At 68.3% G+C, this 56,325-nt stretch carries 51 protein-coding genes (1 of these 51 only partly in view); 33 read left to right on the forward strand and 18 right to left on the reverse strand.

From position 1 onward, the window contains the following. From AC07X5_RS27380 to AC07X5_RS27390, 3 genes are all read right to left on the reverse strand, one after another. Positions 1-4,345: Ig-like domain-containing protein (locus AC07X5_RS27380; protein WP_494772703.1), on the reverse strand; the 4,345-nt coding region annotated here is incomplete at its 3' end. Further along, positions 4,342-5,226, reverse strand: coding sequence for a sulfotransferase (locus tag AC07X5_RS27385; protein WP_494772704.1), 885 nt, complete (start codon positions 5,224-5,226; stop codon positions 4,342-4,344). The genes AC07X5_RS27385 and AC07X5_RS27380, both read right to left, overlap by 4 nt. A 344-nt stretch (positions 5,227-5,570) precedes the next feature. Further along, positions 5,571-6,665: an LLM class flavin-dependent oxidoreductase gene (locus AC07X5_RS27390; RefSeq protein WP_494772705.1), complete on the reverse strand. Its 1,095-nt coding sequence runs from the start codon at positions 6,663-6,665 to the stop codon at positions 5,571-5,573. A gap of 141 nt (positions 6,666-6,806) precedes the next feature. On the opposite strand from AC07X5_RS27390, the gene AC07X5_RS27395 reads away from it, so the two are divergent. The 4 genes from AC07X5_RS27395 to AC07X5_RS27410 all read left to right on the forward strand — a co-directional run bounded on the left by AC07X5_RS27395 (position 6,807) and on the right by AC07X5_RS27410 (position 11,783). After that, positions 6,807-7,784 carry a LysR family transcriptional regulator gene (locus AC07X5_RS27395; RefSeq protein WP_494772706.1) on the forward strand — a complete coding sequence of 326 codons (978 nt, stop codon included), beginning with the start codon at positions 6,807-6,809 and terminating at the stop codon, positions 7,782-7,784. A 137-nt stretch (positions 7,785-7,921) separates the two neighbouring features. Further along, complete coding sequence (locus AC07X5_RS27400; protein ID WP_494772707.1) at positions 7,922-9,496, forward strand: AMP-binding protein; 1,575 nt, start codon at positions 7,922-7,924, stop codon at positions 9,494-9,496. A gap of 17 nt (positions 9,497-9,513) precedes the next feature. Continuing rightward, positions 9,514-10,728 carry an acyl-CoA dehydrogenase family protein gene (locus AC07X5_RS27405; protein ID WP_494772708.1) on the forward strand — a complete coding sequence of 405 codons (1,215 nt, stop codon included), beginning with the start codon at positions 9,514-9,516 and terminating at the stop codon, positions 10,726-10,728. 50 nt (positions 10,729-10,778) lie between these two features. Further along, on the forward strand, positions 10,779-11,783 hold the full coding sequence (locus AC07X5_RS27410) for a tripartite tricarboxylate transporter substrate binding protein (RefSeq protein WP_494772709.1): 1,005 nt from the start codon (positions 10,779-10,781) through the stop codon (positions 11,781-11,783). Between the two features lie 5 nt (positions 11,784-11,788). Here the strand turns inward: AC07X5_RS27410 and AC07X5_RS27415 are convergent, their stop codons facing one another. After that, positions 11,789-12,763 (reverse strand): LysR substrate-binding domain-containing protein, encoded by a 975-nt coding sequence (locus AC07X5_RS27415; protein WP_494772710.1) that lies wholly within the window; start codon positions 12,761-12,763, stop codon positions 11,789-11,791. A gap of 94 nt (positions 12,764-12,857) precedes the next feature. Here AC07X5_RS27415 and AC07X5_RS27420 point away from each other — a divergent pair, with 94 nt between their 5' ends. From AC07X5_RS27420 to AC07X5_RS27435, 4 genes are all read left to right on the forward strand, one after another. Further along, entirely contained in the window at positions 12,858-13,847 is a 990-nt protein-coding gene (locus tag AC07X5_RS27420) for a Bug family tripartite tricarboxylate transporter substrate binding protein (protein WP_494772711.1), read from the forward strand. 8 nt (positions 13,848-13,855) lie between these two features. Next, entirely contained in the window at positions 13,856-15,052 is a 1,197-nt protein-coding gene (locus tag AC07X5_RS27425) for an amidohydrolase (protein WP_494772712.1), read from the forward strand. A 106-nt stretch (positions 15,053-15,158) separates the two neighbouring features. Further along, on the forward strand, positions 15,159-15,323 hold the full coding sequence (locus AC07X5_RS27430; protein ID WP_007857987.1) for a hypothetical protein: 165 nt from the start codon (positions 15,159-15,161) through the stop codon (positions 15,321-15,323). 6 nt (positions 15,324-15,329) lie between these two features. Next, positions 15,330-15,674: a hypothetical protein gene (locus AC07X5_RS27435; RefSeq protein ID WP_409957137.1), complete on the forward strand. Its 345-nt coding sequence runs from the start codon at positions 15,330-15,332 to the stop codon at positions 15,672-15,674. A 15-nt stretch (positions 15,675-15,689) separates the two neighbouring features. On the opposite strand, the gene AC07X5_RS27440 is transcribed toward AC07X5_RS27435, so the two are convergent. From AC07X5_RS27440 to AC07X5_RS27455, 4 genes are read right to left on the reverse strand one after another with little or no spacing between them, the layout of a single operon-like run. After that, entirely contained in the window at positions 15,690-16,862 is a 1,173-nt protein-coding gene (locus tag AC07X5_RS27440) for a c-type cytochrome (protein ID WP_494772713.1), read from the reverse strand. Between the two features lie 10 nt (positions 16,863-16,872). Further along, on the reverse strand, positions 16,873-17,673 hold the full coding sequence (locus tag AC07X5_RS27445; protein ID WP_494772714.1) for an ABC transporter ATP-binding protein: 801 nt from the start codon (positions 17,671-17,673) through the stop codon (positions 16,873-16,875). Then, on the reverse strand, positions 17,667-18,728 hold the full coding sequence (locus AC07X5_RS27450) for an ABC transporter permease (protein ID WP_494772715.1): 1,062 nt from the start codon (positions 18,726-18,728) through the stop codon (positions 17,667-17,669). Before AC07X5_RS27450 ends, AC07X5_RS27445 begins: the two co-directional genes overlap by 7 nt. 7 nt (positions 18,729-18,735) lie before the next feature. Next, entirely contained in the window at positions 18,736-19,764 is a 1,029-nt protein-coding gene (locus AC07X5_RS27455) for an ABC transporter substrate-binding protein (protein WP_494772716.1), read from the reverse strand. 160 nt (positions 19,765-19,924) lie between these two features. On the opposite strand from AC07X5_RS27455, the gene AC07X5_RS27460 reads away from it, so the two are divergent. From AC07X5_RS27460 to AC07X5_RS27485, 6 genes are all read left to right on the forward strand, one after another. After that, positions 19,925-20,572: a cysteine dioxygenase family protein gene (locus AC07X5_RS27460; protein ID WP_494772717.1), complete on the forward strand. Its 648-nt coding sequence runs from the start codon at positions 19,925-19,927 to the stop codon at positions 20,570-20,572. Between the two features lie 33 nt (positions 20,573-20,605). Beyond that, positions 20,606-22,213 (forward strand): rhodanese homology domain-containing protein, encoded by a 1,608-nt coding sequence (locus AC07X5_RS27465; RefSeq protein ID WP_494772718.1) that lies wholly within the window; start codon positions 20,606-20,608, stop codon positions 22,211-22,213. Positions 22,214-22,397: 184 nt separating this feature from the next. Further along, a complete protein-coding gene (locus AC07X5_RS27470) occupies positions 22,398-22,931 on the forward strand; it encodes a putative pterin-binding protein (protein ID WP_494772719.1) in 534 nt (177 codons plus the stop codon). Beyond that, on the forward strand, positions 22,912-24,531 hold the full coding sequence (locus tag AC07X5_RS27475; RefSeq protein WP_494772720.1) for a sensor domain-containing diguanylate cyclase: 1,620 nt from the start codon (positions 22,912-22,914) through the stop codon (positions 24,529-24,531). The genes AC07X5_RS27470 and AC07X5_RS27475 overlap by 20 nt, the downstream gene beginning before the upstream one ends. Positions 24,532-24,549: 18 nt before the next feature. Continuing rightward, positions 24,550-24,912: a response regulator gene (locus AC07X5_RS27480; protein ID WP_409957120.1), complete on the forward strand. Its 363-nt coding sequence runs from the start codon at positions 24,550-24,552 to the stop codon at positions 24,910-24,912. A 1-nt stretch (position 24,913) separates the two neighbouring features. After that, positions 24,914-25,528: a chemotaxis protein CheC gene (locus AC07X5_RS27485; RefSeq protein WP_494772721.1), complete on the forward strand. Its 615-nt coding sequence runs from the start codon at positions 24,914-24,916 to the stop codon at positions 25,526-25,528. Between the two features lie 12 nt (positions 25,529-25,540). Here AC07X5_RS27485 and AC07X5_RS27490 read toward each other — a convergent pair whose 3' ends face one another. Together AC07X5_RS27490 and AC07X5_RS27495 are read right to left on the reverse strand one after the other, a co-directional pair. Beyond that, complete coding sequence (locus tag AC07X5_RS27490; protein ID WP_494772722.1) at positions 25,541-26,467, reverse strand: aldose 1-epimerase; 927 nt, start codon at positions 26,465-26,467, stop codon at positions 25,541-25,543. A 19-nt stretch (positions 26,468-26,486) separates the two neighbouring features. Then, the gene (locus tag AC07X5_RS27495; protein ID WP_494772723.1) at positions 26,487-27,428 is read right to left on the reverse strand and encodes an SMP-30/gluconolactonase/LRE family protein; all 942 of its coding nucleotides are present in this window, start codon (positions 27,426-27,428) and stop codon (positions 26,487-26,489) included. 121 nt (positions 27,429-27,549) lie between these two features. Here AC07X5_RS27495 and AC07X5_RS27500 point away from each other — a divergent pair, with 121 nt between their 5' ends. After that, the gene (locus AC07X5_RS27500; protein WP_494772724.1) at positions 27,550-28,347 is read left to right on the forward strand and encodes an SDR family NAD(P)-dependent oxidoreductase; all 798 of its coding nucleotides are present in this window, start codon (positions 27,550-27,552) and stop codon (positions 28,345-28,347) included. Positions 28,348-28,503: 156 nt separating this feature from the next. Here the strand turns inward: AC07X5_RS27500 and AC07X5_RS27505 are convergent, their stop codons facing one another. Beyond that, positions 28,504-29,466, reverse strand: a complete 963-nt coding sequence (locus tag AC07X5_RS27505) for a LysR family transcriptional regulator (protein WP_409960866.1) — start codon at positions 29,464-29,466, stop codon at positions 28,504-28,506. Positions 29,467-29,587: 121 nt separating this feature from the next. Here AC07X5_RS27505 and AC07X5_RS27510 point away from each other — a divergent pair, with 121 nt between their 5' ends. From AC07X5_RS27510 to AC07X5_RS27580, 15 genes are all read left to right on the forward strand, one after another. Further along, positions 29,588-31,042: an aldehyde dehydrogenase family protein gene (locus tag AC07X5_RS27510; protein WP_494772725.1), complete on the forward strand. Its 1,455-nt coding sequence runs from the start codon at positions 29,588-29,590 to the stop codon at positions 31,040-31,042. A gap of 66 nt (positions 31,043-31,108) precedes the next feature. Then, on the forward strand, positions 31,109-32,074 hold the full coding sequence (locus tag AC07X5_RS27515) for an ABC transporter substrate-binding protein (RefSeq protein ID WP_494772726.1): 966 nt from the start codon (positions 31,109-31,111) through the stop codon (positions 32,072-32,074). A 106-nt stretch (positions 32,075-32,180) separates the two neighbouring features. Beyond that, entirely contained in the window at positions 32,181-33,251 is a 1,071-nt protein-coding gene (gene chvE / locus AC07X5_RS27520; RefSeq protein WP_494772727.1) for a multiple monosaccharide ABC transporter substrate-binding protein, read from the forward strand. Between the two features lie 101 nt (positions 33,252-33,352). Continuing rightward, entirely contained in the window at positions 33,353-34,870 is a 1,518-nt protein-coding gene (mmsA, locus tag AC07X5_RS27525) for a multiple monosaccharide ABC transporter ATP-binding protein (protein WP_494772728.1), read from the forward strand. 1 nt (position 34,871) lies between these two features. Then, positions 34,872-36,098 carry a multiple monosaccharide ABC transporter permease gene (mmsB, locus tag AC07X5_RS27530; RefSeq protein WP_494772729.1) on the forward strand — a complete coding sequence of 409 codons (1,227 nt, stop codon included), beginning with the start codon at positions 34,872-34,874 and terminating at the stop codon, positions 36,096-36,098. A 6-nt stretch (positions 36,099-36,104) separates the two neighbouring features. Beyond that, complete coding sequence (locus tag AC07X5_RS27535) at positions 36,105-37,640, forward strand: sugar ABC transporter ATP-binding protein (protein WP_494772730.1); 1,536 nt, start codon at positions 36,105-36,107, stop codon at positions 37,638-37,640. Then, positions 37,633-38,688 carry an ABC transporter permease gene (locus AC07X5_RS27540; protein ID WP_494772731.1) on the forward strand — a complete coding sequence of 352 codons (1,056 nt, stop codon included), beginning with the start codon at positions 37,633-37,635 and terminating at the stop codon, positions 38,686-38,688. The genes AC07X5_RS27535 and AC07X5_RS27540 overlap by 8 nt, the downstream gene beginning before the upstream one ends. Next, complete coding sequence (gene yjfF / locus AC07X5_RS27545; RefSeq protein ID WP_494772732.1) at positions 38,685-39,728, forward strand: galactofuranose ABC transporter, permease protein YjfF; 1,044 nt, start codon at positions 38,685-38,687, stop codon at positions 39,726-39,728. Before AC07X5_RS27540 ends, yjfF begins: the two co-directional genes overlap by 4 nt. A gap of 35 nt (positions 39,729-39,763) precedes the next feature. Next, a complete protein-coding gene (locus AC07X5_RS27550; RefSeq protein ID WP_494772733.1) occupies positions 39,764-41,497 on the forward strand; it encodes an IlvD/Edd family dehydratase in 1,734 nt (577 codons plus the stop codon). Between the two features lie 18 nt (positions 41,498-41,515). Further along, complete coding sequence (locus tag AC07X5_RS27555) at positions 41,516-42,454, forward strand: dihydrodipicolinate synthase family protein (RefSeq protein ID WP_494772734.1); 939 nt, start codon at positions 41,516-41,518, stop codon at positions 42,452-42,454. 8 nt (positions 42,455-42,462) lie between these two features. Continuing rightward, positions 42,463-43,485 carry a 2-dehydro-3-deoxygalactonokinase gene (locus tag AC07X5_RS27560; protein WP_494772735.1) on the forward strand — a complete coding sequence of 341 codons (1,023 nt, stop codon included), beginning with the start codon at positions 42,463-42,465 and terminating at the stop codon, positions 43,483-43,485. Next, positions 43,482-44,135, forward strand: coding sequence for a 2-dehydro-3-deoxy-6-phosphogalactonate aldolase (locus AC07X5_RS27565; RefSeq protein WP_494772736.1), 654 nt, complete (start codon positions 43,482-43,484; stop codon positions 44,133-44,135). The genes AC07X5_RS27560 and AC07X5_RS27565 overlap by 4 nt, the downstream gene beginning before the upstream one ends. A 43-nt stretch (positions 44,136-44,178) precedes the next feature. Further along, on the forward strand, positions 44,179-45,327 hold the full coding sequence (dgoD, locus tag AC07X5_RS27570) for a galactonate dehydratase (RefSeq protein WP_494772737.1): 1,149 nt from the start codon (positions 44,179-44,181) through the stop codon (positions 45,325-45,327). Between the two features lie 102 nt (positions 45,328-45,429). Further along, positions 45,430-46,254, forward strand: coding sequence for a hypothetical protein (locus AC07X5_RS27575; RefSeq protein WP_494772738.1), 825 nt, complete (start codon positions 45,430-45,432; stop codon positions 46,252-46,254). After that, positions 46,251-48,551 (forward strand): helicase C-terminal domain-containing protein, encoded by a 2,301-nt coding sequence (locus AC07X5_RS27580; RefSeq protein WP_494772739.1) that lies wholly within the window; start codon positions 46,251-46,253, stop codon positions 48,549-48,551. Before AC07X5_RS27575 ends, AC07X5_RS27580 begins: the two co-directional genes overlap by 4 nt. A gap of 3 nt (positions 48,552-48,554) precedes the next feature. Here the strand turns inward: AC07X5_RS27580 and AC07X5_RS27585 are convergent, their stop codons facing one another. From AC07X5_RS27585 to AC07X5_RS27595, 3 genes are all read right to left on the reverse strand, one after another. Next, complete coding sequence (locus AC07X5_RS27585) at positions 48,555-49,571, reverse strand: tripartite tricarboxylate transporter substrate binding protein (RefSeq protein ID WP_494772740.1); 1,017 nt, start codon at positions 49,569-49,571, stop codon at positions 48,555-48,557. 124 nt (positions 49,572-49,695) lie between these two features. Continuing rightward, on the reverse strand, positions 49,696-50,655 hold the full coding sequence (locus AC07X5_RS27590; RefSeq protein WP_494772741.1) for a 2-hydroxyacid dehydrogenase: 960 nt from the start codon (positions 50,653-50,655) through the stop codon (positions 49,696-49,698). Positions 50,656-50,679: 24 nt separating this feature from the next. Continuing rightward, entirely contained in the window at positions 50,680-51,876 is a 1,197-nt protein-coding gene (locus tag AC07X5_RS27595; protein ID WP_494772742.1) for a mandelate racemase/muconate lactonizing enzyme family protein, read from the reverse strand. A 126-nt stretch (positions 51,877-52,002) separates the two neighbouring features. Between AC07X5_RS27595 and AC07X5_RS27600 the strand changes: the two genes are divergently transcribed. After that, positions 52,003-52,725, forward strand: a complete 723-nt coding sequence (locus tag AC07X5_RS27600) for a FadR/GntR family transcriptional regulator (RefSeq protein ID WP_494772743.1) — start codon at positions 52,003-52,005, stop codon at positions 52,723-52,725. A gap of 85 nt (positions 52,726-52,810) precedes the next feature. On the opposite strand, the gene AC07X5_RS27605 is transcribed toward AC07X5_RS27600, so the two are convergent. Then, positions 52,811-53,071 carry a hypothetical protein gene (locus AC07X5_RS27605; RefSeq protein WP_494772744.1) on the reverse strand — a complete coding sequence of 87 codons (261 nt, stop codon included), beginning with the start codon at positions 53,069-53,071 and terminating at the stop codon, positions 52,811-52,813. A 9-nt stretch (positions 53,072-53,080) separates the two neighbouring features. Here AC07X5_RS27605 and AC07X5_RS27610 point away from each other — a divergent pair, with 9 nt between their 5' ends. Then, positions 53,081-53,758: a response regulator transcription factor gene (locus AC07X5_RS27610; protein ID WP_409954845.1), complete on the forward strand. Its 678-nt coding sequence runs from the start codon at positions 53,081-53,083 to the stop codon at positions 53,756-53,758. After that, positions 53,752-55,092: a sensor histidine kinase gene (locus AC07X5_RS27615; RefSeq protein WP_494772745.1), complete on the forward strand. Its 1,341-nt coding sequence runs from the start codon at positions 53,752-53,754 to the stop codon at positions 55,090-55,092. The genes AC07X5_RS27610 and AC07X5_RS27615 overlap by 7 nt, the downstream gene beginning before the upstream one ends. A gap of 45 nt (positions 55,093-55,137) precedes the next feature. Here the strand turns inward: AC07X5_RS27615 and AC07X5_RS27620 are convergent, their stop codons facing one another. The 3 genes from AC07X5_RS27620 to AC07X5_RS27630 form a co-directional block, all read right to left on the reverse strand. Further along, positions 55,138-55,527: an EF-hand domain-containing protein gene (locus AC07X5_RS27620; RefSeq protein WP_494772746.1), complete on the reverse strand. Its 390-nt coding sequence runs from the start codon at positions 55,525-55,527 to the stop codon at positions 55,138-55,140. Between the two features lie 172 nt (positions 55,528-55,699). Continuing rightward, a complete protein-coding gene (locus AC07X5_RS27625) occupies positions 55,700-56,080 on the reverse strand; it encodes a hypothetical protein (RefSeq protein WP_494772747.1) in 381 nt (126 codons plus the stop codon). Positions 56,081-56,198: 118 nt separating this feature from the next. Beyond that, positions 56,199-56,325 carry the 3' end of an alpha/beta fold hydrolase gene (locus AC07X5_RS27630; protein ID WP_494772748.1) on the reverse strand. Its footprint extends 695 nt past the window's final position, so only the last 127 of its 822 coding nucleotides appear in the window; its start codon lies beyond the right edge, outside the window; the stop codon is at positions 56,199-56,201.

A 56,325-nucleotide genomic window follows, 5' to 3' on the forward strand; every position in this document is an offset into this window, starting at 1 on the left:
CGGCAATGCGCTCGATGCGGAAGCCGAGTTCGGCCAGGGCGGCCGAGCCGGCGGTGGTGGTGGTCAGGCCCTCGGCCTGCAGGCCCACGCCCGTGGGCACGCTGACCGAGACGATGGGGGTACCGCTGGGCGAGGTGACCAGGGGGATGTCGGCCAGCGGGGTGCTGGTGCCGGGGGTGTCGGGGCGGGTGGGGGTGACCACCGGGATGGTGACGACGGTGGAGCCGCCGGGGCCGGGCTCGGTGGTCACGGGCACGCCGTCGATGGGGGTGCCCGGTGGGGTGGGCGGCGTGCCGGGATCGGGCGCCGGGGTGTTGTTGGTGACCGCCGTGGCAGCCAGGCTGGCGGCATCGTTGCCGGCCGCGTCCTGGATGGCATTGGCATCGTTGGCACCGCTGGGGTCGTTGTAGGCCACGGTCACCGCATCGCCATGGGCCACTGCGGTGGTCAGGGTCAGGGTGACGGTCTTGGCGGTGGGGTTGACCGCCACGGCCGTGACCACGTTGGCCACGGCCCCCACCATCACGGCAAAGCCCCCCGGCGCCGCGGTGTTGACGGCATCGAGCGTGCCCGCATCGGTGTAGGTGAGCACCAGCGCACTGCCGTTGACGCTGGCCGAAGCGAAGGCCGGTGCATTCGGATCGATGGTCACGGCAAGGCCCAGCGATGCGGTGCTGAAGTTGCCCGCCGCGTCCGAGGATTTGGTGGTCAGCGTATGGGCGCCGGCGGCCAGGGCGATGCTGGTGATGGTCCAGTTGCCTGCGCCATCGGCGGTGGTGCTGCCCAGTACGGTGGTGCCATCGGTGTCGTACAGGGTGACGTTGGCGTTCAGGCCGGCCGTGCCCGAGAAGGCAGGGGTGGTTGCTGCAGTGATGTTGTCGGTGCTGGAGGCGCCGGTATCGCTGCCTGCATCCAGGTTCGGCGGGGAAGAAGCCGCGGGCGCGGTGGTGTCGATGGTGACGGCCAGGCTGCTGGAAGCCACGCTGGTATTGCCCGCCAGGTCCGTGGCCTTGGTGGTCAGGGTGTGCGCGCCGGCCGCCAGGGTGGTGCTGGTGATGGACCAGTTGCCGCCGGTGGCCGTGGCCGTGCCCAGCACGGTGGTGCCATCGGTGTCGTACAGGGTGACGGTGCTGCCGGCCTCGGCCGTGCCGGTGATCACCGGCGTGGCGACGTTGGTGATGTTGTCCGTCGAAGACGTGCCCGAGTCGCTGGCCGGTGCCAGATCCGGGGCGGAGGGCTGGGCAATGCTGGTGTCGATGGTGACCACCAGCCCCGTGGAGGCAGAGCTCACGTTGCCTGCCGCATCCCTGGCCTTGGTGGTCAGGGTGTGCGCGCCGGGCGCCAGGGTGTTGCTGGTGATGGACCAGTTGCCGCCGGTGGCCGTGGCCGTGCCCAGCACGGTGGTGCCGTCGGTGTCGTACAGGGTGACGGTGGCGCCGGCTTCGGCGGTGCCGGTGAGCACCGGTGTGGTGACGCTGGTGATGTTGTCGGTGGCGGAGGCGCCTGAATCGCTGCCAGCCGCCAGGACGGCGACCGAGGGAGCGGGAGGGGCTGCCGTGTCGATGGTGACGGTCAGCGGGCTGGAGGCCGGGCCGGTGTTGCCGGCGGCATCGGTGGCCTTGGCGGTCAGGGTGTGCGCGCCGGGCGCCAGGGTGTTGCTGGTGATGGACCAGTTGCCGCCGGTGGCTGTGGCCGTGCCCAGCACGGTGGTGCCGTCGGTGTCGTACAGGGTGACGGTGGCGCCTGCCTCGGCCGTGCCGGTGATGACGGGGGTGGTGTTGGCGGTGAGGTTGTCGGTGCTGGAGCTGCCGGTGTCGCTGGCGGTCGCCAGGTCGGGGGTGCTGGGGGCGACGGGGGCGACGGTGTCGATCACAATACCCTTGTTGGCGCCCAGCGAATTGGCCGCACCAGGCGCCGCCAGCGTGAGGATGGCATCCTGGCCTGTGGCCACGCTCTTGATGGTGCCGCCATTGAAAGCGAGGGCTGCCGTGGACAGGTAGTCCAGATCGGGGCTGGCATCGCCGGCCTGCACGGTATAGACAAAGGTCAGGGTGGCGGTGCCGCCGCCAGAGACGTAGTTGACGATCTGGTCGGTCGTACCGGTTTCCAGCGTCAGCTGCGGCGTGCCCGTCACGTTGACGGCTTCGTTGAACGTCACCTGCACGGAGACGGTGCCCGCGGCCTTGTAGGCGCCATCGGGGGTGATGGAGGTGACGCCCGTGACGGTCGGCGGCGGAACCACTGCCGAGGTGAAGGTCCAGGCGCTGGTGCTGGAAATGCCGTTGAAGGCGTTGCCCGAGCCATCCTGGAAGGCACCGCTGTCGACCAGCACGTAGTAGGCTGTCAGACCGTCGAGGTTGGCCGTGGGATTGATGGTGACCTTGCTGTTGGCCCCGCCGGTTCCGCTGCTGAACGTGACCTTGGTGCTGTCATTGGCTGCAATGGTTTCCAGCACCGCGTTGTCCGACTGCCGGTAGATCGTGATGTTCTTCGCCGCGACGGCTGAAACGCCATGGCCGAACTCGATGAACAGGTCATAGCCCACGGGCACATCGACGACGCCGTTGGCGGGAGAGGTGACGCCGGTGAAGTGAAAGGTGTCGTTCTCGCTGAACTCGAAGGCGCCGATGTCGGTGGTGCCCCCGCGGCCGAAGCCGCGCGCATCCAGCGTCGGCACGCCCGTGGTGATGCCGGCCGATATGGCGTTGCTGCCCGCCGTGAGGGCGATGGTCTGGACCGCCCCGGCGTTGTGCGACAGCGTGCCCAGCGCACTGCCCAGCGTGGTGATGGTGCCGGTGAGGGAGTTGGTGGCCGTGCTGTAGGCCCCCGTGCTCAGCAGCAGGTTGTTGCTGCCCGTGCCCGTGGTGTTCTGGCCCAGCACCAGGTTCTGGTGGGCGGCCACGTTCGTGGCACTGGTGTTGTTGGCCACCAGGGTGTTCTTGAACGCGATGTTGGCGTTGTTGGTCGCGATGCCGCCCCCGTCGAACGCCGCAGCGAGCGTCGAGGCATTGACGTGGTTTCCGACAACGGTCGAATTGGTGATGGAACCGCTTCCGCCGCCCGCCATGATCAACAGGCCGCCACCCCCCAGCGTGTTGCTGCCCGTCGAATTGCTGGTGTTGTTGGCCACCGTGGTGTTGACGATGCTGAACGTGCCGCCATTGGTCGAGATGTGGCCGCCCCCGCCCCCGCGGTAGCTGGTGTTGCCCGACAGGGTGCTGCTGTCGATGGCAATGTTGCCGGAGCCCGTGAATGCGGACAGACCGCCACCGTAGGCATTGGTCCCCGTCGCCGTGTTGCCGGACATGGTGGAGTTGGTGATGGAGAGGTTGGCACTGGAGTCCGAGAACGTGACACCGCCGCCGTTGCCCACCGAGGTACTGCCGGTGATGCGCACGTGGTCCAGCGTCAATGCGCCGGAATAGTAGGACAGGATGGCGCCGCCACCGAAGTCCTGCCGGGCACTGCCGGCGTTGTTGGCATTGGTCAGCGTCATGCCTGATATCGAGAGGCTCGACGTGTTCGGAGTGTAGGCGCCGCCACCAACCGCGCTATCGGCCACGAAGATCCGCGAACTGTTGTTGCCGCTGATGGTCAGCAGGCCCTCGCCCGGGCCCACAATGTTGAAGGCATCGAGGTCCGAGGTGCCGTGCACATCCAGCGCGCCCGAAGTCAGCGTGATGGTGGCCATGCCGCTGGCGAACAGGGCAGGGTCGAAGACGATGGTGTCGACCGCACCATTGCCGGTGGCAGACGCCACGGCGGCCCGCAGGGAACCGGCGCCACTGTCATTGAGATTGGTCACCTTGATGGTGGCCAGGTCGAACTGGTAGCTGTCGGCCGACAGGGATGGCTCTTCGACCTCGCCACTCTGGTACTCGAGCACCCAGTCCCCGCCTGCGCCGGTGCCGTTGGTAGACGCCGCCACATCGGCCCCTGTGAGCTGGGACAGCTGGTTGACGAAGTCCACGCCGACCTGGCTCTGGGCGACATCGCAGCCGTACAGAAAGATGTCGCCGCCTGGAGCCAGGGCATGGCTGATGGTGGCCAGCTTTCCCTGGTAGTCGTCGATGTTGTGCGACGACAGCATGGTGTTGCCCAGCAGCAGGTAGCCATCGCCCCCGTGGGACAGGATGTGGACCGAACCGACGTTGGCCTTGTCCTTGAGGTAGTCGGCCATCTGGCCCACGCCGTTCTTCGCCGCATCCAGCACCACGACCTCGGCCCCGGCGGGCACATCCTTGAGCAGGTCGCGCCATTGCGGCAGGGTCGAATCCACGAACACCACCTGCAGGGGTGCCAGGGTGGGGTCGGCCACGGGAGAGCTCAGGGTGTCGGGGATCATGCTTGGGCTCCAGCGGCCTCGGGGGCCAGTTTGGCAGTGATGACGTTGGCACGGCTGCCCGCAGAATCGATCCAGAAGGACAGCTTGGCGTACTGCTGGAACAGGTCGGGCGGCAAGATGGTCTTGCGGGACTGGAAGCCCACCACCTGGCGCACCTTGTGCAGCCCGCGCATGCCCAGGGGCACGTCGAAATCGGGCGCGTCATAGCGCACATTCTGAAAATCGTGCTCGAACGGCTCGGCGCCGATGAACTGGTAGATCAGCGGGATGACCTTCTGCGGGGCCTGGGCCAGCAGGTCGTAGTCCACCAGCAGCAGCGAGGCGCCATGCTCCCCATAGAAGGCCTCCTTGAGCGCGGTCCACGGATAGCCCACCATGCGGTTGCGCTGGGCCAGGGTGTCGACGCGGCTGTAGATGGTGGCGCGCTCGTTGTCGTCGTTGAACAGGCGGGTGATCTCGTAGGGGTCGGCCGCATACTGGCGCTCGATGCTGTCCATGACCCAGGCCACATTGCGCACGCAGGCGATGAGCTTGGACCCCGGGAACTGGTCCATCAGCATGGGCATGTGCGCCGACCACATGCGGTTGGTGTCGAATACCACCGCCTTGTCGGCATGCACCGCGTAGTAGGAATCGAACAGCCCACGCACCAGGCGCCGACGTTCCTCCTTGGTGATGATGGGCCCGAACTCGGTGCCCGCGCCGAACTGGTGCAGCATGCCCGAGTACAGCGCCCCCACGGGGCTGGTCATGCCCGCATGGAAGCGGGGGTTTTGCAGCAGCAGTGCCGACAGCAGTGTGGAGCCAGCCCGTGGCAGGCCCGTGATGAAGTGGTATTGGGGGGCACTGCTGGCAGAGGTGGGCATGTAGGGTTCGGTCATGAAAAGGCGGGACCAAGGCAAATGACCCGCATGGCACCGGCCCAGGCCCGGCCAGCGTACATGCGGCCCAACGACCAGGGACTTCCAGAAAGAAACAGCGCGCGACAATGTCGCCCGAAGGTCAAGCAGACCTCCAGGCCATTGGCTGAAAATAGGGGAAATTGCGCTGCCGGTCAATCTTTAGATGACCACGATGCACCAGGAAAGCCGTTACGCAGGGCTGGCATGGCAGCCCTGCCCCAGTGGGCGGGCGGGAAGAGCACCTGCACACGCGCGGCAGCGCACACCGCCCGCCCCTTCCTCTTCAGGGCGGCAGTGCGCGCAGCCGGCGGATGCCGCCGGTATCAGGCGACCTTCAACGCCACCTGGCGGTCGCGCTCGGCCACCCTGGCGCGCACCAGGGGCAGCAGCTCGCGGCCATAGTCGATCGCGTCCACCAGCGGGTCGAAGCCGCGGATCAGGAAAGTGGTGATGCCCAGGTCGTAGTACTTGAGCAAGGCATCGGCCACCTGTTCGGGCGTGCCCACGAGCGAAGTGGAATTGGAGCGCCCGCCGATCTCGCGCGCAATGGCCGTCCACAGGCGCTCGTCCACGCGGTCGCCCTTGGCGGCGTCGGCCAGCAGGCGCTGGGCGCCCTCGCTCTGCTGCGGGCCTGTGCCGCGCGAGTAGCCCTGCTGCACACGCAGGCGGCGCGTGTCCTCGAGGATCTGGTCGGCGCGCGCCCACGCCTCTTCCTCGGTCTTGCCCAGGATGGGGCGGAACGAGATGCTGAACTGCACTTCGCGGCCGTGCAGCGTGGCCTCGGCGCGCACGCGGCGCACCAGGTCGCCGGCCTGGGCCAGCGACTCGCCCCACAGGGCATACACGTCGGCATGCTTGCCGGCCACCTGCAGCGCGGGCGCCGAGGCGCCGCCGAAGTAGATGGGCACATAGGGCTGCTGCAGCGGCTTGACCTCGGACCACACGCCCTTGGCGCGGTAGTGGGCACCCTCGTGGTCGAAGGGCTTGTCGGCCGTCCACACGCGGCGCAGCAGATCCAGGTACTCATCGGTACGGGCGTAGCGCTGGTCATGGTCCAGGAAGTCGCCGTCGCGCTGCTGGTCCTCGTCGGAGCCGCCGCTGATGTAGTGCACGGCCAGTCGGCCACCGGTGTAGTGGTCCAGCGTGGCCAACTGGCGCGCGGCCAGCGTGGGCGCGACAAAGCCCGGGCGGTGCGCCAGCAGGAAGCCGATCGTCTCGGTGACCGAGGCCGCGTAGGCCACCGTGAGCAGCGTGTCAGGGCTCGACGAGCTGGCCGGCACCAGGATGCGGTCGAAGCCCGCATGCTCATGCGCCTGGGCGAACACGCGCACATAGGCGGAGTCCACGGCGGGGCCTTTGCGGGCAATGGTTTCAGAGACTTCGTGCGGCTGGATCATGCCGATGAACTGGACGGGCATAGCGGGCTCCTGGATGAGGGAATGGGGACTTCGGCCATCATCAGGAGACTGCCCCGCCCTGCCAACGAAGAAAACCGCGTTTGCAAACTCGGTGGACGCATACATGGCCTGCGCCGCCTGCCACCGAGGTAGAGTCATGCCATGGATCTGCGCACCCTCCGCTACTTCATCACCGTGCTCGAAGCGGGCAGCCTGTCGCGCGCAGCCGGTTCGCTCTATGTGGCCCAGCCGGCGCTCACCGCGCAGATCAAGAAGCTCGAGGCCGAGCTGGGCACGCAGCTGTTCGACCGCTCGCATGCCGGGGTGACGCCCACGCCCGCCGGCATGCAGCTGTACGAGGACGCACGGCGTCTGCTCTCGGACGCCGAGGCCGTGCGCGAGCGCATCCAGCGCCTGCCGCAGGGGCCCGAGGGCTCGGTGACGGTGGCGGCGCCCTTTCTACTGGCCTCGCTGTTGCTCGGGCCGGTGCTCGCGGCGCTCAAGCGCAGCCACCCGCGCATCCGCGTGTTCGTGCTGGACGATTTGAGCCTGGTGGTGCGCAAGGCCATGCTGGACCGTCGCGCCGACGTGGGCATCCTGGTGGACACGCCCCAGGTCGACGGGCTGCGCTGCGCTCCGCTGGTGCGCGAATCGATCTACATCTGCGGCCAGGACACCGATGGCATGGTGGCACCGCTGCTGCGCCGCCCCGCACGCCGGCGCGGCGCGGGGGCAGAGCATCCAGAAATCGACTTCGCCCAGGCGGCGCAATTGCCGCTGGTGCTGCAGTCCCGGCGCTTTTCGATCCGCCAGAACGTGGAGGAAGCTGCCGCCAGCCTGGGCGTGGCCCTGAACGTGGTGCACGAACACGACTCGGCCCGGGTCATCCGCTCGCTCTACCAGTGCGGTGCCGGCTTCACCTTCACGCCCGCCTGTTCCCTCGCCGACAGCCCGCACCCGAACCGCGAGGGCTGGGTGGTGGCACGCGTAGTGCGCCCCCAGCTGCAGCGCAGCTACCACCTGGCCACCGCGGCCGACCGGCCGGTGGATGCGGTGACGCAGGTGGTCATCGATGCGCTCAGGCAGGAAACCACACGCATGGTGCGCGAAGGCATCTGGCGGGCCGAGCTGCAGGCCTGACAGGCGCTACCCGCGGGCCAGGCCATCAATCTTTTTGATGGGCTGGCATCAACAAACGGTATTTCCCGCAAGGCCCCGACTTCTGGAACAGTGGCTCCACGCCATGCCGCCACGGACATGGCGAGCCCAGGAGACACATGCCACAGCCTGCACCCCACCCCGCCTTCATCGCCAACGTCGGCGAACTCGTCTCGCGCAGCACGCGGGCCTTTGCCCGGCAACTCGCCGTCACCAGCGCCACGCGCAGCCTCACCTATGCCGAGCTGGAGCAACGCTCCAACCGCCTGGCCAACGCCCTGCGCGGCATGGGGCTGGCGCGCGGCGACCGTGTGGGCATCTACCTGCCCAACTGCACCGAGATCGTCGAGATCGAGCTGGCCTGCTACAAGGGCGCCTTCATCAAGGCCCCCTTCAACGCCCGCCTGTCGCCTGCCGAAGTGGGTGCGATCACGGCCAACAGCGATGCCGCAGTGATCGTGACCACGGCGGAGCGCGCCGAGTCCTTCCGCTCTCACATCGCAGGCCCCATGCCGCGCCTGCTGCTGCTCGACGGGCCGGCCGGCACATCCTACGAAGCCGCACTGGCCGCCGCCAGCGACATCTTCACGGCCGAGCGCGTCACGGCCGACGAGGTGGCAGTGCTGCACTACACCTCGGGCTCCTCCGGCGTGCTCAAGGCGGCCATGCAGACCTTCGGCAACCGCCTGGCGCAGCTGCGCAAGTTCCTCATGCGCTCGGACGGCATGCGCGCAGGCCACCTGCTCGGCCTGGTGGGGCCGGTCACCCATGCCTCGGGCATGCAGTTGGTGCCGGCGCTGTGCAGCGGCACCACCATCCGCCTGTTCTCGGGCTTCGAGCCCGGCCGCTTCATCGCCGAGATGCGTGCCGAGCGCGTGACCCATACCTTCATGGTGCCCACCATGATCAACATGCTGCTGGCCGAGCTGGAGGGCCAGTACCGTCCCCTGCCCGACCTGCTGCGCCTGGGTTACGGGGCAGCGCCCATGGCGCCCGCGCGCATCCTGCGCGCCATGGACGTGTTCGGCCCCGTGCTGTCGCAGGGCTACGGGGCCGGTGAGACGACCTCGGGCGTGTGCGGCCTGTCGGTGGAAGACCACCTGTTCGCCCGCGCCGCCCTGCCCGAGCGCCTGGCCTCGTGCGGCCGGCCCTTCCTCGAATCGCTGGTGGAGATCGTGGACGACGAGGGCCAGCCCGTGGCCCAGGGCGAGATCGGCGAGATCGTGGTCAGCGGGCCCGATGTCTTCGCCGGCTACTGGCGCGCGCCCGAGCTCACGGCCGAGGTGCTCAAGGACGGCCGCTACCACACGGGCGACCTGGCACGGGCCGACGACGAGGGCTATGTCTACATCGTGGACCGCAAGAAGGACATGGTGATCAGCGGCGGCTTCAACGTCTACCCCTCGGAAGTGGAGGCCGTGCTCTACCAGCACGAAGCCGTGGCCGATGCCTGCGTGTTCGCCATCCCTGACGACAAATGGGGCGAGGCAGTGGCCGCGCACGTGGTGCTCAAGCCCGGCCGCCATGCGGACGCCGAGGCCATCGCCCGCTTCTGCGCACCGCTGCTGGGTGGCTTCAAGCGGCCCCGGCACATCGAGTTCGTGCCCTCGCTGCCCAAGAACCCCAATGGCAAGGTGATGCGCAAGGCGATCCAGGCCAACTACTGGACCGGCCACACCCGCATGGTGAACTGAATACGAGGACGACAGGCATGAAAACCGATTCCATCAACCCCATTCCCGCCCCGCTGTTCAACGTGCCCTTCGAAGGCTCGGAGCGCGCAGCCGAGCTCATCGGCCGCATCAACGAGTTCCTGTACGGCGAACTGACCGCACTGGCGCGCGAGCATGGCATCGACCATGAGCAGGGCGCCGACCGCGCCCTGCTGCAGCAGGTGTGGAAGCGCTCGCACGAACTGGGTTTCTATGGCATGACCCTACCCACGGCCATGGGCGGCCTGGGCCTTTCGGTGCTGGACCATGTGCTCATCAAGGAGGCCATCTACGCCAGCGGCTCGCCCTTTGCGCCCCATGTGTTCGGCGAACTGAGCGGCCCGCCCCGCGTGGGGGCATTGGCGCGCCAGGCCACCCGTTACCAGCTGCAGCAGTTCATCGTGCCGGTGGCCCGGGCCGACAAGGCCATCTGTTTTGCACTGACCGAGGCCGAGGCCGGATCGGACGCGGGCGCGGTGCAGACGCGCGCGGTGCGCGATGGCGACAGCTTCGTGATCGATGGGCGCAAGCGCTTCATCTCGGGCTCGCCGTTCGCCGACTATGCGGTGCTGATGGCTTCCACGGCCAGCGCCCCGGCCGAGCGCGAGGTCACCGCCTTCTTCGTGGATCTCCACGCCCCGGGCGTGCGCGTGGAGACCGGCTACAAGACCATGGCCGGCCAATCGTCCACCGGCGATATCGTGCTCGAAGGCTGCCGCGTACCGGCCGCCAACCAGATCGGCGAGCCCGGCCGGGGCCTGGCGCTGGCGCTGGGGCGCATCACCGTGAACCGGCTGCTGCACTGCCCGGCCATGCTGGGCCTGGCCCAGGTGGCCTTGCGCGATGCACGTGACTACGCGCTGCAGCGCCGTCAGTTCGGCCGCGCCATCGGCGACTTCCAGGCCATCCAGCATCTGCTGGCCGACATGGCGACCGAGCTGTGCGCGGCCCGCGCGCTGATGCTGGGCACGGCACGCCAGATCGACGCGGGCAGCCAGGCGCGGGCCGAGGCCTCGATGGCCAAGCTGTTCTGCTCCGAGACCGCATTTCGTGTGGCCGACCGGGCCGTGCAGATCCACGGCGGCGAGGGCATCGTGCAGGGGCGGCGTGTGGAGTTTCTGTTCCGCATGCTGCGCATGTACCGCGTGCTCACAGGCACCAGCGAGATCCAGCGCAACACCATTGCCAAGGAACTGCTGGCACCCCAGGCCTGAGCTTGCGAGCGCCCGGATTCGATTCCACTATAAAGAAGGAGACAAAGACCATGACAGCAAACACACTGCAGCGCCGGCAGTTCCTCGGCCAGAGCCTGGCCGCAGCCCTCGTTCCTGCACCCGCCCTGCTCTGCCTGGGCAACGCAGGGGCCGCGGAGCCTTGGCCTGCACGCCCCATCAAGTGGGTCGTGCCCTTCCTCGCGGGCACGGCGCCCGACACCACGGCGCGCATCGTCCACGAGGCCGTGGGCCGCGAGCTGGGCCAGCCCGTGGTGATCGAGAACCGGGGTGGCGTGGGCGGCAACCTGGGCGCGCGCCAGGTGGCCAAGGCCGCGCCCGACGGCTACACCTGGATCTACTCCAGCGCCCCCATGGCCGCCAGCATGCACATGTACAAGGCGCCGGGCTACGACGCGCTCAAGGACTTCCAGCACGTGATGGGCCTGACCAGCGCGGACATCGTGCTCATCGTCAACGCGGCGTCGGACATCCGCTCGCTGGACGACCTGCTGGCCAAGGCACGCTCGGCACCGGGCAAGCTCGACTACGCCTCGGGCGGCGTGGGCACGCCCTCGCACCTGGGGGTGGAGCTGCTGCTCAGCACCGTGGACGTGCAGGTCACGCATGTGCCCTACAAGGGCGCGTCAGAGATTGTCAATGCCGTGATGGGCCGGCAGGTCACCTTTGGCGCGCCCATCTTCTCGGTGGCGTACTCCAACATCCAGGCCGGCAAGCTGCGCGCCCTGGCGATTGCCGGCACGCGCCGCAACCCCAAGCTGCCCCAGGTGCCCACGCTGACCGAACTGGGCGTGCGCGGGGTGGAACTCACCTCATGGGGCGGCGTGTCGGTGCCTGCCGGCACGCCCGAGCCCATCGTGGCGCGCATGCGCGCCGCCTTCGAGAAGGCGCTGCGCCAGCCGGCCGTCATTGCCGCACTGGAGGAGCAAGGCGGCATGGTCACCCCCATGGACGCCGAAGCCTACAGGCGCAACTTCACCAAGGAGATGCTGCTGACCGAGGCGATGATGAAGAAGGCGCAGATCGAGCCCATGTAGGCAGATTACCCAGGCCGGTCGCCGCCGGCAGCGCGCAGCCGCTGGCGCAGGGCTGCCAGGGCTGGGCCATCTGCCAAGCCGGTGGTCAACAGGCCCAGCCCTTGCAGCGAGGACTCCAGCGCCTCCGGCAGCCTGACGTTCAGGGCCACGGCCACGCCCGTGTCCACCAGCGTCTGGGCAATGCTCTGCGGCATCAGGCTGACCGCGTCCGTGCTGCGCAGGGCCTCCAGCACCACCGGCAGTGCCGTGGTGGCCAGGGGGTACAGCGCAGGCTGCTGCGCATGGCCGGCCCACAGCCGGTCGTAATAGTCGCGCACGCCCATGCCCTGCGGCGGCAGCACCCAGGGCAGCCCCACCAGCCGGCCCAGCGCCACGCTGCGCAGGCGCGCCAGCGGATGCCCGGGTGCGGCGACCACCGCGGGTGCATCAGCCTGCAGCAGCTCGAACTGCCAGGGGGCGGGCACGTCCTGCGGGCGGCGGCAGACCACGGCATCGAGCCGGCCCGCGGCCAGCTCGGGCAGCAGGTGCACCATGTTCTCCTCGATCAGCTCCACCTGCAGCCCCGGCTGCGCCTGCAGCAGTGCCGGCAGCGCGCGGGCCAGCAGGCCCGAGGCCGCCGCCGGGATGCAGCCCAGGCGCAGAAAGGCCTGGGCGCCCGCCTGCAGGGCCGACAGGGTTTCGGTGGTGGCGCGCAAGGCCTGCAGCACATTGCGCGCCACGGGCACCACCGCCTCGCCGAACCGTGTGGGCCGCACACCGCGGTTGTGGCGCTCGAACAAGGGGGCCTGCAGCAGGTCTTCCAAATCTGCCAAGGCCTGGGTGGCGGCCGGCTGGCTCATGCCCACAGCCAAGGCCGCGCGCTGCACGCTGCCGGCGTCCGCCAGGGCGGCGAGCAGCTGCAGGTGCCGCAGGCGGCCGCGGGCGAGCAGGCGGTTGAACAATACGCCGGGGCCGGTTGCAGGCTGTTTCGTGTTTTCCATAAGCAATTCCAATAGATAACCGCTAAATTCTATTGGCCATGCCAATATCCAGCCAGCACAATCGGCCCATCATTCCTGGCAAGCCTTTGTGACCATGACCCACCTGATCTCCACCCGCCGCGCCGTGCTGCTGGCCAGCCTTTGCGCCACCGCCCTGCCGCTTTCCGCCGGGGCTCAGGCCTACCCCGACAAGCCCGTGAAGCTGATCGTGCCCTTCGCCCCCGGCGGCTCCACCGACATCGTGGCGCGCCTGGTGGCCGACCGCATGCAGAAGTCGCTGGGCCAGTCGGTGGTGGTGGACAACCGCGCCGGCGCGGGCGGTGCCATCGGCGCCGAGGCAGTGGCGCGCTCGGCCCCCGACGGTTACACCATCGGCGTGGGCACGGTGAGCACGCTGGCCGTGAACCCTGTGCTGCTCAAGGCCTCACGCACCGATCCGCTCAAGGATTTCGCGCCGATCACCGCGCTGGCCTCCATCCCCTCGGTGTTCTCGGTGCACCCCAGCCTCAAGGTGGATACGCTGCCCGCCGTGGTGGCCCTGGCGCGCAGCAAGCCCGACCAGCTCAACGCGGGCTCGCCCGGCACGGGCTCCATCGGCCACCTGATCATCGAGGCCATGAACGATGAGCTCAAGATCCAGGTGCGCCATGTGCCCTACAAGGGCATGGGCCCGGTGATCACGGGCGCATTGGGCGGTGAAACCCAGTTGCTGAGCGACCAGTACCCCTCGTCCGCCCCCTACATCAAGGCCGGCAAGCTGGTGCCTTTCGTCGTCGCGGCCGACAAGCGTCTGGCCGCCCTGCCCCACGTGCCCACCTTCAAGGAGCTGGGCCATGCCGACCTCAACGAGATCGCCATCACCTGGTTCGGCCTGGTGGCGCCGGCCAAGACGCCCCCGGCCATTGTGGCCAGGCTCAACGCCGCCGCGGCCGAAGCGCTGAAGGACCCGGCCCTGCAGGCACGCCTGAAAGAACTGGGCGCCGAGTCCATCGCCGGCACGCCAGAGCAGTTCGGCGCCCTGATCGGCAGCAGCCTCACGCGCGTGCGCAAGGTGGTGCAGGCCCGCAAGATCGAGATGGAGTGAGCCGCGCCATGTCCACCCAACAACTGATAGCCACCATCACCGAACAGGCGCGCGCCCAGCATCCCCAGGTCGTGGCCTGGCGCCGCCACATGCACCGCCATGCCGAGCTGTCGTTCCAGGAGCTCGACACGGCCGACTTCCTGGAGCGCGAGCTGCGCCAGATCGACGGCCTGGCCATCCACCGCCCTACCCCCACCAGCCTGGTCGCAGCACTGCGCGGAGCCCTGCCCGGCAAGGTGCTGGCCATCCGCGCCGACATCGACGCCCTGCCCATCCACGACCAGAAGACCTGCGACTACGCCTCGGCCCGGCCCGGCGCCATGCATGCCTGCGGGCACGACGGCCATGCCTCCATGCTGCTGGGCGCGGCGCGCCTGCTGGCCGGGCTGCGCCAGCAGCTGCCGGGCGAGGTGCGCTTCTTCTTTCAGCACGCAGAGGAACAACACCCCGGTGGCGCCCAGCAGATGGTGGATGCCGGCGTGATGCAGGGCGTGGACCGCATCGTCTCGGCCCATGTGATGTCCACCGTGGACACGGGCCGCATCGTGGTGCTCGACGGGCCCACGCTGGCCAGTTCCGACCGCTTCATCCTGCGCGTGCAGGGCAAGGGCGGCCATGCGGCCAACCCCGACAAGTGCATCGACCCGATCTGGATCGGCGCGCAGATCGTGGCCAACCTGCAGGCCGTGGTGGCGCGCAACACCGATGCGCACGAGGCGCTGATCCTCTCGGTCACCAGGTTCCAGGCCGGCTCGGCCTTCAACGTGATCCCGGACAGCGCGGAGCTGTCGGGCTCGGTGCGCTGCTACTCGCCCGAGGTGCGCGCGCGGGTTCCACAGGCCATCGAACGCATCGCACGCGGCGTGGCCCAGGCCCATGGCGCCACGGTGGAGCTGGACTACGTGCATGGCTACCGCCCGGTGGTCAACGACCCGGCCACCGCCGCCGCCCTGCGCGCCGCCGTGCGCGAGGCCCTGCCCGACGTGCCCCTGCACACCATGAACCCGCTGCCCAACAGCGAGGATTTCAGTGCCTTCACCGAGCACGCCCCCGGCGCCTACGCACTGATCGGTGCGCGCAGCGCGGCCAAGCACATCTGCCACCCACACCACCACCCCCTGTTCGATTTCGACGAGGATGCGCTGGAGCATGGCGTGCGCATGTTCACGGCGGCGCCGTTCACGCTGAACGCACTGGAGTCTTGAGCACGGCCCCGGCACAATGCATGGACAAGCCACCAAGAGAGGGGAATTCCATGCACTGCAATACAGGGGAAGCTGCCGGTCGCCTGCCCGGCCCAAGGAGCGTGCCATGAACCGCAAGACGCAGGCCGGAATCGCCGGCATGGCTGTCGGCGGGCTCTGGCTGCTGGCCAACCTGCGCCATGTCCAGGCACAGGGCTTCGTGGCCATCGGCATGCCACTCATCATCCTGGTGCTGGGCGGCATCTACTTCGCGCTGGGACGCAAGGAGTAAGCAGACATGCACATTCGACGCACCTTGGCGGGCATCGCCCTGCTGTCACTTGCCGGCAGCGCCCTGGCGCAGGAGGGAACCGGCTGGCTGGCCGGCACCTGGCAACTCGCGGAAGACCGCAAGAAGCCCGGCTTCACCGATGACTTCATGGACTTCGACGCGCAGGGCACGGTGGTGCTGCGCGACGGCCAGAAGGCCTATGCCAACTGCCGCTACCAACCCGGTGCCGGCGTACTGCTGCTGACCTGCATCGCGGGCGGCAAGGAACGGCCCATGACCATGCGCGTGGCGCCCGACAAGGCATCGCTGACCAACTCCGTGGGCGACGTGTACCGCAAGAGCCGCAGGTAGGGGTGGCGACACGCCTCAATGCGGGAATCCGCCGCGCGTGAGCCGCACCGGTTCGGCGTCCATGCGGCGGATCAGGGCCTCCAGCCCATCCCCTGGACCCACCCCGGCGGCCACCGGCCCGTCGGCAGGCGCCCGGGGTACCGTGGTGGAGCGGCAGACCAGGTCCTCCTCGGACCAGGCCGCCTTGCCCGGCTGGCCGCGGGCGCGCAGCCAGCCCGCGCGGTCCACGATCAGTTGGTAGCCCGGCAGCTCGGCGGCCGGGATGCCGAGGACCAGCGCCAGGGCCTGCTCCACGGCCTTCGCGTCGCCCTGCGGTGAGCATTCAGGATCAGCCCCTTGTGGCAACGTGCCGGCTACAAGGCTGACCAGTCGCGGGTCATCCGCCACCGACGCCACGCCGGGCCCTGCCACGGCCACGCGCACGCGCTGCCCCACCAGGTCGCTGGACTGCCGCGAGCGCCCCAGGCGGCAGTCCAGCGCCATGCCGGGCAGGCGCACGGGGCGGTCCCAGGTGCCCGATTCGCGCAGCATCTGCCCGGCCGCATGGGCCTGCAGATAATCCAGCACTTCCCAGATCTCCACCTCACTCAGCGCAGCGCCCGTGCCGGGCATGGTTCGCGCACCCGCGCGGTTGTGCATGCCTTCGCGCACGCGCCAGAACAGCTCGCCGTCGAGTCGCTTCCACAGCAGCGCGCCGTTCAGGTTGGGCGGCCACTGCACCAATTGCGGCGCGTCGGGGCCCTCACCCCGGCCGTCGGTGCCATGGCAGCGCAGGCAGTGCTGCTGGTAGGTGGCCTGGCCACGCACGATGCCTGCGGCACTGAAGCCGGTGGGCGACTGGTGCAGGCTGGTGGGCACTGCCGGGGCCAGCAGCAGATGGGCCTGCGGCCACGGGGCCAGCACCAGCACGGTGATGGCCAGGGCCGCCAACGGCCAGCGGGCACGGCGCCAGGACAACGCCACGGCCAGCAACACCAGCGCAGTGCCCGTGCAGGCCAGCGACCACAGCACCCTCCGCGCGTGGCCCGCGTCCACCAGCAGCATCTCGGCGGCAATGCGGTGGTCCAATGGCCAGCCGGGCTGGCCATGGATCTCGGGCGCCCAGCCCAGGGCGTGCAGCAGAGCGCGCAGGCCCTGCTGCGCGGCATGCAGGCCTTCGAGCAGGCCGTTCAACAGGTCCGGGGACAAGGCGCGCGGACTACCAGCTGGCGTCCAGCCCCAGCAGCGCCAGGGCCTCGCGGCGCAGTTCCGCCAGGCGCGGGTCGCCGCGGTGGCGCGGGTAGGGCAAATCGTTCACCAGCACCTGCCGGATGCGCGCCGGCCGGTCTGAGAACACCGCCACGCGCTGCGCCATGAACAGCGCCTCCTCCACGTCGTGCGTGACGAGCAGGGCCGAGAAGCCCGTGCGCTGCCACAGGTCCACCAGTTCGGTCTGCATGGACAGGCGCGTGAGCGAATCGAGCTTGCCCAGCGGTTCGTCGAGCACCAGGAGGCTCGGGTCATTGACCAGGGCCCGCGCCAGCGCCACGCGCTGGGCCATGCCGCCCGAGAGCTGGTGCGGGAAAGCCCGGGCGAAGTCCTGCAGGCCGACCAGGCGCAGGGCTTCGTCCACCCGGTGGCGCTGCTGGCGCAGAATGCCGCGTGCCTGCAGGCCCAGGGCGACGTTGTCCCACACGGTGCGCCAGGGGAACAGCGTCGGGTCCTGGAAGACCACGATGCGCGAGGGATCGGGGTCGGTGATGGGGCTGCCATCCTGCAACAGCTCACCCGTGGTCGCGGGCTCCAGCCCCACCACCAGGCGCAGCAGGGTGCTCTTGCCGCAGCCGCTGGGGCCCAGCAGGGCCACGAATTCACCAGGAACGATCGACAGGTCCAGCTCGTCGATGACGTGCAGCGGGCCGGCGGGCAGGTCGAACCAGTGGCTGACATTGCGCACGTCGATGCGTGCGCCGATGACCTTGTTGGAAGCGGTCGACTCCGCAGCGACAGTGCTCACCATTTCACCACCCCCTTCTGCCAGGACAGCACCCGGTCGCGCAGCACGAACAGCAAGGTGATCACGCCCGAGAACAGCAACGCCATCACGATCAGCGCCGCATACATGTTCGGATAGGCGGCCCAGCCCTGGGCCCAGGTCAGGTACCAGCCCAGGCCCGCCTTCACGCCCAGCATTTCGGCCACGACCAGGGTGGAAAACGCGGCTCCGAGGCCCATGAACAGGCCCACGAAGACCTGGGGCAGAGCTGCCGGTATGGCCACGCGCAGCACCAGGAACCAGGGCGATGCGCCCATGGTGCGCGCCACGTCGTAATAATTCTTGTGCACACCCGCCACGCCCGACCAGGTGAGGATGGCCACCGGGAAGGCCGTTCCCAATGCGATCAAAAAGATCGCCGTGGACCAGCTCGACGGAAAGAAATAGAAGCTCACCGGCAGCAGCGCCGTGGTGGGCACGGGCCCCAGGATGCGCAGCACCGGGTGGATCCAGTAGCTGGCCTGGCGCGACCAGCCGATCAGCACGCCGGTGACAAAGCCCGCCGCGGCGCCAATGGCAATGCCCAGGGCCAGCAGGCGCAGCGATGCGCCCGCGCTCTCCAGCAGGCGCGCCCAATCGGTGGCATAGACCTCCACCAGGCTTTGCGGCGGCGCGAAGAAAGGCGGCGGCAAGGTGCCCAGCTTGGCCGTGAAGACCTCCCAGACCGCAAAGCCCAGCGCCAGGGCCACGAGCCAGGGGCCCGCCTTGCGCACACGGAGCCCGGCCCGGCCCAGCGCGCCCGGCACGAAGGCCAGCACCGCCAGGACCAGCGCCACGGCGCCTGCACCGATGGCGAACTCCTCGGTGAAGGCCCAGTCGCTGAAGCCGACCGGCTTGTTGGGCCACAGGTAGGTGATGAGGCCCAGTGCGGCCCAGGCGACGGCGGCGGCCAGGCCGGTCCACCAGAACGCGGGGGCAGAGGCAGTGCGCAGCGGCGCAGCCACCGCCGCAGCCCGGGGCGCCGGTGCGGCCGACACGGCGGCCGGCGCGGGAAGGATGTGATCGGCAACGGTGCTCATGGCGGGCTCAGGCCAGGACGTCGGCGTGCACATGCGCGGCAAAGCGCGCCGGGTCGGTCGAGGGCTTGAGCACCCCCACCAGCTTGAAGTCGCGGGCGTAGAACTCGATCTCCTGGCGCAGGGCCGTGCCGACAGGGTGGCTGCGGTGCGTGAGCGTGCCCAGCACGGCGCGCAGGTCCTCCTGCGGCACCTTGGAGTAGGGGCTGAAGATGCGCGCCGTCTCGTTGGGGTTGTCGGCCACGAAGTCCGAGGCCTCGATGATGGCGCGCGTGAGCGCGGCCGCCGTGCCCTTGTCGTTGCGCACCAGCGCACCGCTCACGCCCAGCACGCAGCAGGTCTTGGCGGCATATTCGCCCGAGAGGTTGGACGCCAGGTCCACCAGGCCCTTGGTGCGCCGCTGGATCAAGAGCAGGTTGGGGTCGCCGTCGGCAATGGCCTGGGCCTCGCCCTTTTCCACGGCCAGGCCCAGCATGTCGCCGGGGAACTGGCGCCAGGCCACGTCCTTCTCGGGGTTGAGCCCGGCCTTGGCCAGCAGCACCGAGAAAAAATTCTTGCCCGGGCTGTTGAGGTCCGACACGGCGATGGTCTTGCCCTTGAGCTTTTGCAGGCTGGTCACACCCGCGGCCTCGTAGCCCACCAGGCGCGAGCAGCCGCCGTGCGAGCTGCCCACCAGCTTCACGTCGAAGCCCGACTCCAGCGGCTTGATCCAGCGGTGCACCATGCCCAGGCCGGCATCGGCCTTGGAGGTGGCGATGGTTTCGAGCAACTGGTCGGTGGAGCCAGCGAAGTTGACCAGCTCGACCTTGAGGCCGTGCCTTTCGAAGATGCCACGCTCGATGGCCACCGGGGCGGCCGACAGGCAGATGGCGTTGGCGTTCCACGCCAGCTTCACCTCGCGCAACTTGCCGGCGGCCAGCACCTGGCTGCCCACCACGCCCGATGCGCCCACCACCGTGGCCGCGCCGGTGGCGCGCAGCACCTGCCGGCGCGACCAGCGCGCTTGTCCTCCACTCCCCATTTGGCCCTTGTTGTTCATGCCCTGTACCTCGTGTGTAATAAGAAAAAGACAACGGTGGCAAGCACCGCACCAGCCGCATTGCAAACGCTGGGCATCGAAAAGAGAACGAAGAAAAACGGAGATGGATATGCAAAACTTTCCTCACCGCCCAGCGCACAACGCTGGTGCAATGCAGGGCATGAATGCCCTCGCCCCAGACGCTCTCGAACAAGAATCCCACTCCGTCCCCAACACAGCCCGCCTGCGCAGCTTTGTGCAGCAGCTCGCTGCCCTGGTGGAAAGCGCCCCGCCCGAGTCCGAACTGCTGGAGCGCGGCGGCACCCTGCTCGGCGCCCTGGTGGCGCATGACGACTGGCTGCCCGCCGCCTACGCCCAGCCCAGTCCCGAGCGCTACCAGCAGTTCCTGCTGCATGCCGACGCGCTGGGCCGCTTCTCGGTGGTGAGCTTTGTCTGGGGCCCAGGCCAGGCCACGCCCATCCATGACCACACGGTCTGGGGCCTGATCGGCATGCTGCGCGGCTCCGAGGACTCGCAGGCCTATGCCCGCACGGCGGACGGCCGCTGGGCACCGCAAGGCGCGCCGCACCGCCTGCAGCCAGGCCAGGTGGAGGCCGTGTCGCCCACCATCGGCGATGTGCACCGCGTGAGCAATGCCTGGGAGGGCCGCACTTCCATCAGCATCCACGTGTATGGCGCCAACATCGGCGCCGTGCAGCGCAGCGTGTACCTGGAGGACGGCACGCGCAAACCTTTCATCTCCGGCTACAGCAACAGCACCCTGCCCAATATCTGGGACCTCTCGAAGAACCAGGCTGCCTCGGCCTGACCCATTTTTCCCAAGACCCGTACGATTCCACCCATGACCGCTTCCGCCATCCCAGAAACATCCGTCCTTGAGGTCCGCGAGGCCCTGCTCGCCCGCCAGGAAATCGCCCTGCTCGACGTGCGCGAGGAAGACCCCTACGCCCAGGGCCACCCCCTGTTCGCGGCCAACCTGCCGGCCGGCAGGATCGAACTGGACGCCTGGACGCGCATCCCGCGCCGCGACACCCTGATCGTGGTCTACGACGACGGCGAGGGTCTGGCCGAGCCTGCGGCGCGCACCCTGCAGCGCCTGGGCTACACGCGCGTGACCCTGCTCGCACACGGCCTGCAGGGCTGGCGCGATGCGGGGGGCGAGCTGTTCATCGACGTGAACGTACCCAGCAAATCCTTCGGCGAGCTGGTGGAGGCCGAGCGCCACACGCCCTCGCTCGCAGCAGAAGAGGTGCAAGCGCTGATCGACGCCAAGGCCGACGTGGTGGTGCTGGACGCACGCCGCTACGACGAATACCACACCATGAACATCCCCACGGGTGTGAGCGTGCCCGGCGCAGAGCTGGTGCTGCGCGCAAAGGCGCTGGCGCCCAACCCGGCCACGCAGATCATCGTGAATTGCGCCGGGCGCACGCGCAGCATCATCGGCACGCAGTCGCTGGTCAACGCGGGGATCCCCAACCCCGTGGCCGCGCTGCGCAACGGCACCATCGGCTGGCTGCTGGCGGGGCAGACCCTGGAGCGCGGCGCCAGCCGCCGCTTCGACCCCGCCGTGCACATCGACCGCGCCCAGGCGCCAGCGCAGGCCCGCAACGTGGCCGACCGCGCCCACGTGCAGCGGGCCCAGGCCGGCGACCTGGCGCGCTTTGCGGCCGAGGCCGGCCGCACCACCTACCTGCTGGACGTGCGTACGCCCGAGGAATTCGCGGCCGGCCACCTGCCCGGCTTTCGCAACACCCCCGGCGGGCAGCTGGTGCAGGAGACCGACCACACGGCCGCCGTGCGCGGCGCGCGCCTGGTGCTGGTGGACGACGACGGCGTGCGCGCCAACATGAGCGCATCCTGGCTGGCCCAGATGGGCTGGGAGGCCTGGGTGCTCGATGGCGCGCAGCCATCGGACTTCAGCGAGACCGGCGCCGTGGCCAACACCGTGCCCGAGCCCGAAGGCCCCATTGCCTGGACCACGCCCGCGCAACTGGACGCCTGGCTGAAGGAGGAAGAACAGGCGCCCGGCCGCACCGCCGTGCTGGACCTGACCACCAGCGCCAACTACACCCAGCGCCACATTCCGGGCGCCTGGTTCGTGATCCGCGCACAGTTGGCGCAGGCCGTGGCGACGATCCCGCGCGCAGAGCGCTATGTGCTCACCTGCGGCAGCAGCCTGCTGGCGCGCTATGCGGCGCAGGACCTGGCACGCCTCACGGGCGCAGAAGTGCAGGTGCTCGAAGGCGGCACCCTGGCCTGGATCGCAGCCGGCCTGCCGCTGGAGCACGGCGAGACGCGCCTGGCCTCGCCGCGCACCGACCGCTATCGCCGCCCCTACGAAGGCACCGAGAGCCCGCGCGAAGCGATGCAGGCCTATCTGGACTGGGAATTCGGGCTGGTGGAACAGCTCGCGCGCGACGGTACGCACGGTTTTCGGGTCATCTGAACCCAGGCTGTCTGCGGCCCACAAGCCCGGCCTGCGCAGTGCGCCGGGCTGTCAACAATTGTTAAAGCAGGGCCATTACCCCCACAACGGGGCGCAAAAAGGCCCAATGGGCGAGCCACGCCCGGCATAGTCGCTGGTCTGCCCCTGGTACCGCACGGAGGGGGCAAGCCAGCGAGACCCGTTCATGATGCCCAGTTTCCGCGCGCGACTGCCCCGCGCAGCGTTCGCCCTGTCCGTTGTTCTGTCCAGCCTGTGGCTGCCATTGCCAGCCCATGCCAGCCTGGTGTGCCAGCCTTCGGGCGAGCGGCCTGTGCTCAAGCTGCAGGCCGCAAACCAGCCCGCGCTGGCCTGCGACCTGCAGGCCCTGGAGAGTCTGCCGGCACGCGAAATCGTCACCACCTTGCCGGAAGCCCTGGGGATGCCGGGCAAATCCCGCTGGCGCGGCGTGTCCCTGCGCCTGCTCGTGGAACAGCTGGGAGGCAATGAGCGGCACCAGATCGAGTTGACGGCCCTGAACGACTACTCGGTCCGCATTCCCTGGAGCGACCTGGTCCAGTACGACCCCATTCTGGCCTACCGGCGCGACCAGCAGCCGATCGGCATCCGCGACAAGGGGCCCCTGATCCTGATCTACCCCTTTGACCGGCACGCGCGCTTGCAAAAGCAGGACTATGTCAACCGCACCATCTGGCAGGTCCATGTCCTCTCCGTCCGATAAGCCGCGGCCGCCATCGCCAAAGGCCTGCCGCCTGCCGCCCTCGCGCAATGGAACCTATTGGCTGCTGGCCCTGGTGGCGGCCATGGTGCTGGTCACGTCCGCAGCCCTGTGGTGGACGCTGCACCAGGTGCGCGCGTTGGCGCAGCCCTTTCAGCAAAGCGATCTGTGGCACGTGTCGAGCGTGCACAGCGAACTGGCGCGGGTGGTTCTGCTGGCGCGCCAGGTCAAGGCGCTGGAGGCACCCGAGGTGGAGCTGCAGGAGCGCCTGGAGGTCCTCTTCAGCACGCTCGACCTGGTCGACGCCAGCCCGCGCCTGGGCACGCGCTTGCGGCAGGCGCTGCCCCAGACCGTGCTGGATCTGGAAGATCTGGGCCGGCATGTCGACCGCTGGTCGGCCCGCTTCGCATCGGCCCCCCTGGGGCGTGCGGAGGTGGCCAATGACATCAGCCTGCATGCTGACGAATTGCTGCAGCGCATCCGCAAGGCCGTCGTCGCGGTGCACCTGTTTTCCACGCAGGAATCCGACCGCATCCGCCAGGACCTGCACAACCAGTTCATGCTGCTCAGCGCCGTGCTCGGCGGCCTGCTGCTCGGCACGGCCCTGCTGATCCGCCGGCTGCTGCACGAAGCCCGGTCGGCCCAGGCCCTGTCGCAGCAGCTGGCACAGGCCAACCGCCACCTGGAGATGCGCGTGGCCAGCCGCACGCGCGAGATCGAAGAAAGCCGTGCGCTGCTGAGCTTCATCCTCGACTCCAGCCCGAGCGACGTGGTGCTGGTGGACGTCGAAAGCGGCTTTGTGCACTTCATCAACAACCAGATGGTCGAGCGCCTGGGGCTGCAGTGGCCGCCCATCAAGCTGACCCTGCCCGAGCTGCTGCACGAGCCCGGCGCCAGCCAGCAGTTGATGGCGGCGCTGGACAAGTACGGCCAGGTGGATGGGATGGAAGCGCTTATCGGTGCCAGGAATCCCCGCTGGAGTTCACTGTCAGCGCGCCTCATCGAGGTCGATGGCAGGCTGGCCCACCTGCTGTGGGGCTTCGACATCAGCACGCACAAGCAACTGGAATCGCAGCTGCGCGAGCTGGCCACGCGCGACTCGCTGACCGGCATGCTCAACCGGCGGGCCTTCCTGGAGCGTGGCACCGCCCTGCTCGACCATTGCCGCCGCCATGCCAAGCCCTGCACCGTGCTGATGATCGACATCGACCACTTCAAGCGCATCAACGACCGGCATGGGCACCAGACCGGCGACGACTCGCTGCGCGCCTGCGCCACCGCCATTGCCAACGTGCTGCGCGAGGCCGACATCCTGGGACGGCTGGGGGGCGAGGAATTTGCCGCACTGCTGCCCCATTCGTCCACCGAAAGCGCCTGGTCCGTGGCCGAACGCATCCGCGACGCCATCGCCGGGCTGCAGATCGTCTCCCTCGCCAGCCAGCCCCTGAAGATCACCGTGTCCATCGGCATGGCCGAGATGGCGCACCGCGATGCCGGCATCGAAACCATCCTCGCCTGGGCCGACCAGGCGTTGTACCGCGCCAAGGCCACGGGCCGCAACAAGGTGCTGGCCTACGAAGCCGCTTTCGCACACTCCCAATGACCCACGTACCGACACCCCATGAGCCTGCGACTCTTGATCGTTGATGACAGCCGCATGTCCCGGCTGATCCTGCAGGGCCTCGTCCTGCAAGCCCATCCCCAATGGGCCATCCTGCACGCCAGCAGTGGCGAAGAGGCCCTGTCCATGGTCGAGCAGCATGCCGTGGACCTCGTTTCCATGGACTTCAACATGCACGGCATGAATGGCCTGGAAGCCGCCCTGGCGCTGCGCAAGATCCGGCCCCGGCTGCCCATTGCCATCGTCACGGCCAATGTGCAGGGCGCGGTGCAGGAACGCATAGAGGAAGCCGGCCTGGCTTTCATAGCGAAACCCATCACGGCCGATGCAGCGAAGAAACTCGCAGCACTGGCGGGAGTCTGATATGCCTGTGCAGCTTGATGCGGAACAAGTAGACGCGCTCAGCGAGATCTTCAACATCGGGGTCGGCAAGGCGGCCGCCGCCATGGGCCGCCTGATGCACGACGAGGTGCTGCTCTCGGTACCGCACGTGAGCATCCTGACGGTGAGCGAGGCGGCCCAGCAGCTGGGGGCGGCCGGCAGCACCATGCACGGCATCCGCCAACCCTTTCGCGGGGTCTTCAATGGCGATGCGCTGCTGATCTTCCCGGGTGACAAGAGCCTGGAGATCGTGCGCATCGTCGCGGGCCAGAGCGTGCCCGGCGAAGACCTGAGCGCCATCGAGCAGGACGCGATGAGCGAGTTGGGCAACGTGATGCTCAGCGCCTGCCTGGCGGCCCTGGCCGACCTGCTGGGCCACGAATTCGAACTGAGCCCGCCACGCGTCGACGTGGGCGACAGCCGCACCATCCTGGGCACCCGCATCCAGAACCACTTGGTGGTGTTCCTGCACATCCGCTTCGAGCTGCTCAGCAGCCAGATCGAAGGATTCGTGGTCTTCGTGCTCAACACCACCTCGCTCGCGGCCCTGCGCGCGGCTGTGGACCGGCTGCTGGGCCGCGAGGTACCCGCGGACTGACCCTCTTTCTCTCTATGCAGTAGGGCCGAACCGCCATTGCACATGCAGGGCCATGGACTCGCCCTGCGCCAGCACCCGCAGTCCCGGCTGGCCCGGCAGGTGGAAGGCGTCGATGGGCTGGGTGATGGGCTCGAAGCAGAAGGCCGGGCCCTGCGGAGGGCGGTAGATCAGGCAGAAATGCTGTGCTGCCCCGCCATCCGACGCAAAGTCGGGCATGCGGGCCGTGAGCACCAGGCCGCGCTCGGGCCATTCGATGCGGGCAGCACCACCCCAGCCGGTGTAGCCATTGTCGATCAAGCCACCGTGGGCCGAGATGCCGGCGTTGAGGTTCCAGCCCTCGGGGAACTGCGTGGAGTGCCCAGTCGGCAACGGGTCGTCGCCACAGAGCCAGACCCCCTCGACCGGCGCGCTGATGCGCGTGCCGGGCGTGCGCGGAAACCAGGGGTGCACGCCGATGCCGTAGGGCAACGGCTCGGTGCCCAGGTGGCGCACCAGCACATGCTGGTCGAGCCCGCCTTCCACCAGGCGGAAGGTCTGCACCGATTCGTAATCGTACGGGTTGCCCTGGAAGCGCTCGGAGCGCAGGCGCATTTCCAGCGTATCGGGCCCGGACTGCGACAGGGCCCAGGGCTGCAGCCAGCCGTCACCATGGATGGGATACGGCTCGCCCGCCCGGTTGGGCTGCATGGGGTAGAACTTGCCTGCGTGCGTGAATCCCCCGCCGCTGATGCGGTTGGACCAGGGCACCATGGCGAAGGATGCCAGTTGGTAGAGGTCTGGCGTGGCTCCGTCCCAGGGGCGCCACAGGTCGATGCGGCCACCGGGCTGCGCCGGGTCGTCGATCTGCCACGCGGCCACACTGCCGCCCAGGGAGGGGACCAGGCTCAGGTGCTGGCCTGCATGGCTCAGCCAGGTGATGGGATGGGTTGCCTCGCTCATGCCTGTGCCTTCTTGAATATCAACCGCCAAACAGATGGGCGGGTAGGCCGGGCGCATCGACCTCAACGGTGAACACGCTGCCAGCCAGCGGTTCCAGGGCCAGCTGCTCCGGCGCGAGGCCGACGCGCGCGGTGGTGATGAACAGCGTACGGAAATCCGCGCCGCCGAAGGCGCAGGTGGTCACCTGGCTCGCGGGCAGCACCACGCGGCCCAGTTCCTCGGCGGTCTCGGGATCGTGGCAGGTCACGCAGTGGCCACCCCAGTGGGCGATCCAGAGGCGGCCCAGGGCGTCGGTGGTCATGCCATCGGGCAGGCCGTCCTCGGCACTGAAGCGTTTCCACATCTGCTTGTTGGACACGGTGCCGGCGGTGGCATCGAAGTCGTAGCGCCAGGTGATGGAACTGAGCGTATCGTTGAAGTACAGGCGCTGCCGGCCATTGGCCTCGGCCCAGGCGGGCCCGTTGGTCACGACGAAGCCCTCGTCGTGGCGCGAGCAACGGCCATCGGGGTCGTAACGGTAGAGCGCGCCCGTGGGCAGCTTGCAATCGAAGTCCATGCTGCCGCCCCAGAAGCGGCCCGCGGCATCGCACTTGCCATCGTTGAAGCGGTTGCCGGGCAGCTCGGCCACGGGTTGGTGCAGGTAGCGCGGGGCGCTGTCGGTGGCGGGGTCGAACAGGGCGAAGCCACGGCGCAGGGTGATGATGAGCCCGGGCGCCTCCTTGCGCTCGGCCAGGGCCGAGATCTCTTCATCGAAGCTCCACGCTGTCTGCACGCCCGTGGCCGGGTCCAGCCGGTACAGGCGGCAGCCCAGGATGTCCAGCCAGTAGAGCACCTGCTCACGCACCGACCAGACTAGCCCCTCCCCCAGTTGCGCATCGGCTTCGACCAGGCAGCGCAGGGGGCCGAGAAGCCTGGGTGCAGAAAATCGCGGCGCGGCGGCCGGGTTGCTCGGGTGGTTCAAGGCGTGTCTCCTCGTTCGGTTCGGGCATTCGTGTGCGATGCCTCTTGACGCCGGGCATCTTATCAATCCCAATTGATGCACGGAATAATTATTTTTGGAATTTTTTGATATACAAATTGCAATGACAGTATCTGCCCTTACCGCTTCCGAATCTGCCCAGCTGTCCCGCTTTCCCAGCCTGCAAGGCCGCTCCGTCTTCGTCACCGGCGGCGGCAGTGGCATCGGTGCGGCCATCGTGTCGGCCTTCGCCGAACAGGGCGCGCACGTGGCCTTCGTGGATGTGGCGCGCGAAGCCAGCGAGGCCCTGGCTCAGCAGATCGCCGACGCCGGCCATGCCCGACCCTGGTGGCAGGTATGCGACGTGCGCGACATCGCCGCACTGCAGGACGCCATCGCCCGTGCAGCGGCAGCGTTGGGCGATTTCTCGGTACTGGTGAACAACGTGGCCAGCGACGACCGCCACACACTGGAATCCGTGACGCCCGACTACTACGACGAACGCATGGCCATCAACGAGCGGCCCGCCTTCTTCGCCATCCAGGCCGTGGTGCCTGGCATGCGCCGCCTGGGCGCGGGATCGGTGGTCAATCTGGGCTCCACGGGCTGGCAGGGCAAGGGCGCGGGCTACCCCTGCTATGCGATTGCCAAGTCGTCGGTGAACGGGCTCACGCGCGGCCTGGCGCGCACGCTGGGCCAGGACCGCATCCGCATCAACACCGTGTCGCCCGGCTGGGTGATGACCGAGCGCCAGATCAAGCTCTGGCTCGACGCCGAGGGCGAGAAGGAGCTGGCGCGCAACCAGTGCCTGCCCGACAAGCTGCGCCCACACGACATCGCGCGCATGGTGCTGTTCCTGGCGTCCGACGATGCCGCGATGTGCACCGCGCAGGAATTCAAGGTCGACGCCGGTTGGGTGTGATTCGGACCATCCCCCTGAGTCGCTTCGCGCCTTCCCCCTTCTCTCGAATGGCTGCGCCATTCGGGAAGGGGGACACCGCCAGCGCGGCGGTCCTGGCCTATGCCGCGCCAGTATCGAGCGGCACTGACAAGCACAAGCTCCGACAGGGAAGCACGCTCAGTCTCCCGCTTCCAGCCGGCGCCCGTACTGCACCAGGCTGGTCTGCTTGAGCGCCTTCATCATCACCTTGGCCGCAGGCGATAGGAGGCGGTCGGTGCGGGTGATGATGCCGAAGGCGTCCATGTGGCAGGGCACGGCCAGCGGCAGGATCGCGACCATGCCGTGCGATGCGTAGTAGTGCGCCACATCGGCGCCGACCACGGCGATCATGTCGCTCTGCTGCAGCATGCGCGTCATGAACAGCAGGGCCGCGGTCTCCACCACGTTGACCGGCGGAGACAGGCCCTCCTGCTGGAACATCAGGTCGAAGCGGTGGCGCAGCACGCTGCCCGCGGGCGGCACGATCCAGCCGGCGGCCAGCACATCGCGCAGGGCCAGGCCCGGCACGCCCAGCAGCGGGTGGCCCGGCCGGGTCATGGCGCAGACCAACTCTTCGCTCAAGGGCTCGTAGCGCAGGTTGGTCTTGTCGTGCTCTTCGAACAGGCGGCCCACCAGGATGTCGAGCTTGCCCTGCTCCAGCCGGTCCATCAGCACGGGGCTGGTCTCGATGTCGAGCGAGATGCGCAGGCTGGGGTGCTCCTGCTTGACCAGGGCGACAGCGGCGGGCAGCAGGCTCAGCCCCGGCGAGGTGATGGCGCCGATGCCCACCTGGCCGAAGTGCCCGGTCTTGAGGGCTGCCATCTCCACATGCGCCTGGTTCAGGCTGGCCAGCGCCATGCGCGCATGGCGGATCATGGTCTCGCCGTACCAGGTGGGGCGCATGCCGCGCGGCAGGCGCTCGAACAGCGGCACCTCCAGCACGTCCTCCAGGTCCTTGAGCAGCTTGGACGCGGCCGGCTGCGTCATGCTGAGCACCTGGGCTGCGCGGTGGATGTTGCCCTCCTCGTCCAGCGCCACCAGCAGCAGCAGCTGGCGCGTCTTGAGCCGTGCGCGGATGAACCAGTGGTTGTAGGTGCTCATGGGGTTTTCCAGAATGCGTGGACGTATATGTATTTTGTCAAAAAAACTATTAGATTGATATCTAAATCGATCTTAGACTTTGCCGCAGTTCCGCACCAAGGGTTCTTCCTCCAAGGTTTCCATGAAGCTCGGCGACACACAGCAGCTCACCCCCCGGCACTTCATCAATGGGCGCTGGGAAATCGGTACCACCACCGGGGTGAGCACCAATCCGTCCGACACCCGTGAGGTGGTGGCCGAGTACGCCCGGGCTGACCGCAACCAGACCGAGCGCGCCGTCCGTGCCGCCGCCGACGCCCTGCCCCACTGGAGCCAGAGCAGCCCGCAGCGCCGCGCCGACGTGCTGGACCTGATCGGCACCGAACTGCTGGCACGCAAGGACGCCCTGGGCAAGCTGCTGGCGCGCGAGGAAGGCAAGACACTGCCCGAGGCCGTGGCCGAGGTGGCCCGCGCTGGTCAGATCTTCAAGTTCTTCGCCGGCGAGGCGCTGCGCATTCCCGGCGAGCTCATGGCCTCGGTGCGCCAGGGCGTGCAGGTGGACGTGACCCGCGAGCCCGTGGGCGTGGTGGGCATCGTCGCCCCCTGGAACTTCCCGTTCGCGATCCCGGCCTGGAAGATCGCGCCCGCCCTGGCCTACGGCAACACCGTGGTGTTCAAGCCCGCCGAACTGGTGGCCGCCTGCGGCTGGGCCCTGGCCGAAATCATCAGCCGCTGCGGCCTGCCGGCCGGCGTGTTCAACCTGCTCATGGGCAGCGGCCGCGAAGTGGGCCAGACCCTGGTGGACCACCCGCTGGTCAACGCCATCAGCTTCACGGGATCGGTGGACACCGGCGAGCGCATCCTCAAGGCGGCAACGGCACGGCGTGCCAAGGTGCAAATGGAGATGGGCGGCAAGAACCCGCTGGTGGTGCTGGCCGATGCCGACATGGACCAGGCCATCGACTGCGCGCTGCAGGGCTCGTACTTCTCCACCGGCCAGCGCTGCACGGCATCGAGCCGGCTGATCGTCGAGGCCAGCGTGCACGACGCCTTCGTGGAGCGGCTGCGCCAGCGGCTCGTGGCACTGAAGGTGGGCCACGCGCTCGAACGCGGCACCGAGATGGGGCCTGTGGTGGATGCCCACCAGTTGGAGCAGGATCTGTCGTACGTGGAGATCGCCCGCGCAGAAGGCGCGCAACATGTCTGGGGCGGCGAGCGGCTGGAACTGGCTGCCCCCGGCCACTACTTGAGCCCGGCCCTGTTCCTGGCCCGGCCCGAGCACCGCATCGCCCGCGAGGAGATCTTCGGCCCGGTGGCCTGCGTGCTGCGCGCTGATGACTACGAGCACGCGCTGGCCCTGGCCAACGACACACCCTATGGCCTGTGCGCGGGCATCTGCACCACCTCGCTCAAGCACGCCATGCATTTCAAGCGCAACGCCGTGGTCGGCATGACCATGGTCAACCTGCCCACGGCGGGGGTGGACTTCCACGTGCCCTTCGGCGGGCGCAAGGATTCGAGCCATGGCCCGCGCGAGCAGGGGCGCTACGCCGCCGAGTTCTACACCACGGTCAAGACCGGCTACATGCTGGCCTGACGACGGAGCGACCGATTCCATTTCCGCAGTGCATTTCTTTCTTCAACAACAGACAGGAGACAAATGATGAAACTGAACCGCCGGACCCTCGTCACCGCCCTCGCCTGCGCCCCCGCGGCCGGGCTGCTCCCGGGCGCTGCCTGGGCCCAGAAGCCCATCGTGCTGGGCTTCAGCCAGGTGGGTGCCGAAAGCGAGTGGCGCACCGCCAACACCGAGTCGATCAAATCGGCCGCCAAGGAGGCCGGCATCGAGCTCAAGTTCTCCGACGCCCAGCAAAAGCAGGAGAACCAGATCAAGGCCATCCGCTCCTTCATCGCCCAGAAGGTGGACGTGATCGCCTTCTCGCCCGTGGTGGAGTCGGGCTGGGAGAACGTGCTGCGCGAGGCCAAGGCCGCCAAGATCCCCGTGGTGCTGACCGACCGCGCGGTGAACACGAAGGACACCTCGCTGTATGTGACCTTCATGGGCTCGGACTTCGTGGAAGAAGGCCGCAAGGCCGGCCGCTGGCTGGTGGACAAGATGAAAGACCAGAAGGGCGAGATCAACATCGTGGAGCTGCAGGGCACCGTGGGCTCGGCCCCGGCCATCGACCGCAAGAAGGGCTTTGAGGAAATCATCAAGGCCGACGCCAAGTTCAAGATCCTGCGCTCGCAGACCGGCGACTTCACCCGCGCCAAGGGCAAGGAAGTGATGGAGGCCTTCCTCAAGGCCGAGGGCAAGAAGATCAACGTGCTGTATGCGCACAACGACGACATGGCCATCGGCGCCATCCAGGCCATCGAAGAGGCCGGCATGAAGCCCGCCAAGGACATCGTCATCATCTCCATCGACGCGGTCAAGGGCGCCTTCGAGGCCATGATCGCCGGCAAGCTCAACGTGAGCGTGGAATGCAGCCCTCTGCTGGGCCCGCAGCTGATGACCGCCGTGAAGGACATCAAGGCCGGCAAGGCAGTGCCCAAGCGCATCGTGACCGAGGAAGGCATCTTTCCAATGGAAGTGGCCGCCGCGGAGTTCCCGAAACGCAAGTACTGACCCCGGCGCCTGCCGGCAACCCGGCGGGAGGCCGGGAGCGCCCGCACCAGAAGGTGTGGGCGCGACATGAAAAACACGACAAAAGCAACCAGGAGACCAATCCATCATGAAACGCATCCTCTTCAAGACCGTGCTGGCCACAGTGGCCCTTGCCGCCATCGGCGCGGCCCCGCTGGCCCAGGCGCAGGACAAGGGCCTGATCGGCATCTCCATGCCCACCAAGTCCTCGTCGCGCTGGATCGCCGACGGCGACAACATGGTCAAGGTGCTCAAGGAGCGCGGCTACAGGACCGACCTGCAGTACGCCGAGGACGACATCCCCAACCAGCTCGCCCAGATCGAGAACATGGTCACCAAGGGCGCCAAGGTGCTGGTGATCGCATCCATCGACGGCACCACGCTGTCGCGCGTGCTGCAAAGCGCGGCGGACAAGGGTGTCAAGGTCATTGCCTACGACCGGCTCATCAAGGGCTCGAAGAACGTGGACTACTACGCCACGTTCGACAACTTCCAGGTGGGCGTATTGCAGGCCAGCTCCATCGTGGACAAGCTGGGCCTGAAGCAGGGCAAGGGCCCGTTCAACATCGAGCTGTTCGGCGGCTCGCCCGACGACAACAACGCCTTCTTCTTCTACGACGGCGCCATGAGCGTGCTCAAGCCCTACATCGACAGCGGCAAGCTGGTGGTGCGCAGCAAGCAGCTGGGCATGAACAAGGTGGGTACCTTGCGCTGGGACGGCGCGGTGGCCCAGTCGCGCATGGACAACCTGCTCTCGGCCTACTATGGCAAGGACAAGGTGCATGCCGTGCTCTCGCCCTACGACGGCCTGTCCATCGGCATCCTGTCTTCGCTCAAGGGCGTGGGCTACTGCACGGCGCAGCAGCCCTGCCCCGTGGTGAGCGGCCAGGACGCCGAGATCCCTTCGGTCAAGTCCATCCTCAAGGGCGAGCAGTACTCCACCGTATTCAAGGACACGCGCGAGCTGGCCAAGGTGGCCGCCGGCATGGTGGACGCCACGCTCTCGGGCAAGCAGCCCGAGATCAACGACACCAAGACCTACAACAACGGCGAGAAGGTCGTCCCCTCCTACCTGCTCAAGCCGGTGTCGGTGGATGCCGCCAACTGGAATGCGGTGCTGGTGGGCAGTGGCTACTACAAGGAATCGCAAGTGAAGTGACCCCAGCCTGGACCGGGGGCGGCAGCGTATCTCCCCCAGTGCCAGGGCAGCGTGAGACAACAGAGGACGCCCCGGCGGCGCCTCCTGCACGAGCCCAGTCCATGATTCTTGAAATGCGGAACATCCGCAAAACCTTTCCCGGCGTGGTCGCACTCAACCAGGTGAACCTGCACGTGCGCGCCGGCGAGATCCATGCCATCGTCGGCGAGAACGGCGCGGGCAAGTCCACGCTGATGAAGGTGCTCTCGGGCGTCTACCCGCACGGCAGCTACAGCGGCGAGATCGTCTTCGAAGGCCAGGAGCGCCAGTTCGGCGGCATCCGCGACAGCGAGCACCTGGGCGTGATCATCATCCACCAGGAGCTGGCCCTGGTGCCCCTGCTCTCCATCGCCGAGAACATCTTCCTGGGCAACGAGACCGCCCGCCACGGCGTGATCGACTGGATGGAAGCGCACAGCAAGGCGCGGGCCCTGCTGAAAAAGGTGGGCCTCAAGGAATCGCCCGAAACCCTGGTCACCCACCTGGGCGTGGGAAAGCAGCAGCTGGTGGAGATTGCCAAGGCGCTGTCGCGCCAAGTGCGCCTGTTGATCCTCGACGAACCCACGGCCAGCCTCAACGAGAACGACAGCCAGGCCCTGCTGGACCTGCTGCTGGAACTGAAGAAGCAGGGCATCACCTGCATCCTGATCTCGCACAAGCTCAACGAGATCTCGCGCGTGGCCGACGCCATCACCGTGCTGCGCGACGGCAGCACGGTCGAATCGCTGGACTGCCGCACCGGCCTGGTCAGCGAGGACCGCGTGATACAGGCCATGGTGGGCCGCGAGATGGCCGACCGCTACCCACCGCGCCAGCCCGACATCGGCGCCACCGTGTTCGAGGTGCGCAACTGGCGTGCCTTCCATCCACAGCACAGCGACCGCGAGGTGCTCAAAGGCATCGACCTCACGGTACGGCGCGGCGAGATCGTCGGCATCGCCGGCCTCATGGGCGCGGGCCGCACGGAGCTGGCCATGAGCATCTTCGGCCGCTCCTGGGGCCGGCGCATCAGCGGCCAGGTGCTGCTGCGCGGCCAGGAAATCGATGTCAGCACGGTGGAAAAGGCCGTGCGCCATGGCCTGGCCTATGTGACCGAGGACCGCAAGGGCAACGGACTGGTGCTCAATGAAGACATCCGGTTCAACATCTCGCTGGCCAACCTGGGCGGCATCTCCACCGCCACGGTGATGGACCCTGGCCGCGAGCACCAGGTCGCGCATGGCTACCGGCGCCAGCTGCGCATCCGCTGCTCGGGCGTGGACCAGAAGACGGTGAACCTCTCGGGCGGCAATCAGCAGAAGGTGGTGCTGGGCAAATGGCTGTTCACCAACCCCGAGGTGCTCATCCTCGATGAGCCCACACGCGGCATCGACGTGGGCGCCAAGTACGAGATCTACACCCTGATCGCCCAGATGGCGGCCGAGGGCAAGTGCGTGATCGTGATCTCCTCGGAGATGCCCGAACTGCTGGGCATCACGGACCGGATCTACGTGATGAACGAGGGCCGATTCGTCGCCGAAATGCCCACCTCTGAAGCAAGCCAGGAAAAGATCATGCGCGCCATCGTGAAAGCCAGTTGATATGACCCCCATGACCCCTTCCCCCACCGCCACACTAGCCAGCGCCTCCAATGAAGCGCAGGGCCACGACAAACCGCTGCTGGAGCACCTCAAGCACAACTTCCGCGAGTACGGCATGTTCATCACGCTGGTCGCCATCATGGGCTTCTTCCAGGTCATGACGGACGGCACGCTGCTGCAGCCGCTCAACCTCACCAACCTGCTGCTGCAGAACAGCTACATCGTCATCATGGCGCTGGGCATGCTGCTGGTGATCGTGGCGGGCCACATCGACCTGTCGGTAGGCTCGGTCTGCGGCTTCATCGGCGCGCTGGCGGCGGTGCTGATGGTGGAGTACCGCTGGCACTTCCTGCCGGCATCGCTGGTGTGCCTGCTGTGCGGCGGCCTCATCGGTGGGCTGCAGGGCTGGTTCGTGGCGTTCTCGCGCATCCCGTCCTTCATAGTCACGCTGGCGGGCATGCTGGTGTTCAAGGGCCTGGCGCTGGCGCTGCTGGCCGGGCAGTCGCTGGGGCCGTTCCCTGCGGAGTTCCAGATGCTGAGCTCGGGCTTCATCCCCGACCTGTTCAGCGTCGAAGGCCTCAAGCTCACCTCGCTGCTGCTGGGCGTGGTCGTGGCGGTCGCGCTGGCCGTGGCCGGCGTGCGGGCCCGTGCCAACCGTCTGCGCCACGGTGTGCAGGCCGAGCCGCTGGCCTTCTTCCTGGCGCGCACGGCGGTGTTCGCGGCGCTGCTGGTGTATTTCACGTACTTGCTGGCGTCCTACAAGGGCCTGCCCAACGTGCTGGTGGTCATGGCACTGCTGATCGTGCTGTTCGACTTCGTCACCAGCCGCACCACCATCGGGCGGCGCATCTATGCCATGGGCGGCAACGAGAAGGCGGCCAAGCTCTCTGGCATCAAGACCGAACGGCTGTCGTTCTACGCCTTCATCAACATGGGCGTACTGGCCGCCCTGGCCGGCCTGGTCTTCGCCGCGCGGCTGAACACGGCCACGCCCAAGGCGGGCCTGGGCTTCGAGCTCGACGTGATCGCCGCCTGTTTCATCGGCGGGGCCTCGGCCTCGGGCGGCGTGGGCAAGGTCATGGGCGCGGTGATCGGCGCCTTCGTGATGGGGGTGATGAACAACGGCATGTCCATCCTGGGCATCGGCATCGACTACCAGCAGGTCATCAAGGGCGTGGTGCTGCTGGCCGCCGTGCTGGTCGATGTCTACAACAAAAACAAGGCGTGACGGCCCATGGACATGGCCACTGCCCCCACCCCATTACCTGTGCTGCAGCTCACAGGCATTCACAAGCAGTTTGCCGGTATTCCGGTGCTGCGCGACGTGCAGCTGAATCTGTACCCGGGCGAGATCCATGCCCTCATGGGCCAGAACGGCGCGGGCAAGTCCACGCTGATCAAGGTGCTCACCGGCGTGCTGCCGGCCAGCAGCGGCCAGATGCGGCTGGCCGGCCAGGCCGCGTGGCCCGATTCGCCGCTGGCCGCGCAGCGCCTGGGCATCAGCACCGTGTACCAAGAGGTCAACCTCTGCCCCAACCTGTCGGTGGCCGAGAACATCTTTGCCGGACGCTACCCGCGCTGCGGCATCGCCCAGGGCTTTCGCATCGACTGGGCCACGCTGCACCAGCGCGCGCGCGAGCTGGTGGCGCGCATCGGCCTGTCCATCGACGTCACGCGCCTGCTCTCGGACTACCCGGTGGCCGTGCAGCAGTTGGTGGCCATCGCGCGGGCGCTGAGCATCGAGGCCAAGGTGCTGATCCTGGACGAGCCCACCTCCAGCCTCGACGACGACGAGGTGCAAAAGCTCTTCGAGGTGCTGCGCCGCCTGCGCGGCGAGGGCCTGGCCATCGTCTTCGTGACCCACTTCCTGAACCAGGTCTATGCCGTGTCGGACCGCATCACCGTGCTGCGCAACGGTGCCTGGGTGGGTGAATGGGCCGTCGCCGACCTGCCGCCCCAGGCGCTGATCAACGCCATGCTGGGGCGCGAGCTGGCCGCCCAGTCCACCGAACCGCCCGTGGTGCCCGACTTCGACGATGCCGCCCCCGCCCTGCTGCAGGCCGAGGGCCTGGGACAGAGCGGCCAGCTGCAGCCCATGGACCTGCGCGTGCGCGCCGGCGAGGTGGTGGGCCTGGCGGGCCTGCTCGGCTCGGGCCGCACCGAGCTGGCGCGCCTGCTCTTCGGCCTGCAGGCGCCCGACAAGGGCGTGCTGCGCGTGGATGGCCGCAGCGTGGCGTTCTCCAACCCCATGGACGCCATCCGCGAAGGCCTGGCCCTGTGCCCCGAGGAGCGCAAGACCGATGGCATCGTGGCCGAGCTGTCGGTGCGCGAGAACATCGCCCTGGCACTGCAGGCGCGCATGGGCATGGGCCGCTTCCTCTCGCGTGCCGAGCAAGCCGCCATTGCAGAGCGCTATGTGGAGATGCTGGGCATCAAGACCGCGAGCGTGGACACGCCCATCGGCCTGCTCTCGGGCGGCAACCAGCAAAAGGCCATCCTCGCGCGCTGGATGGCGACCGAGCCGCTCCTGTTGATCCTGGACGAGCCCACGCGCGGCATCGACGTGGCCGCCAAGCAGGAAATCATGGAGCAGATCCTGCGCCTGGCCCAGGCCGGCATGGCCGTGGTCTTCATTTCCTCCGAAATGAGCGAGGTGGTGCGCGTGGCGCACCGCATCGTGGTGCTGCGCGACCGCCGCAAGGTCGGCGAACTGCCCGCGGGCAGCAGCGAAGACGCTGTGTACGAACTGATTGCCGCCGAAAATGCCTGACGCATCCCGCCCCCCTACCCTCCTTGCCACTGCGTTGCAGCACCGGCTGACCTGGCCACTGGTCACCCTGGCCCTCCTGCTGGCCGTGAACACGGCCTTCAACCCCAGCTTTCTGCACATCGAGTGGCGCGATGGCCACCTCTACGGCAGCCTGATCGACATCCTCAACCGCGCCGCGCCGCTGGCCCTGGTCTCCCTGGGCATGACCCTGGTGATCGCCACGCGCGGCATCGACATCTCGGTGGGCGCCGTGGTCGCCATCGCGGCCGCCGTGGGCGCCTGGATGATCGGCGGCTCGGTCTCAGGCACCGAAAGCCGCTTTCCGATGCCTCTGGCCATCCTGGGCGCCCTGGGCGTGGCACTGGTGTGCGGGCTGTGGAACGGCCTCTTGGTGGCCAAGGTGGGCATGCAGCCCATCATCGCCACGCTGATCCTCATGGTGGCGGGCCGGGGCATCGCCCAGCTCATCACCGACGGGCAGATCATCACCATCTACTACGCGCCTTTCTTCTTTTTGGGCGGGGGCTACCTGCTGGGCCTGCCGTTCTCGCTCTTCGTGCTGGCCGCCGTGTTCATCCTGCTCTACCTGGCGGTCACGCGCACGGCGCTGGGCCTGTTCATCCAGGCCGTGGGCATCAACCCCACGGCGGCACGCGTGGCGGGCGTGCAGTCGCGCCGCCTGCTGCTGGCGGCCTACACCTTCTGCGGCGTGTGCGCGGGCATCGCGGGCCTGCTCATCAGCTCCAACGTGAAGAGCGCCGACGCCAACAACGCCGGACAGCTGATGGAGCTCGATGCCATCCTGGCCGTCACGCTGGGCGGCACGGCGCTGACCGGCGGGCGCTTCAGCCTGGTGGGCAGCGTGATCGGTGCGCTCATCATCCAGACGCTGACCTACGCCATCTACTCCATGGGCGTGCCGCCCGAGATCAACCTGGTGGTCAAGGCCGTGGTGGTGTTTGTGGTCATGCTGCTGCAGTCGCCCGACTTCCGCGCCCAGGTCGGCGCCCTGGTGCGCCGCCCCGCAGCGGGGGGAGCCCTGTCATGAGCCATGGACACAGCCCGGCCCTGGCCGCCGCGCCAACGGCGCCACCTGCAGAACAAGGCCCCGCCCCCGCCCGCATGCAACTGAACCCCAAGTACCTGCCGCTGGCGGCCACCGTCTCGCTGTTCCTGGCCATGGCCACCGCAGGCTCGGTGCTCTACACCGGCTTCTTCTCGGCCCAGGTGTTTCTCAACCTGCTGATCGACAACGCCTTTCTGATCATCGTCGCGGTGGGCATGACCTTCGTGATCCTGTCGGGCGGCATCGACCTCTCGGTGGGCTCGGTGGTGGCGCTGAGCACCATGGTGCTGGCCACGCTGGTCGAGCACCACCACTGGAGCCCCCTCGCGGCCATCCCGCTGGTGCTGCTCATGGGCACGGTGTTCGGCGCGCTCATGGGCTTTCTGATCGAGCGCTTTCGGCTGCAGCCCTTCATCGTGACCTTGGCGGGCATGTTCCTCGCGCGCGGCCTGTGCTACCTGATCAGCATCGACTCCATCAGCATTGCCGATGAAACCTATTCGGAGATGGCGCAGTGGCGGATGGAATTCTGGGAAGGCGCCTCGCTTTCGCTGGGCGCGCTGATCGCCCTGGCGGTGCTGCTGGCCGCCATCTTCATCGCGCACTGCACGCCCTTCGGGCGCAACGTCTACGCCGTGGGCGGCAGCGAGCATTCGGCCGTGCTCATGGGACTGCCGGTGCGGGCCACGCTGATCGGGGTGTACACGCTGTCGGGCTTCTGCTCGGCGCTGGCGGGGGTGGTGTTCACCCTCTACATGCTCTCGGGCTACGGCCTGCACGCCACGGGCATGGAACTGGACGCCATCGCCGCCGTGGTGATCGGCGGCACGCTGCTCACAGGCGGCGTGGGCTATGTGGCCGGCACGCTGTTCGGCGTGCTGATGCTCGGAATCATCCAGACCCTGATCTCCTTCGACGGCACGCTCAGCTCGTGGTGGACGCGCATCGTCGTCGGCGTGCTGCTCTTCGTCTTCTGCCTGCTGCAGCGCCTGCTCACGCACCGCAGCGGCAAGCCCTCCTGAATCCCACGAACCACCTCTCCCAAAACCACAACAGCATGACTTCCTCCCCGCGCAAGCTCCGCTCCGCCGAATGGTTCGGCACCGCCGACAAGAACGGCTTCATGTACCGCAGCTGGATGAAGAACCAGGGCATCCCGGACCACGAGTTCGATGGCCGCCCCATCATCGGCATCTGCAACACCTGGTCCGAGCTCACGCCCTGCAACGCCCACTTTCGCAAGATCGCCGAGCATGTCAAGCGCGGCATCTACGAGGCGGGCGGCTTTCCGGTCGAGTTCCCGGTGTTCTCCAACGGCGAATCCAACCTGCGCCCCACGGCCATGCTCACGCGCAACCTGGCCAGCATGGACGTGGAGGAAGCCATCCGCGGCAACCCCATCGATGCGGTGGTGCTGCTGGTCGGCTGCGACAAGACCACGCCCGCCCTGCTGATGGGCGCGGCCAGTTGCGACGTGCCGGCCATCGTGGTCACGGGCGGGCCCATGCTCAACGGCAAGCTCGACGGCAAGGACATCGGCTCGGGCACGGCCGTGTGGCGGCTGCATGAGTCGCTGAAGGCGGGCGAGATCAACGAGCACCAGTTCTTTGCCGCGGAAGCGGGCATGTCGCGCTCGGCCGGCACCTGCAACACCATGGGCACGGCCAGCACCATGGCCTGCATGGCCGAGTCGCTGGGCACCTCGCTGCCGCACAACGCAGCCATCCCGGCCGTGGACTCGCGCCGCTATGTGCTGGCCCACATGTCGGGCCGGCGCATCGTGGAGATGGCGCACGAAGGGCTCACGCTATCGAAGATCCTCACGCGCGAGGCCTTCGAGAACGCCATCCGCACCAATGCGGCCATCGGCGGCTCCACCAACGCCGTGATCCACCTGAAGGCCATCGCCGGCCGCATCGGCGTGCAACTGGACCTGGAGGACTGGACCCGCATCGGCCGCGGCACGCCCACCCTGGTGGACCTGCAGCCCTCGGGCCGCTTTCTGATGGAAGAGTTCTACTATGCGGGCGGCCTGCCCGCCGTGCTGCGCCGCCTGGGCGAGAACGGGCTGTTGCCGCACCCAGATGCGCTCACCGTCAACGGCAAGAGCCTGTGGGACAACGTGCGCGAGGCGCCGCAGTACAACGACGAGGTGATCCGCCCCATCGACAACCCGCTGATCGCCGATGGCGGCATCTGCATCCTGCGCGGCAACCTGTCGCCACGCGGCGCGGTGCTCAAGCCCTCGGCGGCATCACCCGAGCTGCTCAAGCACCGGGGCCGCGCCGTGGTGTTCGAGAACCTGGAACACTACAAGGAACGCATCGTCGATGAAGACCTGGACATCGACGCCAGTTGCGTGATGGTGATGAAGAACTGCGGCCCCAAGGGCTACCCCGGCATGGCCGAAGTGGGCAACATGGGCCTGCCGCCCAAGCTGCTGCGCCAGGGCGTGAAGGACATGGTGCGCATCTCCGACGCGCGCATGAGCGGCACGGCCTACGGCACCGTGGTGCTGCACGTGGCGCCCGAAGCTGCTGCGGGCGGTCCGCTGGCCGCCGTGCGCGACGGCGACTACATCGAGCTCGACTGCGAACAGGGCCGCCTGCACCTCGATATCAGCGACGAGGAACTGGCCGCGCGCCTGGCCGCACTTGCAGGCACCGACAACGGCGGGCGCGGCGGCTACCAGCGCCTGTACGTGGACCACGTGCTGCAGGCCGACGATGGCTGCGACTTCGACTTCCTGGTCGGTTGCCGAGGCGCCGCCGTACCACGCCACTCGCACTGAACCTTGACCCGTAGACCCATGCCAACAACGACATCCCCCCAGTCCCTCCGCTACCGCGGCATCTTTCCCGTGGTGCCGACCACCTTCCACGAAGACGGCACCCTCGACCTGGCCAGCCAGAAGCGCTGCCTCGACTTCATGATCGATGCCGGCGTGGACGGCCTGTGCATCCTGGCCAATTTCTCCGAGCAGTTTTCGCTCTCCGACGCCGAGCGCGAAATCCTCACCCGCGTGTCTTTGGAGCATGTGGCCGGCCGGGTGCCCGTGATCGTCACCACCACCCACTACGGCACGCGCGTGTGCGCCGAGCGCAGCCGCGCCGCACAGGACATGGGCGCCGCCATGGTGATGGTGATGCCGCCCTACCACGGCGCCACCTTCCGCGTGCCCGAGGCGCAGATTTACGAGTTCTACGCCCGCCTGTCCGACGCCATCGCCATTCCCATCATGGTGCAGGATGCGCCGGCCAGCGGCACCGTGCTGTCGGCACCGTTCCTGGCGCGCATGGCGCAGGAAATCGAGCACCTGGCCTACTTCAAGATCGAGGTGCCGGGCGCCGCCAGCAAGCTGCGCGAGCTGATCCGCCTGGGCGGCGCAGCCATCGAGGGCCCCTGGGATGGCGAGGAGGCCATCACCCTGCTGGCCGACCTCGATTCCGGCGCCACGGGCGCGATGACGGGCGGCGGCTTTCCCGATGGCATCCGCCCCATCCTCGAGGCGCACCGCCAGGGCGATGCCGACCAGGCCTTCGCGCTGTACCAGCGCTGGCTGCCGCTCATCAACCACGAAAACCGCCAGGGCGGCATCCTGACCGCCAAGGCGCTGATGAAGGAAGGCGGCGTGATCGCCTGTGAGGCCGGGCGCCACCCCTTCCCGGCCATGCACCCTGAGGTGCGACGCGGACTGATCGACATTGCGCGCCGGCTGGACCCGCTGGTGCTGCGCTGGGCACGGTGAGGGCGGCCGTGGCACACGACACCTCCGAGACCGCCGCCGCACTGATAGGGCTGGACTGGGGCACCAGCTCGTTGCGCGCCTTCCGCTTCGATACCGTGGGCCAGGTGCAGCAGATGCGCCACCGGCCCTGGGGCATCATGAATTTACCCGCCGCAGCGGACGGCCAGCCCCATGCGACCCATGCCGCCGCCTTCGAGCATGCTTTCGACGACGTCTGCGGCGACTGGCTGCGCGCAGAATCCCGGTTGCCCGTGCTGGCCTGCGGCATGGTGGGCAGCGCCCAGGGCTGGCGCGAGGCCGCCTACCTCGAATCGCCGGCCTCTCTGGACCACCTGGCCCGGGGCCTCACCGTGGTGGAGCATGCGGCCGGGCACCGCGTGCACATCGTTCCCGGGCTGATCCAGCGCGGCGACCTGCCCAATGTGATGCGCGGCGAAGAAACCCAGGTGCTGGGCGTGATGGCCAGATCGGACCGGCCCGACCAGGCGCCGGTGCTGATCGGCCTGCCCGGCACACACAGCAAGTGGGTGCTGGCACGGCGCCGCTCCATCGCGCAGTTCCATACCTTCATGACGGGCGAGGTGTTCGCGGCCCTGCGCGGCCACACCATCCTGGGACGCACCATGCAGCCGGCGGACGCGCCCGACGATGCCGCGTTTGCACGCGGCCTGCAGGTGGCGCGCTCGGCCGAGGCTTCGCTGGGCCTGCTCTCGCACATCTTCAGCACGCGCACGCTGGGTCTTACGGGCGCGCTGCCCGGCACGGCCCAGGCCGATTACCTGTCGGGCTTGCTCATCGGCCACGAGGTGGCTGCGCTCGCAGCCCAGCAGGCTCCCGATGCACTGCCCGCGCATGTAGTGCTCTGCGGCGAGCCCGACCTGTGCCGGCGCTATGCACTGGCGCTGGCGGCCTACGGGATGCCCGTCCCCGAAATGGCCGAGAACGCCACCGCGCGCGGGCTGTGGCAGATCGCCACAGCCGCCGGCCTGACCACCCCTTCAGAGACCCGCAGCACGGAGGCTGCACGATGACCTTTTCCTCTTCTTCTGAACTTCTCGCCAGTGCAATGCGCCATTGCGGTCTGGTCGCCATCCTGCGCGGCGTGCAGCCTGGCGAGGTGGTCGCTATCGGCCAGGCGCTGTACGGCGCGGGCTTTCGGGTCATCGAGGTACCGCTCAACTCGCCCGAGCCGCTGGCCAGCATCCGCGCCCTGCGCGACGCCCTGCCCGCCGATGCGCTGATCGGCGCCGGCACGGTGATCCTCCCCGAGGACTGCGCCGCCGTGCCCGCGGCCGGCGGGCAGATCGTGGTCATGCCCCATAGCGATGCGGCGGTGATCCGCGCCGCCAAGGCGGCCGGCATGGCCTGCGCACCGGGCGTGGCCACGCTGACCGAGGCCTATGCCGCGCTGGCGGCCGGGGCCGATGCGCTCAAGCTTTTTCCCGCCGAGGCGCTGGCACCCGCCGTGCTCAAGGCCTGGCGCGCCGTGCTGCGCCCTCCCGTGGCGTTGCTGCCCGTGGGCGGCATCACGCCCGAGAGCATCGCCGCCTACGCCCAGGCAGGTGCCAGCGGCTTCGGCCTGGGCTCGGCCCTGTACAAGCCCGGCGACAGCGCAGCCGACGTGGCGCTCCATGCGGCTGCGTTCATGCAGGCCTGGCGTGCGTCCTACCCCGCCGCCTGACCGATTCGACTGCCCCTCTCCCCTTTCCGACGAGCCGCTTCCCATGAAGATCACCCGACTGACCACATTCATCGTGCCACCGCGCTGGTGCTTTCTGAAGATCGAAACCGACGAGGGCATCGTCGGCTGGGGCGAGCCCGTGCTCGAAGGCCGCGCCCACACCGTGGCCGCCGCCATCGAGGAACTGGGCGACTACCTGATCGGCAAGGACCCGCGCCACATCGAGGACCATTGGACAGTGCTCTACCGCGGCGGCTTTTACCGCGGCGGCGGCATCCACATGAGCGCGCTGGCCGGCATCGACCAGGCGCTGTGGGACATCAAGGGCAAGGCGCTGGGCGTGCCGGTGTCCGAGCTGCTGGGCGGCTGCGTGCGCGACCGCATCAAGGTCTACAGCTGGATCGGCGGCGACCGGCCGAGCGAGACCGCAGCGGCGGCCAAGGCCGCCGTGGACCGCGGCTTCACCGCCGTGAAGATGAACGGGACTGAGGAACTGCAGTACGTGGACAGCTTCGAAAAGGTGGAAAAATGCCTGAAGAACGTGGCCGCCGTGCGCGAGGCGGTGGGGCCCAACGTGGGCATCGGCGTGGATTTCCACGGCCGGGTGCACAAGCCCATGGCCAAGGTGCTGTTCAAGGAGCTAGACCCGTACCGGCTGATGTTCATCGAGGAGCCGGTGCTCAGCGAGCACTACGAGGCGCTCAAGGAGCTGGCGCACCTGTCGTCCACCCCCATCGCGCTGGGCGAGCGGCTGTACTCGCGCTGGGACTTCAAGCGCGTGCTGTCCGAGGGCTATGTGGACATCATCCAGCCCGACCCTTCGCACTCGGGTGGCATTACCGAGACGCGCAAGATCGCCGCTATGGCCGAGGCCTACGACGTGGCGCTGGCCCTGCACTGCCCGCTGGGGCCGATCGCGCTGGCGGCCAACCTGCAGCTCGACGGCGTCTGCTACAACGCCTTCATCCAGGAGCAGAGCCTGGGCATCCACTACAACGCCAGCAACGACCTGCTGGACTATGTGTCCAACGGAGAGGTGTTTGCCTACCAGGACGGCATGGTCGCCATCCCCCAGGGCCCGGGCCTGGGCATCGAGGTCAACGAGGCCTATGTGCGCGAACGTGCCGCCGAAGGCCACCGCTGGCGCAACCCGGTGTGGCGCCACAAGGACGGCAGTTTCGCGGAGTGGTGAGCCTTGCGGCGGTGTAACAACGCCGTGAAGGGGTGACGGCGGGGGCGAAAGGGAGGAAAATACTGTAATTACAATCAGTGTTTTGACCAACCCCAAGCCTCCATGACGGCGCCGACCATCACCCGCTTCCACCGAACCCGCCTGATGCAGATCTGGCGCTCGGCCGGCTGGCCCTGCAAGGATGCGCTGGAGATCGACCTGCTGGCGGCAGAGCTCGTGGCCCTGCACACCTCGGCCGAGGGTTTCGAGACGCTGAAGCTCACCGAAGGCGGCATCCGCCTGCTGGCCGAGGCGCGCCAGCGCGGCGTGCGGGCGCTGAGCCCGCACGACCGCATGGGCCAGCGCTTCGCGGCGCAGCTGCTGGCATCGGGCCGCATCGTCTGGCGCGAGCTGTCGCTGCGCGCCGTGATCGAGGGCGCAGCCCCGGAAGCGGTGCCACCGCCCCCGGCAAGCAGCAACCCGCTGTGGAGCGAAAACACCCCCGCCAGCCGCAAGGCCGCCAACGTGTGGCGCATGGCGCGGCCGGACCTTTTCTCGGTGCGCAACACCACCGTGCCGGCCTACCTGCAGCCCATGGTGCACGAGATCAAGCACAGCCGCGCCGATCTGCTGTCGGACCTGCGCCACGACGCCAAACGCCAGGCCTACCAGTGGCTGTGCGAGGAGTGCTACTACGTGTTCCCGGCCGGCATCGCCGAACCCGAAGAAATCCCCGAGCATTTCGGCATCTGGGTGCTGCACGGCGGGGTGGACGATGGCCGCTTCGAGCTGCTGCGGCCTGCACGGCATGCGAGCTGCACCCTGCCCTTTGCGGTGTGGATGGCGCTGTGCAAGGCCACGCCGCTGCGCAGCGAGGACGAGTTGGCCCAGGCGCACCTGGGCGAGCCCGCTGTGGACGAACTGCCGCCCTGTACCGAGGCACCATGACCTACACCGTCGCGGTGCGCGAGTTGTGCGAGTTCACCGCCAAGCAGGGTGACCTGGACCTGCGCTTCACGCCCGCGCCTACCGCCCTGGAGGGCATGGCCGGCCATGCGATTGCCGCATCACGCCGCGCAGAGGCCTATCGCGCTGAGGTAAGCCTGGCGGGAGACTACAAGACCTTGCGCGTGCGCGGCCGTGCCGATGGCTTCGACCCGGAGCATGCCCGGCTCGACGAGGTCAAGACCTTCAAGGGCCGGCTCGACCGCCAGCCCGCCTCGCACCGTGCGCTGCACTGGGCCCAGGCGCGCATCTACGGCTGGCTGCTGTGCGAACAGGAAGGGCTCGAGCACATCGACCTGGCGCTGGTGTACTTCGACATCGGCAGCCAGAAGGAGACGGTGTTTACCGAGCGCCGCAGTGCCGACGATTTGCGGCAGCACTTCGAGGCGCAGTGCGAGCGCTTTCTGGCCTGGGCCGAGGCGCAGGTGGCGCACCGCGCGGCGCGCGATGCGGCGCTCACCGCGCTGGCTTTCCCCTTTGGCGGCTTTCGCACCGGCCAGCGCCCGCTGGCCGAGGCCGTGTACAAGGCCGCCAGCGCGGGCCGCTGCCTCATGGCGCAGGCGCCCACGGGCATCGGCAAGACCATGGGCACGCTGTTCCCGCTGCTCAAGGCGGCACCCGCGCAGCGGCTGGACAAGGTGTTCTTCCTCGCGGCCAAGACCTCGGGCCGGCAGATGGCGCTGGACGCCCTCACCCGCTTGGCCGACAGCGCGCCCGCCCTGCCGCTGCGCGTGCTGGAGATGGTGGCGCGCGACAAGTCCTGCGAGCACCCCGACAAGGCCTGCCACGGCGAATCCTGCCCGCTGGCCCAGGGCTTCTACGACCGCCTGCCCGCTGCGCGCGCGGCCGCCTTGCAGCCCCAGGCCGGCAGCGAACGCATCACCCTGCACCAGGCCGATGTGCGCAGCGCCGCGCTGGCGCACCAGGTCTGCCCCTACTACCTGAGCCAGGAACTGGCGCGCTGGGCCGACGTGGTGGTGGGCGACTACAACTACTACTTCGACATGGGCGGCCTGCTGCACGGCCTGGCCCAGGCCAACGGCTGGCGCACGGCGCTGCTGGTGGACGAGGCGCACAACCTGGTGGACCGGGGCCGCAAGATGTACACCGCCGAGCTGCGCCCGGACGGCCTGGCCCAGGCGCGCCAGTCCGCCAGCGCCGCCCGCTACCCTGCAGTCAAGAAGGCGCTGGACAAGGTGCGACGCGCCTGGGTGGCGCTGGACAAGCAGCAGACAAGCGCCTACGCCGTGCACGAGGCCTTCCCCGAGGACCTGCTGGCCGCCCTGCAGCTGTGCGGCAATACCCTCACCGACCACCTGGCCGAGCACCCGGCCGAGCCCGATGCGGCCCTGCAGGCCTTCTACTTCGACGCCCTGCACCTGGTGCGCATGGCCGGGCTGCTCGACGCACATTCGCTGGTGGACGTGACCCAGCCCACAGCCCCGGGCCTGCCCAAGGCGGCGCGCGCGCCCGGCAGCTCCACCCTGTGCATCCGCAACCTGGTGCCCGCGCCCTTCCTGGCCCAGCGCTGGGAGGCGGCGCACACCAGCACCCTGTTCTCGGCCACGCTGCAGCCACAGCGCTACTACACCGACCTGCTGGGCCTGCCCGAGGACCACCTGGCCATCGAGGTGGAGTCGCCGTTCCAGGCGGCACAGCTGTCGGTGCAGGTGGCGCGCCACATCTCCACCCGCTACCCGGACCGCAAGGCCTCGCTCGCCCCCATCGTGGCACTGATGGCGCGGCAGTTCGGCGAGCGGCCGGGCAACTACCTGGCCTTCTTCAGCAGCTACGAGTACCTGCAGCAGGCAGCCGCACTGCTGGCAGAACAGCACCCCGCGCTGCCGCACTGGAGCCAGTCGCGGCGCATGCTTGAATCGGAGCAGCGCGAGTTCCTGGCCCGCTTCACCGAGACCAGCGAGGGCATCGGCTTCGCGGTGCTGGGCGGCGCCTTTGCCGAAGGCATCGACCTGCCGGGCCGGCGCCTGATCGGCGCCTTCCTGGCCACGCTGGGCCTGCCCCAGGTCAACCCGGTCAACGAACAGGTCAAGGAGCGCATGCAGGCGCTGTTCGGCGAGGGCTACGACTACACCTACCTCTACCCCGGCCTGCAGAAGGTGGTGCAGGCCGCAGGCCGCGTGATCCGCACACCCAGCGACGAAGGCGTGGTGCACCTGATGGACGACCGCTTCGGCCGGCGCGAAATCCGGGACCTGCTGCCCAGGTGGTGGCAGCACTGAGCCTCAATTCGCCTTGATGTCGTTGTCTTTCACGACCTTGGACCAACGAGTGGTTTCTGTGTGCATCCACTCCGCGATCTGCTGGCGGTTCATGTCCGAGGGCTCCGAGCCCAGTTCCGCCAGCCGCTTGGCGATGTCGGGCCGGGCCACGATGCGCTGCACGGCGGCCTGCAGCTTGTCCAGCACGGCGGGCGGCGTGCCTGCGGGCGCCAGCAGGCCCTGCCAGGAGCCGGTGACGAAGTGGGGGATCTGCGAGGCCACGGTGGGCACGCCCGGCGTGGCCGCAAAGGGCTTGGCGCTGGTCACGGCGATGGCCTTGACCTTGCCGCCCTGCACCAGGGTGTTGGTGGCCACCACGCTGGCCATGGCCGAGTCGATCTGCCCGCCCGCCAGGTCGGCCAGCGCCTGGGCGCCGCCCTTGTAGCCGATGATGTTGAACTCGAAGCCCTTGGCCTGCGCCAGCTGGATGCCGGCGAGCTGGCTGATGGCCGCCAGCGGCGTGCCGAAGCTCACGGGCTTGCCCGTCTTCTTGGCGTAGGCGGCCAGTTCGTCGATGTTCTTCGCCGGCAGGTCGTTGCGCACCACCAGCAGGTGCGGCGAGTAGGCCGGGATGGCGATGGGCGCCAGGTCCTTGAGCGGCTGGTAGTTGAGTTGCATCACGCTGGGCCCGATGGTCAGCACGCTCATGTCCAGCAGCAGCAGGTTGTAGCCGTCAGGCGCCGACTTGGCGACGAAGGAGGCGCCGATCTGCCCATTGGCGCCGGCCTTGTTGTCGACGATGATGGGCTGTTTCAGGGCCTCGCCCAGCTCCTTGGCCAGCAGGCGCGCCAGCACGTCGGAGGTACCGCCTGCCGGGTTGGGCACGGTGATGCGGATCATCTTGCTCGGGTAGGCAGCGGGCGCCTCCTCGGCCCGGAGGGACAGGGCCGTGCCTGCCAGGAGCGCGGCGGCGGCAAGGCACGCGATGGCATGCCGACCGGGCAGTTTGTGGGGCAGGCAGTGCAGTATCGGGGCAGTCATGGCGGGCTCCGTTTCTTTGTCAGGGTGAGCGAAGGCCGACCCGGCCTTCCTGGGGGTATTGCACCGGCCGGAGCCGGAGGGGTTGGAAGATCGCCGCGTACTCAATTGCCCGCGGCGGTGGCGCTCAAGGCGCCCGGCAGATCAGGTTCTCGGGCGGCTCGCCACGCTGCAGCCGCCCGATGTTGCGGGCCATGAAGCCGTAGCGCCGATCCAGCAGCGCGGGCGTGATGGCCGAGATATGGGGCGTGCCGCGCACATTGGGCAGTTCGTGCAGTGGCCAGCGCGAGGGCGGCACGGGCGCCTGGCCTTTCTTCGGGTACTGGTACCAGACATCGAGCACCGCGCGGCCCAGCCGGCCCTGGGCCAGCGCTTCGTACAGGGCCTCTTCGTCCACCACCTCGGCACGGGCCACGTTGACCAGCAGGGCATCGGGCGGCAGCAGCGCGAACTGGCGCGCACCGATCAGGCCGCGCGTGCTGTCGTCCAGCGGGCAGCAGACGGCGAGCACCTGCACGCGGGGCAGCACCTCGTCCAGCGCCGCCACGGCGATGCTCTCCTGCGCCAGCTCGGCCGGCGCCGGGCGGCCGCTGCGGGTGACCGCCACCACGTGCATGCCGAAGGCCCGCGCGCGCCGCGCGATCTCCTGCCCGATGTGGCCTAAACCCACGATGGCGATGGTCCTCCCATGGGCCTCGCCGTGCTGGGAACGGGCTGCATACGCGCCGGCCCAGGCCTCGGCATCGAGCCGCGCGGGGTACTGCCACAGTGCCAGGCAGTGCTCCAGCACTGCATGCAGTGTGAACTCGGCAATCGGCACCTCGTGGCCGTGCACATTGCAGACCAGCGTGCCGGCAGGCAGCGCATCGCAGGCGATCTGCTCCCAGCCCGCGCCGGGCACGTGCAGCAGCCGGCATTGCAGGCGCGCGGCCTCGCCCGCCGCGATGCTGTTGGTGATGACCACGTCCGCAGCGATAGGGCCGGCAACGGGAAAGGCGTCCAGCGCCTGGACTTCGTGTTCCGGCCCCAGCAGTGCGCGCAGGCGGGGGGCATTGGGGGCATGCAGCCCGACGATCTTGATGAGCATGGAGAACAGATTCCGGTAGGTGGTTCAGCGGGTTTCCCGCACGATGAGGCCGGGCTGCTGCTTGAAGGCCTCGGTGAGCCGAGTGCCCAGCCCCGCCAATGCAGGCGGCTGGGCCATGCCGGCCGTGATCACGGGCAGGTCGGTCACGATGTCGCGGTACCAGGTGGCCAGCGTGGCGCGCACCACCTCCTGGTAGATGGCGGTGGGGGCATGCAAGGCCATGTGCAGGCCGCCCATCAAGGTCACGGGGCCCGTGCAGTCGTGCGGCGCCAGGGGCTTGTTGTAGGCCTGGGCCAGGGCGGCGATCTTGCGGCCCTCGGTGAAGCCGCCGCACCAGGCCAGGTCCAGCATCACCACGTCGAGCGCGTCCTGCGCCAGCAGGTCGCGGAAGGGGCGCAGGCCGCCCAGGGTCTCGCTGCCGCAGATGGGTACGCGGGTGCGGCGGCGCAGGTCGGCCAGGCTGGCCGCGTCGTCCATCTTGCACAGCGGGTCTTCGACCCAGAACACGTTGTACTCCTCCAGCGCCTGGCAGATGCGCAACGCCGAGTGGCCGCCGAACAGGCTGTGCAACTCGCACATCACCTCGATGCGGTTGCCCACGGCCTCGCGGATCTGGCGGAAGGGTTGCAGGCCCTTTTCCAGGTCGGGCAGGCTGATCAGGTGGCCACCGCTGGCGGGTGCATAGATGTCGAAGGGCCAGATCTTCATGGCCTTGTAGCCCTCGGCCAGCAGGCTCTCGGCCAGGGCTCCGGCATCGCGCATGAAGGCCACCTGGTCGTCGTAGGGCCCTTCGGACTCGTCCGCTGCCCCGATGTCGCGGCGCTTGCCGTTGGTGTTGAAGGCATAGCCCGCGCAGGTGTTGTAGACGGGCACGCTGTCGCGCGCGCCGCCGCCCAGCGCCTGGTAGAGGGGCACGCCCTGGCGCTGGCCGGCCAGGTCCCACAGGGCGATGTCCACCGCGCTGGCCGAGCGCACCTCCACGCCCGAGCTGTTGTAGCCCACATAGGGCGTGAGCAGGTGGCGCGAGATGCCCTCCATGTGCCGGGCATCGCGGCCCAGCAGCCAGGGGGCGAGCTCGCCGTGCAGGCAGGCCTCGACCGAGACGCCGCCCCGGAAGGTTTCGCCCAGGCCGACCAGGCCGTCGCGGGTTTCGATCTCCAGCCAGATCAGGCTGGGCCGGTCGGGCATGCGGTAGGTGCGCAGGCAGGTGATGGTTGACATGATTTACAGCTTTTTATATCTTTGCGATTCCAGGTACCGAAATACGCATTGAATCTCTGGATGCGATTGTCTTTTTGGCGACCTTCACCTGCAATCACAGGATTTCCCTGTAAATACCTGTCAACCATGAACACCCCGCAGTCCTCCGCCGACCTTCCGCAACCCAGCGCCGAGCGCCTGCTGGCGAACCGCGTCTACGACAGCTTGCTCAAGCTGTTGGGCACGCCGGGGTTCGGGCCTCAGGCACGCCTGCCCGGGGAAACGGCGCTGGCCCAGCGGCTGGGTGTGTCGCGGCCGGTGCTGCGCCAGGCGCTGGCGCGCATGCGCGATGAGGGGCGCATCAGCACGCGCAAGGGCTCGGGCAATTTCGTGACCGACGCCCTGCCCCAGACCCAGCCGCTCTCGCTGGGGGCGCTGCGCAACATTCCGGACATCCGCGCCTTCCTGGACTTTCGCTGCAGCATGGAGGGCGAGGCCGCAGCCCGTGCGGCCCTGGTGCGCACGGCCGACCAGATGCAGTACATCCGCGACTGCCGCGAACGCTTCGAGCGCGCACTGGCCGAGGGCCGCGATGCGGTGGATGAGGACATCGCCTTCCACGCAGCCATCGCCCAGGCCTGCGGCAACCGCTTCTTCAGCATGACCATGGCCGCGCTGGAGCCGCAGACACGCTTCAGCATCGGCCTGGTGCGCAGCCTGGTGGGGCGGCCGCGCGGCGAGCGCCTGGCCGACGTGTGCCGCGAGCATGCGGCCATCGAGGACGCCATCGGCCGCCAGGACGCCACGGCAGCGCGCCACGCCGCCGAGGCCCACCTGCAGGGCGGCATCGCGCGCCTGTTCGGCCAGTGATCCAGGCGCCCCGCCCCGCGCCGGGGCGGTGAATCCACGCGGGCCGGGCATTGCGTTGGGGGCGGCGCATTTTCAGTGAATCCGATCAGCTGCGCGGCTGGGTAATCAAAATACCCGAATGGATCAAATCACCATAATCACCAGCCCCATTTCTCGGGGCCAGATAATCGTGCTGCCAGCGCGGCAAGGTCTGACCGTTCGTCTGGCTTGCGGTGCCGCATGGCGTGCGAATAGAATGCCACACCCAAACAAATAATACCCTGAAAATCAAATGAAAAAGCAAATACATCAACAGCATTGCATGAACATTGCGCCCTTCCAATAATCCAAAAAAATACCCATTCATAAATCAACCATGCGCATACTATTGATCGAGGACGAGTACGAACTCGCGAATGCCGTGAGAATCGCCCTGGAGCGGGAGCGCTTCGTCGTCGACACCGCCGCGTCCCTTGCGCACGCCCGGGCATCGGCCGAGGGCGCAGCCCACGACCTGGTGCTGCTGGACCGCACGCTGCCGGACGGCGATGGCCTGGCCCTGCTGCCCGCCCTGCGTTCGCGCAACCGGGGGGTTCCCGTCATCGTGCTGAGCGCCCTGGGAAAACTGGCCGACCGCATCGAGGGACTGGACGAAGGCGCCGACGACTACCTGGCCAAACCCTTCGCGCTGGAGGAGCTGATGGCGCGCATCCGCGCGATCCGGCGCCGGCCCAGCGACCTGGCCAGCGAAACCATCACGCTGGGCCGACTCTGCTTCGATCCGGCCTGCGACGAGGCATCGGTGCAAGGCCAGCGGCTCGACCTGCCGCGGCGCGAGCTGCGCGTCATCGCCTGCCTGGTGCAGCGCAAGGGGCGCACCGTGATGCGCGAAACACTGGAACAGGCCGTGTTCGGCTATGACGACGAGATCCACTCGAACACGCTGGACTCCCATGTCTCGCGCCTGCGGCGCAAGCTCGCCGACGCCGATGCGGGGGTGGAGATCCACGCTGTGCGCGGCGTCGGCTACCTGCTGCGGGCGGCACCATGTTGAAGAAGAAAAAGGAGAAGAAGCCCAGCCAGCCCTCTCTCAAGCGGCGGCTGATCGTGCAGCCGCTGGTGATCAACCTGATCACCCTGCTGCTGTCCTTCATCGTGCTGATCGCCATCGGTGCCCGCATGGACGCAGGCGGGCTCTACACGGATGAAAAGATCACCGACGTCATCGCCAAGGCCCTTGTGCGCACGAACGATGGCGGGCTGGCCATCACCGAGACACCAGACCTGGCCGAACTCCGGGCGGCCGCTCCGGACCTGTGGTTCGTGGCCAAGGACGATGCCGGCCACAAGGTCTCGTCGGGGCAGATGCCAGCCCAGTTCGACTCGGTCGTGAGCGCCCTGGGCGACCTGTCGTACGCCATCTTCCGCGACCGCTCACCGCCCTACAGCCTGTCGGCCGTGGTGCGCCGCGAGAGCAGCCCCGCGGGCAAGGTCACCATCCTGGCGCACGGCAAGCTCATCGGCCTGACCTTTGCCGTCGTCGTGGCGTCCAACCTGATCGTGCTCCCGATCATCCTGATCTTCGCGGTGGTCTCCCTCATCAACACCCCCTGGATCGTGCGGCGCACGCTCTCGGGCGTGGCGCGCATCGCCAAGGAGGCCGAGCAGATCGACGTCGACCAGCGCGGCATACGGCTGTCCGAGCACGAGGTGCCGCGCGAGATCGGGCCCCTGGTGCGCGCGGTGAACGAAGCCCTCGCCCGGCTGGACGAGGGCTACGAGCGGCAGCAGCGCTTCATTGCCTCGGCGGCACACGAACTGCGCACGCCGATCGCCATCCTGCGCGCCAAGATCGATGCCGCCCCGGGCAGCGATGGCCAGCACCTGTCGGGCGAGGTCGCGCGCCTGGCCACCCTGGCCGAGCAGCTGCTGGACCTGCAGCGCCTGGACCTCCAGCCTCCCCGGGTTCGCATCGACCTCGCCGGGCTGGTGCGCGGCGTGGCGGCGGACATGGCGCCGCTCATGATCGCGTCGGGCAAGACCATCGCCGTGCAGGTGGACGCGGGCGGCAGCGTGGCCGGCGATGCGGGGGCGCTGGAGCGCGTCGTGACCAACCTGGTCCAGAACGCCGCGGAGCACGGCGGCCAGCATGTGGCAGTGCGCGTGCACGGTACCACCATCGACATCGAGGACGACGGGCCCGGCATTCCCGTGCAGGAGCGCGAACGGGTGTTCGAGCCTTTTCACCGCCTGCGGCCCCGCCCTACCGGAACAGGGCTCGGCCTGAGCCTGGTGCTGCAGGCCGTGGAGCGGCATGGCGGCAGCGTGTCCATACTCGACGTGCCGGCGGGCGGCGCCGTCTTTCGGGTGGCGCTGCCGCCAGCGTAGCGCCTGGCGCAGAAAAGGCGCTGCGCCGCCGGCTACCGCCGTTGTCTACTTCGCGGTGGTCTCTGCGGTCTGCGCAGCCACTATGGCCTTTTGCATCTCGTCGCGGGACAGGAAGCCGTCCTTGTCGGTGTCCAGCCCGTCGAAATACTTGGCGATGTCGGGCACCACGGCGGCTTCGGTCTTGCTGATCTTGCCGTCCTTGTCCTTGTCCAGCTCGTCGAAGGCGGCATCGATGGACGCCGCCTGCTTCTTGAAACGCGCCTGCTGGAACTTGCTGAACTCCGCCTTGTCGACGCGGCCATCGCGGTTGGCGTCCATGGCGGCAAAGGTCTTGTCGATGTAGGCCTGCTTTTCCTGCTTCTGTTCGTCGGCTGCCGCGCTGGCCAGGAGCGGCGCTGCGCTTGCGAGCGCCAGGAGAACGATTTTTTTCTTCATGTTGAAACTTTCGGTGGTTGAGGGGGCCAAAGGATGGCTTTGGCCGCACGGGCAGCCATGGCCTGGCCACCGGAATGGCCAGGGCAGGACCCGGGATGGAGAACAGGGGATGGCGCCGGCTGCGCCGCGGGCCGGTCCGCGGCATGCAGCGCCACTACGGCACGGGACACCGTCACTGGCAGCGGTAGGAATAGCCGTTGGAGGCGCGGTAGGTGTCCGTCGCCCGGTCGTAGTTGCCGTACCGGCCCAGGCAGTAGTCCGCGCGGCCGCGCTCGCGCTCTTCCTTGTCACGGTTGGCGGCGGCCGCGATGATGCCGGCCACCAGCACGGTGCCGACGACACCCGCCACCACGCGGTCGTTGCGCGCCTCTTCCCGGCGGTTGCGCTCCCGTTCGCGCCGGTGGAATTCGGCGCGCTCGCGCTCGCGTTCCCAGCGGCCGTGGTGGCCATCACCCCATCCCTGGGCATGGGCGGGGCCGCAATACGGTGCGAGCAGCAGGAACGGGGCCATTGCGCCCAGCAGTACCAAGGATCGACCAGCTTTCAAAAACATCAGATGCACTCCTTCTTGCCAATTGCATGGCTGTCTGGAGTAGGCGCCCCGCAGGTTGCCCGAACATGGCGCCGCCGGGCAGGGGTGTTCGAGCGTGTACCAGATGCGAACCGACCCGCTACGGTCTGCCGGCTGCCCAGTCCGCAATCTGCTGCGCGACCCAGGCCGGATCATCCAGAGGCAGATCGTGCCCGGCCCAGGGGTGCAGCACCAGTGGGCAGCCCCAGGCGCGCGCGATCGCCGCG

The organism is Acidovorax sp. GW458-11-26-14-TSB4, assembly GCF_059423865.1.

Bases quoted from the DNA above. Each gene is read 5' to 3' on its own strand.
- AC07X5_RS27385 (WP_494772704.1), bottom strand. From the start codon at position 5,226: ATGACCGAACCCTACATGCCCACCTCTGCCAGCAGTGCCCCCCAATAC.
- AC07X5_RS27390 (WP_494772705.1), bottom strand. From the start codon at position 6,665: ATGCCCGTCCAGTTCATCGGCATGATCCAGCCGCACGAAGTCTCTGAA.
- AC07X5_RS27395 (WP_494772706.1), top strand. From the start codon at position 6,807: ATGGATCTGCGCACCCTCCGCTACTTCATCACCGTGCTCGAAGCGGGC.
- AC07X5_RS27400 (WP_494772707.1), top strand. From the start codon at position 7,922: ATGCCACAGCCTGCACCCCACCCCGCCTTCATCGCCAACGTCGGCGAA.
- AC07X5_RS27405 (WP_494772708.1), top strand. From the start codon at position 9,514: ATGAAAACCGATTCCATCAACCCCATTCCCGCCCCGCTGTTCAACGTG.
- AC07X5_RS27410 (WP_494772709.1), top strand. From the start codon at position 10,779: ATGACAGCAAACACACTGCAGCGCCGGCAGTTCCTCGGCCAGAGCCTG.
- AC07X5_RS27415 (WP_494772710.1), bottom strand. From the start codon at position 12,763: ATGGAAAACACGAAACAGCCTGCAACCGGCCCCGGCGTATTGTTCAAC.
- AC07X5_RS27420 (WP_494772711.1), top strand. From the start codon at position 12,858: ATGACCCACCTGATCTCCACCCGCCGCGCCGTGCTGCTGGCCAGCCTT.
- AC07X5_RS27425 (WP_494772712.1), top strand. From the start codon at position 13,856: ATGTCCACCCAACAACTGATAGCCACCATCACCGAACAGGCGCGCGCC.
- AC07X5_RS27430 (WP_007857987.1), top strand. From the start codon at position 15,159: ATGAACCGCAAGACGCAGGCCGGAATCGCCGGCATGGCTGTCGGCGGG.
- AC07X5_RS27435 (WP_409957137.1), top strand. From the start codon at position 15,330: ATGCACATTCGACGCACCTTGGCGGGCATCGCCCTGCTGTCACTTGCC.
- AC07X5_RS27445 (WP_494772714.1), bottom strand. From the start codon at position 17,673: ATGGTGAGCACTGTCGCTGCGGAGTCGACCGCTTCCAACAAGGTCATC.
- AC07X5_RS27450 (WP_494772715.1), bottom strand. From the start codon at position 18,728: ATGAGCACCGTTGCCGATCACATCCTTCCCGCGCCGGCCGCCGTGTCG.
- AC07X5_RS27455 (WP_494772716.1), bottom strand. From the start codon at position 19,764: ATGAACAACAAGGGCCAAATGGGGAGTGGAGGACAAGCGCGCTGGTCG.
- AC07X5_RS27460 (WP_494772717.1), top strand. From the start codon at position 19,925: ATGAATGCCCTCGCCCCAGACGCTCTCGAACAAGAATCCCACTCCGTC.
- AC07X5_RS27465 (WP_494772718.1), top strand. From the start codon at position 20,606: ATGACCGCTTCCGCCATCCCAGAAACATCCGTCCTTGAGGTCCGCGAG.
- AC07X5_RS27470 (WP_494772719.1), top strand. From the start codon at position 22,398: ATGATGCCCAGTTTCCGCGCGCGACTGCCCCGCGCAGCGTTCGCCCTG.
- AC07X5_RS27475 (WP_494772720.1), top strand. From the start codon at position 22,912: ATGTCCTCTCCGTCCGATAAGCCGCGGCCGCCATCGCCAAAGGCCTGC.
- AC07X5_RS27480 (WP_409957120.1), top strand. From the start codon at position 24,550: ATGAGCCTGCGACTCTTGATCGTTGATGACAGCCGCATGTCCCGGCTG.
- AC07X5_RS27485 (WP_494772721.1), top strand. From the start codon at position 24,914: ATGCCTGTGCAGCTTGATGCGGAACAAGTAGACGCGCTCAGCGAGATC.
- AC07X5_RS27490 (WP_494772722.1), bottom strand. From the start codon at position 26,467: ATGAGCGAGGCAACCCATCCCATCACCTGGCTGAGCCATGCAGGCCAG.
- AC07X5_RS27500 (WP_494772724.1), top strand. From the start codon at position 27,550: ATGACAGTATCTGCCCTTACCGCTTCCGAATCTGCCCAGCTGTCCCGC.
- AC07X5_RS27505 (WP_409960866.1), bottom strand. From the start codon at position 29,466: ATGAGCACCTACAACCACTGGTTCATCCGCGCACGGCTCAAGACGCGC.
- AC07X5_RS27510 (WP_494772725.1), top strand. From the start codon at position 29,588: ATGAAGCTCGGCGACACACAGCAGCTCACCCCCCGGCACTTCATCAAT.
- AC07X5_RS27515 (WP_494772726.1), top strand. From the start codon at position 31,109: ATGAAACTGAACCGCCGGACCCTCGTCACCGCCCTCGCCTGCGCCCCC.
- chvE (WP_494772727.1), top strand. From the start codon at position 32,181: ATGAAACGCATCCTCTTCAAGACCGTGCTGGCCACAGTGGCCCTTGCC.
- mmsA (WP_494772728.1), top strand. From the start codon at position 33,353: ATGATTCTTGAAATGCGGAACATCCGCAAAACCTTTCCCGGCGTGGTC.
- mmsB (WP_494772729.1), top strand. From the start codon at position 34,872: ATGACCCCCATGACCCCTTCCCCCACCGCCACACTAGCCAGCGCCTCC.
- AC07X5_RS27535 (WP_494772730.1), top strand. From the start codon at position 36,105: ATGGACATGGCCACTGCCCCCACCCCATTACCTGTGCTGCAGCTCACA.
- AC07X5_RS27540 (WP_494772731.1), top strand. From the start codon at position 37,633: ATGCCTGACGCATCCCGCCCCCCTACCCTCCTTGCCACTGCGTTGCAG.
- yjfF (WP_494772732.1), top strand. From the start codon at position 38,685: ATGAGCCATGGACACAGCCCGGCCCTGGCCGCCGCGCCAACGGCGCCA.
- AC07X5_RS27550 (WP_494772733.1), top strand. From the start codon at position 39,764: ATGACTTCCTCCCCGCGCAAGCTCCGCTCCGCCGAATGGTTCGGCACC.
- AC07X5_RS27555 (WP_494772734.1), top strand. From the start codon at position 41,516: ATGCCAACAACGACATCCCCCCAGTCCCTCCGCTACCGCGGCATCTTT.
- AC07X5_RS27565 (WP_494772736.1), top strand. From the start codon at position 43,482: ATGACCTTTTCCTCTTCTTCTGAACTTCTCGCCAGTGCAATGCGCCAT.
- dgoD (WP_494772737.1), top strand. From the start codon at position 44,179: ATGAAGATCACCCGACTGACCACATTCATCGTGCCACCGCGCTGGTGC.
- AC07X5_RS27575 (WP_494772738.1), top strand. From the start codon at position 45,430: ATGACGGCGCCGACCATCACCCGCTTCCACCGAACCCGCCTGATGCAG.
- AC07X5_RS27580 (WP_494772739.1), top strand. From the start codon at position 46,251: ATGACCTACACCGTCGCGGTGCGCGAGTTGTGCGAGTTCACCGCCAAG.
- AC07X5_RS27585 (WP_494772740.1), bottom strand. From the start codon at position 49,571: ATGACTGCCCCGATACTGCACTGCCTGCCCCACAAACTGCCCGGTCGG.
- AC07X5_RS27590 (WP_494772741.1), bottom strand. From the start codon at position 50,655: ATGCTCATCAAGATCGTCGGGCTGCATGCCCCCAATGCCCCCCGCCTG.
- AC07X5_RS27595 (WP_494772742.1), bottom strand. From the start codon at position 51,876: ATGTCAACCATCACCTGCCTGCGCACCTACCGCATGCCCGACCGGCCC.
- AC07X5_RS27600 (WP_494772743.1), top strand. From the start codon at position 52,003: ATGAACACCCCGCAGTCCTCCGCCGACCTTCCGCAACCCAGCGCCGAG.
- AC07X5_RS27605 (WP_494772744.1), bottom strand. From the start codon at position 53,071: ATGAATGGGTATTTTTTTGGATTATTGGAAGGGCGCAATGTTCATGCA.
- AC07X5_RS27610 (WP_409954845.1), top strand. From the start codon at position 53,081: ATGCGCATACTATTGATCGAGGACGAGTACGAACTCGCGAATGCCGTG.
- AC07X5_RS27615 (WP_494772745.1), top strand. From the start codon at position 53,752: ATGTTGAAGAAGAAAAAGGAGAAGAAGCCCAGCCAGCCCTCTCTCAAG.
- AC07X5_RS27620 (WP_494772746.1), bottom strand. From the start codon at position 55,527: ATGAAGAAAAAAATCGTTCTCCTGGCGCTCGCAAGCGCAGCGCCGCTC.
- AC07X5_RS27625 (WP_494772747.1), bottom strand. From the start codon at position 56,080: ATGTTTTTGAAAGCTGGTCGATCCTTGGTACTGCTGGGCGCAATGGCC.